This is a genomic window from Micromonospora sp. LZ34 (assembly GCF_052981855.1).
Map to the genome: position 1 here is coordinate 449,692 of NZ_JBRIQN010000001.1, position 46,135 is coordinate 495,826.

General features: G+C 74.5%; 43 protein-coding genes and 1 pseudogene. 25 read left to right on the top strand and 19 right to left on the bottom strand.

Annotation, left to right across the window (positions count from 1 at the left end; genetic code table 11):
- Positions 1 to 57 precede the first annotated feature (57 nt).
- Positions 58 to 1,176: a glycerophosphodiester phosphodiesterase gene (locus ACVCAH_RS02115; RefSeq protein WP_447134307.1), complete on the top strand. Its 1,119-nt coding sequence runs from the start codon at positions 58 to 60 to the stop codon at positions 1,174 to 1,176.
- A gap of 78 nt (positions 1,177 to 1,254) precedes the next feature.
- Here the strand turns inward: ACVCAH_RS02115 and ACVCAH_RS02120 are convergent, their stop codons facing one another.
- Both ACVCAH_RS02120 and ACVCAH_RS02125 read right to left on the bottom strand, forming a co-directional pair.
- Positions 1,255 to 2,010, bottom strand: coding sequence for an SDR family oxidoreductase (locus ACVCAH_RS02120; RefSeq protein WP_447134308.1), 756 nt, complete (start codon positions 2,008 to 2,010; stop codon positions 1,255 to 1,257).
- 596 nt (positions 2,011 to 2,606) lie between these two features.
- Positions 2,607 to 2,837: a GntR family transcriptional regulator gene (locus ACVCAH_RS02125; protein ID WP_447134309.1), complete on the bottom strand. Its 231-nt coding sequence runs from the start codon at positions 2,835 to 2,837 to the stop codon at positions 2,607 to 2,609.
- A 286-nt stretch (positions 2,838 to 3,123) separates the two neighbouring features.
- On the opposite strand from ACVCAH_RS02125, the gene ACVCAH_RS02130 reads away from it, so the two are divergent.
- The 7 genes from ACVCAH_RS02130 (at position 3,124) to ACVCAH_RS02160 (ending at position 9,300) form a co-directional block, all read left to right on the top strand.
- The gene (locus tag ACVCAH_RS02130) at positions 3,124 to 3,384 is read left to right on the top strand and encodes a hypothetical protein (protein WP_447134310.1); all 261 of its coding nucleotides are present in this window, start codon (positions 3,124 to 3,126) and stop codon (positions 3,382 to 3,384) included.
- A gap of 305 nt (positions 3,385 to 3,689) precedes the next feature.
- Complete coding sequence (locus ACVCAH_RS02135; RefSeq protein WP_447134311.1) at positions 3,690 to 4,895, top strand: substrate-binding domain-containing protein; 1,206 nt, start codon at positions 3,690 to 3,692, stop codon at positions 4,893 to 4,895.
- Positions 4,896 to 4,898: 3 nt separating this feature from the next.
- The gene (locus ACVCAH_RS02140; RefSeq protein ID WP_447134312.1) at positions 4,899 to 5,642 is read left to right on the top strand and encodes an ABC transporter ATP-binding protein; all 744 of its coding nucleotides are present in this window, start codon (positions 4,899 to 4,901) and stop codon (positions 5,640 to 5,642) included.
- On the top strand, positions 5,642 to 6,415 hold the full coding sequence (locus ACVCAH_RS02145; protein ID WP_447134313.1) for an ABC transporter ATP-binding protein: 774 nt from the start codon (positions 5,642 to 5,644) through the stop codon (positions 6,413 to 6,415). The genes ACVCAH_RS02140 and ACVCAH_RS02145 overlap by 1 nt, the downstream gene beginning before the upstream one ends.
- A complete protein-coding gene (locus ACVCAH_RS02150) occupies positions 6,415 to 7,305 on the top strand; it encodes a branched-chain amino acid ABC transporter permease (RefSeq protein ID WP_447134314.1) in 891 nt (296 codons plus the stop codon). Before ACVCAH_RS02145 ends, ACVCAH_RS02150 begins: the two co-directional genes overlap by 1 nt.
- The gene (locus tag ACVCAH_RS02155) at positions 7,302 to 8,420 is read left to right on the top strand and encodes a branched-chain amino acid ABC transporter permease (RefSeq protein ID WP_447134315.1); all 1,119 of its coding nucleotides are present in this window, start codon (positions 7,302 to 7,304) and stop codon (positions 8,418 to 8,420) included. Before ACVCAH_RS02150 ends, ACVCAH_RS02155 begins: the two co-directional genes overlap by 4 nt.
- Positions 8,421 to 8,550: 130 nt before the next feature.
- On the top strand, positions 8,551 to 9,300 hold the full coding sequence (locus ACVCAH_RS02160) for an SDR family NAD(P)-dependent oxidoreductase (RefSeq protein WP_447134316.1): 750 nt from the start codon (positions 8,551 to 8,553) through the stop codon (positions 9,298 to 9,300).
- A 66-nt stretch (positions 9,301 to 9,366) separates the two neighbouring features.
- Here ACVCAH_RS02160 and ACVCAH_RS02165 read toward each other — a convergent pair whose 3' ends face one another.
- Positions 9,367 to 10,185 (bottom strand): hypothetical protein, encoded by an 819-nt coding sequence (locus tag ACVCAH_RS02165; protein ID WP_447134317.1) that lies wholly within the window; start codon positions 10,183 to 10,185, stop codon positions 9,367 to 9,369.
- Between the two features lie 141 nt (positions 10,186 to 10,326).
- On the opposite strand from ACVCAH_RS02165, the gene ACVCAH_RS02170 reads away from it, so the two are divergent.
- The 3 genes from ACVCAH_RS02170 to ACVCAH_RS02180 all read left to right on the top strand — a co-directional run bounded on the left by ACVCAH_RS02170 (position 10,327) and on the right by ACVCAH_RS02180 (position 15,524).
- Positions 10,327 to 12,219: a BTAD domain-containing putative transcriptional regulator gene (locus ACVCAH_RS02170; RefSeq protein WP_447134318.1), complete on the top strand. Its 1,893-nt coding sequence runs from the start codon at positions 10,327 to 10,329 to the stop codon at positions 12,217 to 12,219.
- Positions 12,220 to 12,275: 56 nt separating this feature from the next.
- Positions 12,276 to 14,408: a DEAD/DEAH box helicase gene (locus ACVCAH_RS02175; protein ID WP_447134319.1), complete on the top strand. Its 2,133-nt coding sequence runs from the start codon at positions 12,276 to 12,278 to the stop codon at positions 14,406 to 14,408.
- A 162-nt stretch (positions 14,409 to 14,570) separates the two neighbouring features.
- The gene (locus ACVCAH_RS02180; protein ID WP_447134320.1) at positions 14,571 to 15,524 is read left to right on the top strand and encodes a hypothetical protein; all 954 of its coding nucleotides are present in this window, start codon (positions 14,571 to 14,573) and stop codon (positions 15,522 to 15,524) included.
- A 39-nt stretch (positions 15,525 to 15,563) separates the two neighbouring features.
- On the opposite strand, the gene ACVCAH_RS02185 is transcribed toward ACVCAH_RS02180, so the two are convergent.
- From ACVCAH_RS02185 to ACVCAH_RS02195, 3 genes are all read right to left on the bottom strand, one after another.
- The gene (locus ACVCAH_RS02185) at positions 15,564 to 15,980 is read right to left on the bottom strand and encodes a helix-turn-helix domain-containing protein (RefSeq protein WP_447134321.1); all 417 of its coding nucleotides are present in this window, start codon (positions 15,978 to 15,980) and stop codon (positions 15,564 to 15,566) included.
- A gap of 157 nt (positions 15,981 to 16,137) precedes the next feature.
- On the bottom strand, positions 16,138 to 17,295 hold the full coding sequence (locus ACVCAH_RS02190; protein WP_447134322.1) for a class I SAM-dependent methyltransferase: 1,158 nt from the start codon (positions 17,293 to 17,295) through the stop codon (positions 16,138 to 16,140).
- Between the two features lie 240 nt (positions 17,296 to 17,535).
- On the bottom strand, positions 17,536 to 19,194 hold the full coding sequence (locus tag ACVCAH_RS02195) for a DEAD/DEAH box helicase (protein WP_447134323.1): 1,659 nt from the start codon (positions 19,192 to 19,194) through the stop codon (positions 17,536 to 17,538).
- Positions 19,195 to 19,532: 338 nt separating this feature from the next.
- Between ACVCAH_RS02195 and ACVCAH_RS02200 the strand changes: the two genes are divergently transcribed.
- The gene (locus ACVCAH_RS02200; protein WP_447134324.1) at positions 19,533 to 20,186 is read left to right on the top strand and encodes a ferritin-like fold-containing protein; all 654 of its coding nucleotides are present in this window, start codon (positions 19,533 to 19,535) and stop codon (positions 20,184 to 20,186) included.
- Between the two features lie 81 nt (positions 20,187 to 20,267).
- On the opposite strand, the gene ACVCAH_RS02205 is transcribed toward ACVCAH_RS02200, so the two are convergent.
- A complete protein-coding gene (locus ACVCAH_RS02205; RefSeq protein ID WP_447134325.1) occupies positions 20,268 to 20,495 on the bottom strand; it encodes a DUF3107 domain-containing protein in 228 nt (75 codons plus the stop codon).
- A gap of 64 nt (positions 20,496 to 20,559) precedes the next feature.
- Positions 20,560 to 21,198 (bottom strand): TetR/AcrR family transcriptional regulator, encoded by a 639-nt coding sequence (locus tag ACVCAH_RS02210; RefSeq protein WP_043965396.1) that lies wholly within the window; start codon positions 21,196 to 21,198, stop codon positions 20,560 to 20,562.
- A gap of 947 nt (positions 21,199 to 22,145) precedes the next feature.
- Here ACVCAH_RS02210 and ACVCAH_RS02215 point away from each other — a divergent pair.
- The 6 genes from ACVCAH_RS02215 to ACVCAH_RS02240 all read left to right on the top strand — a co-directional run bounded on the left by ACVCAH_RS02215 (position 22,146) and on the right by ACVCAH_RS02240 (position 29,258).
- A complete protein-coding gene (locus ACVCAH_RS02215) occupies positions 22,146 to 24,140 on the top strand; it encodes a hypothetical protein (RefSeq protein ID WP_447134365.1) in 1,995 nt (664 codons plus the stop codon).
- Positions 24,141 to 24,163: 23 nt separating this feature from the next.
- A complete protein-coding gene (locus ACVCAH_RS02220) occupies positions 24,164 to 25,138 on the top strand; it encodes an alpha/beta fold hydrolase (protein WP_447134326.1) in 975 nt (324 codons plus the stop codon).
- Between the two features lie 128 nt (positions 25,139 to 25,266).
- Entirely contained in the window at positions 25,267 to 26,058 is a 792-nt protein-coding gene (locus ACVCAH_RS02225) for a DUF3152 domain-containing protein (RefSeq protein WP_447134366.1), read from the top strand.
- 218 nt (positions 26,059 to 26,276) lie between these two features.
- Complete coding sequence (locus ACVCAH_RS02230; RefSeq protein ID WP_447134327.1) at positions 26,277 to 27,011, top strand: DUF3152 domain-containing protein; 735 nt, start codon at positions 26,277 to 26,279, stop codon at positions 27,009 to 27,011.
- Between the two features lie 89 nt (positions 27,012 to 27,100).
- Positions 27,101 to 28,321, top strand: coding sequence for an adenylyltransferase/sulfurtransferase MoeZ (moeZ, locus tag ACVCAH_RS02235; RefSeq protein WP_447134328.1), 1,221 nt, complete (start codon positions 27,101 to 27,103; stop codon positions 28,319 to 28,321).
- Between the two features lie 103 nt (positions 28,322 to 28,424).
- A complete protein-coding gene (locus ACVCAH_RS02240; RefSeq protein WP_447134367.1) occupies positions 28,425 to 29,258 on the top strand; it encodes a squalene--hopene cyclase in 834 nt (277 codons plus the stop codon).
- Here ACVCAH_RS02240 and ACVCAH_RS02245 read toward each other — a convergent pair.
- From ACVCAH_RS02245 to proB, 8 genes are all read right to left on the bottom strand, one after another.
- Positions 29,242 to 29,757, bottom strand: coding sequence for an SUKH-4 family immunity protein (locus tag ACVCAH_RS02245; protein ID WP_447134329.1), 516 nt, complete (start codon positions 29,755 to 29,757; stop codon positions 29,242 to 29,244). The two genes, ACVCAH_RS02240 and ACVCAH_RS02245, sit on opposite strands and share 17 nt — an antisense overlap.
- A gap of 30 nt (positions 29,758 to 29,787) precedes the next feature.
- Positions 29,788 to 30,405: a hypothetical protein gene (locus ACVCAH_RS02250; protein WP_447134330.1), complete on the bottom strand. Its 618-nt coding sequence runs from the start codon at positions 30,403 to 30,405 to the stop codon at positions 29,788 to 29,790.
- The gene (locus ACVCAH_RS02255) at positions 30,402 to 31,031 is read right to left on the bottom strand and encodes a hypothetical protein (protein WP_447134331.1); all 630 of its coding nucleotides are present in this window, start codon (positions 31,029 to 31,031) and stop codon (positions 30,402 to 30,404) included. The genes ACVCAH_RS02250 and ACVCAH_RS02255 overlap by 4 nt, the downstream gene beginning before the upstream one ends.
- A complete protein-coding gene (locus ACVCAH_RS02260) occupies positions 31,024 to 31,518 on the bottom strand; it encodes a WXG100-like domain-containing protein (RefSeq protein ID WP_109903650.1) in 495 nt (164 codons plus the stop codon). Before ACVCAH_RS02260 ends, ACVCAH_RS02255 begins: the two co-directional genes overlap by 8 nt.
- 61 nt (positions 31,519 to 31,579) lie before the next feature.
- Positions 31,580 to 31,906, bottom strand: a complete 327-nt coding sequence (locus tag ACVCAH_RS02265; protein WP_447134332.1) for a hypothetical protein — start codon at positions 31,904 to 31,906, stop codon at positions 31,580 to 31,582.
- A gap of 1 nt (position 31,907) precedes the next feature.
- Positions 31,908 to 32,309, bottom strand: coding sequence for a YbaB/EbfC family nucleoid-associated protein (locus ACVCAH_RS02270; RefSeq protein ID WP_447134333.1), 402 nt, complete (start codon positions 32,307 to 32,309; stop codon positions 31,908 to 31,910).
- Between the two features lie 98 nt (positions 32,310 to 32,407).
- Entirely contained in the window at positions 32,408 to 33,652 is a 1,245-nt protein-coding gene (locus tag ACVCAH_RS02275; protein ID WP_447134368.1) for a glutamate-5-semialdehyde dehydrogenase, read from the bottom strand.
- A 40-nt stretch (positions 33,653 to 33,692) separates the two neighbouring features.
- Complete coding sequence (gene proB / locus ACVCAH_RS02280; RefSeq protein ID WP_447134334.1) at positions 33,693 to 34,802, bottom strand: glutamate 5-kinase; 1,110 nt, start codon at positions 34,800 to 34,802, stop codon at positions 33,693 to 33,695.
- Between the two features lie 61 nt (positions 34,803 to 34,863).
- Between proB and ACVCAH_RS02285 the strand changes: the two genes are divergently transcribed.
- The 3 genes and pseudogenes from ACVCAH_RS02285 to ACVCAH_RS02295 all read left to right on the top strand — a co-directional run bounded on the left by ACVCAH_RS02285 (position 34,864) and on the right by ACVCAH_RS02295 (position 38,151).
- Complete coding sequence (locus tag ACVCAH_RS02285; protein WP_447134335.1) at positions 34,864 to 35,178, top strand: MGMT family protein; 315 nt, start codon at positions 34,864 to 34,866, stop codon at positions 35,176 to 35,178.
- Positions 35,179 to 35,210: 32 nt separating this feature from the next.
- A pseudogene (locus ACVCAH_RS02290) lies at positions 35,211 to 36,639 on the top strand (MFS transporter); the annotation flags it as partial.
- 6 nt (positions 36,640 to 36,645) lie between these two features.
- Positions 36,646 to 38,151: a pyridoxal phosphate-dependent decarboxylase family protein gene (locus ACVCAH_RS02295; RefSeq protein WP_447134369.1), complete on the top strand. Its 1,506-nt coding sequence runs from the start codon at positions 36,646 to 36,648 to the stop codon at positions 38,149 to 38,151.
- A gap of 45 nt (positions 38,152 to 38,196) precedes the next feature.
- Here ACVCAH_RS02295 and ACVCAH_RS02300 read toward each other — a convergent pair whose 3' ends face one another.
- Positions 38,197 to 39,402 carry a hypothetical protein gene (locus tag ACVCAH_RS02300; RefSeq protein ID WP_447134336.1) on the bottom strand — a complete coding sequence of 402 codons (1,206 nt, stop codon included), beginning with the start codon at positions 39,400 to 39,402 and terminating at the stop codon, positions 38,197 to 38,199.
- On the bottom strand, positions 39,395 to 39,952 hold the full coding sequence (locus ACVCAH_RS02305) for a sigma-70 family RNA polymerase sigma factor (RefSeq protein ID WP_447134337.1): 558 nt from the start codon (positions 39,950 to 39,952) through the stop codon (positions 39,395 to 39,397). Before ACVCAH_RS02305 ends, ACVCAH_RS02300 begins: the two co-directional genes overlap by 8 nt.
- Before the next feature lie 247 nt (positions 39,953 to 40,199).
- Between ACVCAH_RS02305 and ACVCAH_RS02310 the strand changes: the two genes are divergently transcribed.
- The 3 genes from ACVCAH_RS02310 (at position 40,200) to ACVCAH_RS02320 (ending at position 44,235) form a co-directional block, all read left to right on the top strand.
- Positions 40,200 to 40,778 (top strand): NADH-quinone oxidoreductase subunit B, encoded by a 579-nt coding sequence (locus tag ACVCAH_RS02310; protein WP_447134370.1) that lies wholly within the window; start codon positions 40,200 to 40,202, stop codon positions 40,776 to 40,778.
- Between the two features lie 98 nt (positions 40,779 to 40,876).
- Entirely contained in the window at positions 40,877 to 42,799 is a 1,923-nt protein-coding gene (locus tag ACVCAH_RS02315; RefSeq protein ID WP_447134338.1) for a carboxypeptidase-like regulatory domain-containing protein, read from the top strand.
- Between the two features lie 119 nt (positions 42,800 to 42,918).
- The gene (locus ACVCAH_RS02320; protein ID WP_447134339.1) at positions 42,919 to 44,235 is read left to right on the top strand and encodes a DUF2252 domain-containing protein; all 1,317 of its coding nucleotides are present in this window, start codon (positions 42,919 to 42,921) and stop codon (positions 44,233 to 44,235) included.
- Positions 44,236 to 44,284: 49 nt separating this feature from the next.
- Here the strand turns inward: ACVCAH_RS02320 and ACVCAH_RS02325 are convergent, their stop codons facing one another.
- Complete coding sequence (locus tag ACVCAH_RS02325) at positions 44,285 to 45,331, bottom strand: glucose 1-dehydrogenase (RefSeq protein ID WP_447134340.1); 1,047 nt, start codon at positions 45,329 to 45,331, stop codon at positions 44,285 to 44,287.
- A 147-nt stretch (positions 45,332 to 45,478) separates the two neighbouring features.
- Here ACVCAH_RS02325 and ACVCAH_RS02330 point away from each other — a divergent pair.
- Positions 45,479 to 46,135: NADH-quinone oxidoreductase subunit C (locus ACVCAH_RS02330; protein ID WP_447134341.1), on the top strand; the 657-nt coding region annotated here is incomplete at its 3' end.

Genomic DNA, 46,135 nt, shown 5'->3' on the forward strand with positions numbered 1-46,135 from the left:
ACGGTCAACCCGGCCCGGTCTGCTGAGCGCGTTCCTCGACGACGACAGGAGAGCGCGTTGCGACGTACCCTTTCCGCCCTCGGGCTGGCCGGAGCCCTGCTCGCGGCCGTGGTGGCCGTGCCGACCGTGGGCGCGTCGGCCGGGCCGGCGTCCGGCCCCGAGAAGGCCGGCGGACGCCCGCTCGTGATCGCCCACCGCGGTGCCAGCGGCTACCGGCCGGAGCACACCCTGGAGGCGTACCGGCTGGCCATCCGCCAGGGCGCCGACTTCATCGAGCCGGACCTGGTCTCCACCGCGGACGGCGTCCTGGTCGCCCGGCACGAGAACGAGATCTCCGGGACGACCGACGTGGCCACCCGCCCGGAGTTCGCCGCCCGCAGGACCAGCAGGACGATCGACGGCACGCGGGTGACCGGCTGGTTCACCGAGGACTTCACGCTGGCCGAGCTGAAGACGCTGCGGGCCAAGGAGCGGCTGCCGCAGGTGCGGGTGGCCAACACCGCCTTCGACGGCCGGTTCGAGGTGCCCACCCTCCAGGAGGTCATCGACCTCGCGCGGGCCGAGGGGCGGGCACGGGGCCGCACCATCGGCGTCTACCCGGAGACCAAGCACCCGACCTACTTCGCCTCGATCGGGCTGCCGCTGGAGGAGCCGCTGGTTGCGGTGCTCCGGGCGAACCAGCTGACCCGGAAGAACTCCCCGGTCATCGTCCAGTCCTTCGAGACCGCCAACCTGCGCAAGCTGGACCGCATGATCGACGTCCGGCTCGCCCAGCTGCTCGACGCCACCGGCCGCCCGTACGACTTCACCGCCGCCGGTGACACCCGCACCTACCAGGACCTGGCCCAGCCGGCCGGGCTGAAGTGGATCGCCCGGTACGCCGACGGCGTCGGGGCGAACAAGAACCTGATCGTCCCGCGCGACGCCGCCGGGAAGCTGCTCGCCCCGACCACCTTGGTCCGGGACGCGCACCGGGAGCGGCTGGTCGTGCACGCCTGGACGTTCCGCGCCGAGAACCAGTTCCTGCCGGCCGACTTCCGGATCGGCACCGACCCGAACGCCCGCGGCGACATCCAGGCCGAGTACGAGCTCTTCTTCGGCCTGGGCCTGGACGGCGTCTTCGCCGACCACCCGGACACCGCCGTGGCCGCCCGCGCCGGCCTCGCCCAGCGCTGACGCCGCCGCACCCGCCGCACCCGCCGGCCCGTCGTCCCGCTCCGCGGGGTGACGGGCCGGCGCGGGCACCACCGGAGGTTACGACCCGGAGCCCGCCCGCTGCCGCCACTGCGCCACCGTGGTCCGGCCGGTCCGCGCGCCGTCGGCCGGCACGAGGGAACGCTCGTCCAGCCGGGCGCCGAAGTAGCGCGCCTCAGGATCGGTCACCACGTCCCGGGACTCCCCGCGTTCGGCGAGCATGGACCGGCCGAGTTCGTCGAGCCGGAACTGCTCCGGGCCGCCGACCTCGACCATGCCCTTGGTTGGCGCGCCGACGCTGACCTCGGCGACCGCCGCCGCGATGTCGTCGGCCGCGATCGGCTGGATGAGGGCCGGCGAGAGGTGGACGGTGTCCCCGTCGGTCGCGGACTCGACGATGAGCGGGACGAATTCGATGAACTGCGTGGACCGCACGATCGAATACGGGATGCCGGACTCGGCGAGAAGCTGCTCCTGCGCGACCTTCGCCCGCAGGTAGCCGCTGTCCGGCAGGCGGTCGGCCCCGACGATCGACAGCACCACGTGGTGGCCCACGCCGGCCTCGGCCTCGGCGGCGAGCAGGTTGCGGGTGGAGGTCTGGAAGAACTCCATCACCGCCTCGGGCTCGAAGGACGGGGAGTTGGACACGTCGACGACGACGTCCGCGCCGGCGAGAGCCTCCCGCACGCCCGCACAGGTCATCGTGTTGACGCCGGTCTTGGGCGACGCGCCGACCGCGTCGTGCCCCTGCTGTTCCAGGATGCTCACCACCCTGCTGCCGATGAGCCCGCTGCCGCCGATGACGACGATCCTCATGATCGATCTGGTCCTTTCCGTCCGCGCCCCTCAGGCCGCAGTCAACCACCTACGACCGGGCCGGGCGGCGATTCCTGACATCCGGCCGTCCCGGCCCGCCGAGCTGGTGTTTGCGGTGCCGGCCGGGAACGTGCCGGTGGGCGGTCCTACCTCGGTGATCGGCTACGGTCCTGCCCGGCACCCGCCGTCCCGGGTCGGCCCTGGGGGTTCCTCTGGGGGCGCTGTGGAGCTGATGTCGGAAACGAATCAGGGGTCGGGCCCGCCCGTCGACGTGCTGTCGGACACGAGCGACAGCGCCGGCCCTGTCGAGCTGCCCCATCTCTGGGACCGGCGGGATCGTCGAGAGGCCGTGACGGGCGGTGGCGGCCATCAAAGGTCGCACTGTTTCCTTGTTGTAGTGGCCTCGGGCACGGTGGGAGACCCCTACATCCAGGATCGAGCGCGATCATGCTCGGCATCCGCCTGCGTCACGGGTGGTCACCGTCGACCGGTGTCCGCCGTGGCCCCGTTCATGGGGCAGCTCGGAAGGGCGTGGGTGGGTGCCGGCTCTCGACCGGGACCGGGGCGGCGAGCGCACCCGGTGGGGCCCGATGGGACTACTGCTTGGCGCGCTCGGCGACGTAGGTGCCACGGCCCGAGTGGCCGATAATCAGCTCTCGGTCGTGCAGCAGCGAAAGCGCGCGGTAGACGGTCCCGGTGCTGACGTTGTACATGTCCGCGAGCTGGCTGGTCGACGGCAGCTTGTCGCCGGGCTTCAACTCGCCGCTTTTGATCTTCCCGGCGATCTCGTCGACGATGCGACGGAATGACGGCTGTGCAGTGGGCATGGTGAGGACTCCGGTTGGTTCGGCAGCTCCGATCATGCCCGACCTGCTCTAGCAACTGCAATAAGTTGCCACCCGACGACGTTGCGGGGTCGACCTGCTGTACCTGCTGTAGTAGGTTGACCGTGTCCGGCTCCGGTTGGTTCGGCAAACCCTCGGAGTCCGGACCTCAGGTGGGCTCCGGGGTCGTACCGCCGACGAGGGCTGCGGTCGCGGGGCCGGCGGCCCGGTCCGCGTCCCCTACCCGCGGACCGGGCCGCCTCCAGGCGTGGAAGCGAGGTGCTTGCCAGTGGGCGACGGGCGGGAACGGTTCGTGGTGCACCTGCCGGTGCTCGCCACCGACCTCGGCGCCGCGAAGCGGTTCGCCCGGGCGATCACCCGGGCGCTGGGCTTCCTGCCCGACGTCGACCCGGGCGAGACGACGGTGTCCGAGGAGGACACCCAGTTCGTACGCCATCGGGTCTTCTGCGACGCCCGGCTCGACGGCGGCCGGCGCTGCCGGCACCTGGCCGACCACGACGGCCCCTGCGTTCCGGCGCCGCCGCGCTGACCCGGGTGTCGACCGGTCGGCGGCGCGGGGCGGCCCGACGGCGGCTCCACGGTGGCGGGACGGTCGGCGGCGTACCGCGTTCGGCGGGTGTCGGTGGCGGGGTGCGACACATGCCCGGTTTCGGCCATGGCTGCGGAGCCCATCGTGGTGGTGCGCCGTCACTGCCGCAGGTCGGAGGCTGTTACGGTCGGCCACCCAACCCCTGTTACTTGTGTGTTTCGGCCACATAGCCCGTGCGTGACGTCACTTCTAGCGTGAGCCGACAAACGAGTTCCCTTCCCTCCGAGTCCTCACGTGGAGTCGCAATGACGGTCCGGACGACGCGGCGGGTGTTCCTGTGTACCGCCACGATGATGGCCGCGGCGCTCGCCGCCACGGCCTGTGGCAGCCCGCAGGACACCGCCTCCGGTGGCGGCGACAGCGCCGCCCCGGTCAAGGTTGGCCTGGTCTACTCCCAGTCGGGAGCGCTGGCCAGCTACGGCAAGCAGTACATCGAGGGGTTCAAGGCCGGCCTGGACTACGCCACCAAGGGCACCAACAAGGTCGGCGACCGGGCCATCGAGATCGAAGAAGTCGACGACGCCGGTGACCCGGCGAAGGCGGTCTCCGCGGCCAAGGACCTGATCGGCAAGGGACACAAGATCATCGCCGGCTCGACGGCGTCCGGGGTGGCCCTCCAGGTCGCGCCGATCGCCGCGCAGAACAAGGTCCTCTTCATCTCCGGGCCGGCCGCGACCGACGCGGTGACCGGCGCCAACAAGTACACCTTCCGGTCCGGGCGGCAGTCGTACCAGGACGTGGTGACCGCCAAGTCGTTCATCGGCGATCCGGCCGGCAAGAAGGTCGTGGTCTTCGCCCAGGACGGCGCCTTCGGCGACGCCAACGAGGCGGCCGTGAAGACCGTCATCGGCGGCGCCGGCGCGACCGTCAGCAGCGTCCGCGCCCCGGCCAGCGCCACCGAGTTCACCCCGTTCGCCAGCCAGATCAAGGCCGCCAAGCCGGACCTGCTCTTCGTCGCCTGGGCGGGCACCACCGCCCCGGCCATGTGGCAGACCCTCGACCAGCAGGGCGTGCTCTCCTCGACCACGGTCGTCACCGGCCTGGACATCCGCGCCTCCTGGCCCACCTTCGGCGTTGCCGGCAGCAAGATCTCGTTCCTGTCGCACTACTTCGACGGGGCCACCGACAACGAGGCCACCAAGGCCGCCAAGGCCAAGATCCCGGGCGACACGCTCGACCTGTTCCACCCGGACGGCTTCGCCGCCGCGCAGATGGTCGTCCGCGCCGCGCAGGAGGGTGGCGACGACGTCGAGAAGATGGTCACCGCCCTGGAGGGCTGGAGCTTCGACGGCGTGAAGGGCAAGATGACCATCCGCAAGGAGGACCACGCCCTGCTCCAGCCGATGTTCCAGGCCAAGCTGACCGGCAGCGGCACGACGTACACGGCCGCCGCGCAGAAGAGCCTCACCGGTGACGAGTGCGCGCCGCCGGCCGTGGCGATGAAGGGCTGACACATGCTCGCCACCCGCGGTCTGACCTGGCGGATCGGTGAGGTCGCCATCGTCGACAGCGTCTACCTCGACCTGGCGCCCGGGGAGTTCCTCGGTGTCATCGGGCCGAACGGCGCCGGCAAGACCTCACTGTTCAACCTGATCACCGGCCTGCGCCGGGCCACGGAAGGTCGGATCACCCTCGACGGGCAGGACATCGGTTCCCTGCCGCCGCACCGGCGGGCCCGTCTCGGACTCGGCCGTACCTTCCAGGCGTCCTCGGTCTTCGGCTCGCTCAGCGTGCGGGAGAACGTGCGGCTCGCCGTACAGGCGCACCGCGGGGGCTCGATGAAGCTGTGGCGGCGGGCGGCGGCCGACCGGGAGGTGGCCGCCGCCGCCGACGCGGCGCTGGAGCGCGTCGGCCTCGCCCACCGGGGCGCGGCGCTCGCCGGCACGCTGGCCCACGGCGAGAAGCGCAAGCTCGAGATCGCCCTGCTGCTGGCCGGCGAGCCCCGGGTGATGCTGCTCGACGAGCCGATGGCCGGGGTCAGCGCCGAGGACGTGCCGGAACTGGTCGCGGTGATCCGCTCGCTGACCGGCGACAGCGGCCGGTCGGTGCTGATGGTCGAGCACCACATGGACGTGATCCTGGAACTGGCCGACCGGATCGCCGTGATGCACCACGGTGCGCTGCTCGCCTGCGACACCCCGGAGACGGTGATGGCCAACCCCACCGTGCAAGAGGCCTACCTGGGGGAGTCACTCTGATGGAACCCATCCTCGACGTGGAGAACCTGTCGGTCCGGATCGCCGGGCTGCACATCCTCCAGGGGGTGTCGTTCACCGTCGCCCCGACCGGCGTCACCGTGCTGCTCGGCCGCAACGGCGTCGGCAAGACCACCACCCTGCGCGCCATCGTCGGCCTCACCCCGCGCGGCGGGGAGGTGCGCGGCACCGTCCGGATGGGCGCGCAGAGCCTGCTGGCCCGGCCGACCCACCGGCTGGTCCGCGGTGGGCTCGGCTACGTGCCCGAGGACCGCTGCGTCTTCGCCGGGCTCACCGTGGCGGAGAACCTGCGGCTCGCCGAACGGCGCGGCACCACCCCGGCGTACGACCGGGTGTACGCGCTCTTCCCGGAGCTGGACCGGCGTGGCCGGCAGCGCGCCGGCTCGCTCTCCGGCGGGCAGCAGCAGATGCTCGCGATCGGCCGGGTGCTGCTCAACGACAACCGGCTGCTGCTGGTCGACGAGCCGACCAAGGGGTTGGCGCCGAAGGTGGTGACCGAGGTGGCCGAGGTGCTGGAGCGGGTCGCCGAATCCGTGCCGGTGCTGCTGGTCGAGCAGAACCTGGCGGTGGTCCGGCGGCTCGCCCGGGACGCGGTGGTGCTGGCCGCCGGCCAGGTGGCCTGGGCCGGGGACGCGCAGCAGTTGCTGCTGGAGACCGCGCTGACCAAGTCGTTGCTGGGCGTGGGCTCGGCGGAGGGGCACGCGCCGGCCGCGTCCGGCGAGCTGACCCGCGCCACGGGGAAGGACGGGCACTGATGGACACCATCGTCCTGCTGACGCTGACCGGGCTCGGCCTGGCGGCGCTCTACTTCCTGGTCGCCTCCGGGCTGTCGCTGGTCTTCGGCCTGGCCGACGTGCTCAACTTCGCGCACGGGGTGTTCCTCGGCGTCGGCGCGTACGCCACCTGGTGGGCGGCGGGCAACCTGCCCGGCGCCGGCGCGGACGGTTTCGGCTTCCTGGTCGCGGTCGCCTTCGGGGTGGCCGCCGGCACGCTGGTGGCGGTGCTGGTCGAGCTGGTGCTGATCCGCCCGCTCTACTCCCGCACCATCGAGCAGGTGCTGGTCACCGTCGGCCTGTCGCTGGCCGGGGTGGCGCTGCTCCAGGCCACCTGGGGCGCCGACGCCCGGCCGTTCCCGCGCCCGGACTGGACCCGGGAGGTGACCGGCATCCTCGGCGCGCAGGTGCCCAACGGCGGCCTGCTGCTGATCATCGCTGCGGTGGTGGTGCTCGGGGCGATCCTCGCCTTCCTCCGCTGGACCCGCTACGGCCTGGTGATCCGGGCCGGGGTGGAGAACCGGGAGATGGTCACCGCGCTCGGCATCGACGTGCGCAAGGCGTTCACCCTGGTCTTCGCGATCGGCGGGGCGGCCGCGGCACTGGCCGGCGCGCTCGGCGGCGTCTACTTCGGCACCGTCTCGCCGGGCCAGGGCGGCTCGCTGCTGATCTTCGCGTTCATCGTGGTGGTGATCGGCGGGATGGGCTCGGTGATCGGGTCCGCGTACGCGGCGGTCGCGGTCGGCCTGCTGCAACAGTTCGTCAACTACTACGGCACCTCCGGGCTGGGCGACATCTGCGTGGTCGCGCTGCTGGCCGTGGTGCTGCTGCTGCGCCCGCAGGGCATCGCCGGAAAGGTGGCAACGGCATGACCGAGGTCAAGAGTCCCGAGGTGCCGGCGCCGCCCGCCGCGGTGCCCCACGAGCTGACGCCGGACACCGGCCGCTGGCACCGGGTGCGCCCGTTCCTGCCGCTGGTCGCGCTGGTGGTCGCGCTGATCCTGCCGTACTCGACGGTGCACCTGCCGGGCATCTTCGAGGGCCCGCTGAACTCGCCGGGCACCCTGCAACTGCTCGCCGTGTGCCTGGTCTTCGGCGGCCTGGCGGCCGGCTACGACCTGCTCTTCGGCCGCACCGGCATGCTCTCCTTCGGGCACGCGCTCTACTTCGCCGCCGGCGTGTACGGCACGGACATCCTGGTCACCAAGGCCGGGCTGCCGCTGTGGCAGGCCGCGGTGCTGACCATCACCGGCGGCACGATCCTCGCCGCGCTGCTCGGCGCCGTCGCGCTGCGCACGGTCGGGATCGCGTTCGCCATGGTGACGCTGGCCTTCGCCCAGGTCGGCGCGATCCTGGTGGCCCGGGACTTCGGCGGGCTCACCGGCGGCGAGGAAGGGCTGCCGCTGGACGTCTCCGGCCTGCCGCCGGCGCTGGTCGGGGTGGCCAACACGGTCAACCTCTACTGGCTGGCCCTGGCGTACCTGGTCGTGGTGATCTTCGTGGTGCACCGGGTGAGCGGCTCGCCGACCGGGCGGGTGCTCGCCGGCCTGCGCGACGACGAGCGGCGGATCGGCGTGCTCGGGCTCGACCCGTACCGGTTCAAGCTGGTGGCCTTCACCCTCGCCGGCGGGCTGGCGTCGGCCGGGGGCGTGGTCTACTGCCTGATCGTCGGCGGCGCCTCGCCGCACATCACCTCCTCCGAGCTGACCCTGTCGCTGCTGGTCATGGTGGTGCTCGGCGGGCCGGGCACCCGGTGGGGCCCGGTGCTCGGCGGCATCCTCTACATGTACCTGGACCACCGGCTGGTCGCCTTCGGCATCAGCGACGCGGTGGACGCCCTACCCGCGATCCTCAGCCGGCCGCTCTCCCAGCCGCTGTTCGTCCTGGGCACCGTCTTCATCCTGGCGGTCTACTTCTTCCCCGGCGGCCTGGCCAGCCTCGCCCCCCGCCTCACCCACCTCCGCCACACCCTCCGCCCCCGCCCCTAACCCCCCGGCCCGCCCGGGGCTGAACCCCGTTGCCCCCGTTGATCATGAAGTTTGCGTCGCGAAACGCCGTTGACGGTGACGCTATCTTCATGATCGACGGGGTTTTTCGGGTGGGAGGGAGGCGGTTTCCGTGGGGGAACGGCGGCTGGCGGTGGTCAGTGGTGGGGGGACCGGGATCGGGGCGGCCGTCGCGCGGGGGCTCGCCGGGGACGGGTGTGACGTGCTGATCGTGGGGCGGCGGGCGGACGTGCTGCTGGCCACGGCCGAGCGGGTGAAGGCCGACTGCGGGCGGCCCGGGGCGGTCCGCGCGGTCAGTGCCGACCTGACCGATCCGGAGCAGCTCGGGCGGGTGGTCGAGGCGGTCGCCGGGCGGCCGGTCGACGTGGTGGTCAACAACGCCGGCGGTTACCTGGGCGGGGACACCGGCACGCTCGCCGGCACCGCCGCGCACTGGCGGGCCAACCTGGACGCCAACGTGCTCACCGCCGTGCTGCTCACCGAGGCGCCGCGGCCGGCCCTGCGCCGCCCCGGCGGCCGGGTGATCCTGGTCAGCTCGATCGCCGCCCAGCGGGGCGGCGGCGGGGCGTACTCGGCGGCGAAGGCGGCGCTGCACGGCTGGGCGTACGACCTGGCCGGGCAGCTCGGCCCGGAGCAGATCACGGTCAACGTGGTCAGCCCCGGCTACGTGGCCGAGACCGAGTTCTTCGGCGACCGGATGACCCCGGAGGGGCACGCGACGCGGGTGGCCGCGACCCTGGTCGGGCGGGCCGGCGTACCGGACGACATCGCCGAGGCCGTGCGCTACCTGGCCAGCCCGGCCGCCGGCTACGTCACCGGCCAGGTGCTCGGCGTCAACGGCGGGTCCGTCCTCGGCCGTTGACAGTGGACGACGACCGGGTGCCGCGGCCCCCCGTGCGGCCGCGACACCCGGTCGCTGCGTCGTCGATCAGCCGTTGAGCATCTCGTACGCCAGCTTCGGCGCCGGCTGCGCGGCGTTGCCGCTCGGCGCGGCGAGCTTCGGCGCCGAGCCGTAGTCGGCGTACTTCACCACGTACTTCCAGGCCTTCGCCGTGCCTGCGGCCGGCACGTCCAGGGTGAGTGAGGTGAGGTTGCCGTCGGCGCCGACCACGGCCGTGAAGGGCACCTGCCGGGCCGCTTCGCCGAGCGCCGCGACCTCCTGCTCACCCACCGCCTCGGCGGCCTCGCCGCCGCTCAGGTCGACCACTCCGGTGTACGTCCGGTCGCTCTTCTCCTCGACCGAGGTGGCCGCCTCGATGATCGGGCCGGCGTTGCCGACGTCCACCCCCTCGTACGTCGGGGTGCTCTCCGGATCGGTCAGCTTGGCCCGGTCCAGCTCCATCCAGCGGTTCGGCAGCTTCGGCAGGCCGGTCAGGCCCTCGGTGCCGGTGAACTTGACCTTCATCCAGACCCGCTCCTGCACCACCAGGAACGACATCCGGGTGGTGAAGCCGTGCTCCGGGTCCTTCACCGCGGCGGTGAGGTCGATGCCCTTCGCGTCCGGGTCCACCACGCCGGACAGGTCCGAGGTGGCGTCCTTGCCGCTGAACCGGAACGCGCCCTCGGTGCCGTCCGGCACCGCCGCCAGCAGCGCCTGCTTGGGCGTGGTGGCCGGGCTCGCCGGGCTCCCGGAGTCCGTCCCGTCCGGGCCGCAACCGGCGAGCAGGGCGGCCGCGGCGAGGACGGCGGTCAGGGTGCCGGCGCTCCGTCGGATGGTGCCGGCGCGGCCGGTTCCGTTCGTCATCATGATTTCTTCCTTCACGAGGTTGGCGTCTGCCGGGACAGATCCTGTCGGCCGCTACGGCGGAACCACTGCCGATATGCTGCGGTCCGACTGCCGTGCACTGACGGGGCGCACGCAGCGGGGGTGTCAGGAGCGGAAACTCGCATGTCAGGGACGCTGCGCTTCGAGGTTCTCGGGCCCCAGCGGGCCTGGTACGGCGAGCGGGAGATCGACCTCGGGCCGGGCAAGCAGCGCGCCGTGCTGGCCGTGCTGCTGCTCGTCGCCGGCCGCCCGGTCACCACCGCGCAGATCGTGGACGCGGTCTGGCCGGACGAGCCGCCGGCGAACGGCACCAACGTGGTGCAGAAGTACGTCGCCGGGCTGCGCCGGGTGATCGAGCCGGAGCGGTCGCCGCGCAGCCCCGGCCAGGTGCTGACGCTGACCGACGCCGGTTACCAGCTCCGCGTCGGGCCGGAGGCGGTCGACGCCGTGCGGTTCGAGCGGGGGATCCGCCGGGCCGAGCGGCTCCGCGCGGAGGGCCGGGCCGCCGAGGCGGTCAGCGAGCTCAAGTCCACCCTGGAGCTGTGGCGCGGTGAGCCGTTCACCGGCTTCGCCGGGCCGTACTTCGAGTCGGCCCGGCAACGCTGGGTCGAGCGGCGGGCCAGCGCCCTGGAGAGCTGGGCCGACCTGGAGCTGCGGCTGGGCCGGCACCGTGAGCTGATCGGCGAACTGGTGGACCTGACCGCGGAGTTCCCGGTGCGGGAGCGGCTGCGGCACCAGTTGATGCTGGCGTTGTACCGCAGCGGGCGGCAGGCCGAGGCGTTGGCCGCCTACCGGGAGTTCGACGAGATGCTGCGCGACGAGTACGGCATCGAGCCGGGCGACGCGCTCCAGGACCTGCACCGGCGGATGCTCCGCTCCGACCCGGCGCTCATCCCGCCCACTGCGGTGTCACTGCCGCCGGCTGCCGTCGAGGTGGCCACGCCGTCGGAGCCGGCACCGGCCCCCGCGTCCCCGCCGGTCGGACCACCCACGGCGTCACCACCGCCGACACCACCCGGTACGGCATCGTCACCGCCGGGACCGTCCGCCGCGGCATCGTCGCCGCTGGGACCGCCCGCCGCGGCGTTCCTCCCGTCCGGCCCGCCGGCCCCACCGCCGCCGGCCCCACCGCCGCCGGCGGCGCCGCCGGCCACGACGTCGCGGTCCGCCGTGACGCCGCCCGCCGTGCCGGCGCCCGCCGGGCCGCCGCCGGTCAGCTCGCCGCCCCTGCCGGGGTACGGCCCACCGCCGGTCTTCCCGCCCCCGCCCGCTACGGGCCGACCCGCGGCCGCCGGCAAGCGGCAGCGGACGCCGTCGCCGGGCTGGGCGAGCGCGACCGCCACCATCGCCGGTACGGCGCTCGTCCTGCTCTCCTTCGGCTGCTTCACCTGGTTGGTGATGCTGACCTACGCCGCCTGGCGGCGCAGTTGGCGCCTCGCGCTCGTCGGCGTCGGCTACCTGGTCGCCCTCGTCGTCGAGGTGGCCATGCTCGACCTGGAGAACCCGGACGCCGAGGTGCCCGGGACGGGGGCGGTGATCTTCCTCGGCCTGGCCGTGGTCACCTGGCTGGTCGGGGCGGCGCACGTGGTGCTGCTCAGCCGCGGGGTCTGGGCGGCGCTCACCGGTGGCCAGGGCAGTGCGAAGTTCCGCGCCGAGGAGGAGCGGCGGATCCGCCGGGAGCACGCTCGTTACCTGCTCTACCACTACCCGGCGGCCCGGAACGACCTGCGGATCGGGCGGCCCGACCTGCCCCGTACGTTCGACGACGGCGGCCTGATCGACGTCAACGCCGTTCCGGACCAGGTGCTCGCCGGCCTGCCCGGGCTGACCTCGGACGAGTGCCGCCAGATCGCGGTGGACCGCTGGCTCCGCGGCCCGTACGCCTCCCTGGAGGAACTCGCCGGGCGCTGCCTGCTGCCGCCGACCGCGACCGACCGGCTCCGTGAGCTGCTGTTCTTCCTGCCCCCGACGCCGGCGGCCCCGGCGGCCGAACGGACGCCACCGGCCGGATCGTGACCGGAACCTCCCGCGCGAACCGGGGCGCGGTCACCCGGCACTGGTAGAAATGCCGGATGAGCCAGGATCGGGCGGCGGTACGGGAACGGGCCGAGGCGGTGCTGCGGCGGCTGGCCGGCGAGCACGCCCGGCTCCGCGAGGACCAGTGGCGGGCCATCGAGGCGCTGGTGGTCGACCGCCGGCGGGTGCTCTGCGTGCAGCGCACCGGGTGGGGCAAGTCGGCCGTCTACTTCGTGGCCACCGCCCTGCTGCGGCAGATCGACGGCCCCGCCACCGGCACCCCGACCGGGCCGACCGTGATCGTCTCGCCGCTGCTGGCGCTGATGCGCAACCAGGTCGAGTCGGCGGCCCGGGCCGGCATCCGGGCCCGGACCATCAACTCGGCCAACCTGGACGAGTGGGACGAGATCACCACCGAGATCCACGCCGGCGGGGTCGACGTGCTGCTGATCAGCCCGGAGCGGCTGAACAACCCCGACTTCCGGGACACCGTGCTGCCGAAGCTGGCCGCCACCACCGGCCTGCTGGTGGTGGACGAGGCGCACTGCGTCTCGGACTGGGGGCACGACTTCCGGCCCGACTACCGCCGGCTGCGTACCTTCCTCGGCAACCTGCCCGACGGCACGCCGGTGCTCGCCACCACCGCCACCGCCAACGCCCGGGTCACCGCCGACGTCGCCGAGCAACTGGGCGACGCCCTGGTGCTGCGCGGCACCCTGGACCGGGAGTCGCTGCGGCTCGGCGTGGTCGAGCTGCCCGGCCCGGCGCACCGGCTGGCCTGGCTCGCCGACCACCTGGACCGGCTGCCCGGCTCCGGCATCGTCTACACCCTCACCGTGGCGGCGGCGGGGGAGACCGCCGAGTTCCTCCGCTCGCGCGGCTACCCGGTCGCCGCGTACACCGGGCAGGCCGACGACGCGGACCGGCGGGCCGCCGAGCAGGACCTGCTGGACAACAAGATCAAGGCCCTGGTCGCCACGAGCGCGCTGGGCATGGGCTTCGACAAGCCCGACCTCGGCTTCGTGGTGCACCTCGGCGCGCCGCCCTCGCCCATCGCGTACTACCAGCAGGTCGGCCGGGCCGGCCGGGCCGTCGAGCACGCCGAGGTGCTGCTGCTGCCGGGCACCGAGGACGCCGCCATCTGGCGCTACTTCGCCTCGCTCGCCTTCCCGCCCGAGGAGCAGGTCCGGGCGGTGCTGGCCGCGCTGCACACCGACCGGCCGCTCTCCACCCAGGCCCTGGAACCGATCGTCGACCTGCGCCGGGCCCGGCTGGAACTGATGCTCAAGGTGCTCGACGTGGACGGCGCGGTCCGCCGGGTCCGCGGTGGCTGGCTCGCCACCGGCGAGCCGTGGATCTACGACGAGGAGCGGTTGCGCCGCGTCGCCGCCGCCCGCACCGCCGAGCAGCAGGCCATGCGGGAGTACGCGACCACGCCCGGCTGCCGGCTGCGCTACCTGCGGGAGTGCCTGGACGACACCGGGGCGGCCGACTGCGGCCGGTGCGACCGCTGCGCCGGGCCGCTGTTCCCGCCGGAGGTGTCGGCGGCCGCGTTGACCGCCGCGCAGACTTTCCTCGGCCGGCCCGGGGTGGAGATCGCGCCGAAGAAGCTCTGGCCGACCGGGCTGGACGCGGTCGGCGTACCGCTGAAGGGCCGGATCGCCCCCGGCGAGCAGGCGCTGCCCGGCCGCGCGGTCGGCCGCCTCTCCGACCTGGGCTGGGGCGGGCGGCTGCGCGGCCTGGTCGGGCCGGAGGCGGCCGACGGGCCGGTTCCGGACGACGTGGCCGCCGCCGTTGTCGAGGTGCTCAAGGCGTGGGCGCACGGCGACGTCCCCTGGCCACGCCGCCCGGTTGGCGTGGTCGCGGTCGGCTCGCGGTGCCGGCCCCAACTGGTCGGCTCGCTGGCCGAGCGGATCGCCACCGTCGGGCGGCTGCCGCTGCTCGGGCAGGTGACGGCGGCGGGCCCGGTCGGCGGCCCGCGCGGCAACAGCGCCCAGCGGGTACGCGCGCTGCACGGCGCGATCACCGTGCCGGACGGGCTGGCCGAGGCGCTCGCCGGGCTGGACGGCCCGGTGCTGCTCGTCGACGACCTGATCGACTCGGGCTGGACGATGACCATGGCCGCCCGGGAGCTGCGCCGGGCCGGTGCCCCCGACGTGCTGTCGCTCGCCCTGGCCGTCGCCGGCTGACGGCCGCTCGCCGGGCCCGTCGCCTGCGGCCCGCCTCGGTTGGCTGACCCGCTCCGGCCGGGCTGGGCGGAAAAAGTTCCCGGGCCCGGCGGATTGCGACCGTCGCCACCCGTGGCCACCACCTGCCCGATCGTGGCTGGTCGCGGCGGTAGCGTGGGCGCCATGACCGATCAGCGGCGCTGCCCGCCGGCGGTGCCTGAGCGGGTGTCCGCCGTACCCGACCGGAGCACCGTGCGGCTGGCGCTGGTGGTCGGCGGGCTGGTGCTCGCCGTCCTGCTCGGCTTCGGCCTGGGCCGGATCAACGGCGACGGGCCGGCGGTCGGCACCGGGCCGGACAGCGCCCTCGCCGACCACACCCACGCTCCCGGCACCGGGGCGCACGAGCACGGCGCGGACCAGAGCGCGGCGGCGGAGGCGGCCGGGTTGGCGGTCACCGAGGCCGGTTACACGCTCACCCCGCTGACCGGGGACTTCACCGTCGGCCGGGCCGGCGAACTGCGCTTCCAGGTGCGCGACGCGCAGCGCCGGGCGGTCACCCGGTTCGCGGTCGTGCACGACAAGCCGATGCACCTGATCGTGGTCCGCCGCGACCTGGCCGGATACCAGCATCTGCACCCAACCATGGCGGCCGACGGCACCTGGTCGGTGCCGCTGACCCTGCCCCGGGCGGGGGTCTGGCGGGCGTACGCCGACTTCACCGCCGTCGCCGACGACGGCCGGCAGGTCCCGGTGACCCTTGGGACGGACCTGGTCGCGCCGGGCGGGTACGCCCCGCGGGCGCTGCCCGCACCGGCCACCTCCGCCACCGTCGACGGGTTCACCGTCGCCGTCGACGGCACCCCGCAGGCCGGGCTCACCGTGCCGCTGGCCTTCCGGATCACCGCTGCCGGTGGCAGCACCCCCGTGCTGGAGCGCTACCTCGGCGCGTACGGGCACCTGGTGGCGCTGCGCGAGGGGGACCTCGGCTACCTGCACGTCCACCCCGAGCCGGAGTTGGTCGACGGGGCGGTGAGGTTCTGGCTGACCACCCCCGGCCCCGGCCGGTACCGGCTCTACCTCGACTTCCAGGTGGCCGGCGAGGTGCGCACCGCCGAGTTCACCGTCACCGTCCCCTGACCGAGGCGATCCAGCCGGCGGGCTCGGCCGGCAGCCGGGTCAGCCGGCGCGGCGGATCGGGCGGCGGGCGAGGTAGCGCAGCAGGTCGCGGATGTGGTGCTTCTCCTCGACCGGCACGGTCGGGTCGGCCAACCGTTGCAGGATCACCCGGACGTCGGCCTCCACCGGGCCGTCGTCGGTGCGGCGGCGCGGGGTGGGACCGGCGTCGGGCAGGCCGAGAGCGCGGAACGCGGCGGCGACCGGTAGGTCGAGCGCGGCGCAGAAGCCCCGCACCTTGGCCAGTTCCGGGTAGTCCTGCCAGTCCCCGGCCAGCCAGCGGAAGACGGTGGAGCGGCCGACGCCGGTGTGCGCGGCCAGGTCGGTGACGGTCCACCCGCGTTCCTCGCGGGCGTCGTCGATGGCGCGCCGCACGAAGCGTGCGAACGCCATTTGTGGCGATACGTCTGCCGAACCCATTCCTGCGGGCTCTCTCCTCCCGGCCGGCACCGGCGGTGCGCCTTCCGAGGGTAGTACGGCGCGGCCCGGAAACAATTGACTGATCGACCAGACCGTCCCGTCGGCGGGACTTTTCCTGATGGCGCCAGCGGTCCCGGGGCGGCGGCGACCGGCGTCGCTAACCGGTCGCGGTGTCGCCCGCGAGGAGGGTCTCCAGCCGAGGGTGGACCTTCCACTGGTCGACCAGGGCCCGGTAGTCGGCGCGCTGGGCGCCGGTCGGTTCGGCGCCGGTGCGCCGGGCGCGGATCAGCAGGTTGCGCGGGGTGTGTCGGGAGTCGACGAACTCCACCACCTCCGCCCGGTAGCCGTGCAGCCGCAGCAGCCCGGCCCGCAGCGCGTCGGTGAGGACGTCCGCGAAGCGCTCCCGCAGGATGCCCTGCCGGGTCAGCAGCTCGTACGGCGCCGGGGCCGGTCGGGCGCGCAACTGGGCTGCGATGTCGTGGTGGCAGCAGGGCGCGGCGAGCACCCAGCGCGCCCGCCAGCGCACCGCCCGGGCCAGCGCCTCGTCGGTGGCCGTGTCGCAGGCGTGCAGCGCCAGCACCAGGTCGGGGGCGGGCTCGACGACCGCGTCGGCGATCGTGCCGGCCACGAAGCTGACCCGGTCGGCCCAGCCGAGCTTTTCGGCCAGTTCGGTGTTGCGCCGGCGCTGGTCCTCCCGGACGTCCACCCCGACCAGCTCGACGTCGAGCCCCCGCTGGGCGAGGTAGCGGTAGGCCGCGAAGGTCAGGTACGCGTTGCCGCAGCCGAGGTCGACTACCCGCAGCGGGCCGGTCAGCTCGTCCGGCAGGGTGGCCGCCAGGGCCCGCAGGAACGCGTCCACCTGGCGCCGCTTCGCCGCCGAGCCACCGATCTCGGCGAAGATCGGGTCACCGGGGTCGAGCAGGTACTCCTTGGCCCGGTCGTGCTCGGCCGGCTCGGCGGCCGGCCGGCTCGCGGCCGATCGGTGCACCTGCGCCTCGCCCGACTTGGTCACCCGCAGTTGCAGGGTCGCCCCGGCCGTCTCCACGTGCCAGTTGCCGAACGGCTCGGCCAGCAGCGCGTCCACCGCCGCGGTCGCCTCCGGCCCGGGGGCGATGTTGCGGGTGTACGGCCGCGCCCCGTCGGAGGTGGAGATCTGCAGCCGGGGGCCGGCCTTGAGGGCCACCGGGCGCAGCTCGGCCCGGACCACCGAGGGGCGCTGGCCGCGCCGGCGTCCGGCGGCGACCGCACGGGTCAGCCCGGGGTCGAGCAGCAGCGCCCGCACCTCAGTCAGGGCGGCGTCCAGTGGTTCCGGCATCGTTCCATCTTCCTGCTCGGTCGGACCCGCCCTTTCGACGGGTGCGGGTCTGCTGCGCCCGCGCGGGGGTGGCCGGCCCGGGGCGGGGGAGGTCCGCGGTCGCCGGGCGCGGGGTCTGCTCGCCCGCCCCCGCAGGCCCGGGCCCTTCAGCCGGCCCGGACGCGCCGGTCAGGCGCAGGACCTACCAGACGGACGTCCCCGCACCGGAGACCGGTGCGGGGACGTCGGGACGTGCGCGGGTCAGTCGGCGGTCGTCGCCTCGGCCGGCGTACCGGCGGCGGAGCCACCGCCACCACGGCGGCGCCGGCGGCGGCGCGGCTTCGGGGCGTCGCCGCCCTCGGCGGCGGCCGGGGCGTCCCCGGCCTCGGCGGTGATCACCGCGGTCGGCTCGCCCGCCACCACCTCGCCGGCCCGGCGGCGCCGGCGGCGACGCGGGGTGCGGCTGCCCTCCTCGGCAGTGCCCTCGGCCGCGGGCTCGGCGTCCGGCCCGGCGGCCGACTCGCCGCGGTCCCGGCGGCGCTCCCGGCCCCGGCCCGCCTCGCCGCGCCGGGAACCCCGGGCCTCGCCCCGACGGGACCGGCTACCGCCGAGGTCCTCCTCGACCTCGGCCGCCAGCCCGGCCCGGGTGCGCTCCGCGGTGGGCAGCGTGCCGGTCACCTCCGTGGAGATGTGCAGGTCGGTGTAGAGGTGCGGGGACGTGTGGTACGTCTCCGGCGGCTCCGGCATCTCCAGGCCCAGCGTCTTGTCGATGATCCGCCAGCGGGGCATGTCGTCCCAGTCGACGAAGGTCACCGCGACACCGGTCGCCCCGGCCCGGCCGGTGCGGCCGATCCGGTGGGTGTAGGTGTCCTGGTCCTCGGGGCAGTCGTAGTTGATCACGTGCGTGACGCCGCTGACGTCCAGCCCGCGCGCCGCCACGTCGGTGGCGACCAGGATGTCGATCTTGCCGGCCCGGAACGCCCGGAGTGCCCGCTCCCGCGCGCCCTGGCCGAGGTCGCCGTGCACGGCGGCCACCGCGAAGCCGCGGAAGTCGAGGTCCTCGGCGACCCGGTCGGCGGCCCGCTTGGTACGGGTGAAGATCATGGTCAGCCCACGGCCCTCGGCCTGCAGGATGCGCGCCACGATCTCGACCTTGTTCATCGAGTGGGTCCGGTAGACCAGCTGCTCGGTCTGCGGCGACGGCCCGGTCTCGGCGGTGTGGCCGGCGTGGATCGTCACCGGGTGGCGCAGGAAGCGCCGAGAGAGGGCGACGATCGGGTCCGGCATGGTGGCCGAGAAGAGCATGGTCTGCCGGTCTTCCGGCAGCATCGCGAGGATCTTCTCGACGTCGTCGAGGAAGCCCAGGTCGAGCATCCGGTCGGCCTCGTCGAGGACCAGCGCGTGCACCCGGTCCAGCCGCAGGTGCTTCTGCTTGGCCAGGTCGAGCAGCCGGCCGGGCGTACCGACCAGGATCTCCACGCCCTTGCGCAGGGCGTCGATCTGCGGCTCGTAGGCGACGCCGCCGTAGATCGGCAGCACTCGCACGCCCCGGGTGCGGCCCGCGGCCTGCAGGTCCTTGGCGACCTGGATGCCCAGCTCGCGGGTGGGTACGACGACCAGCGCCTGAGGGACGCCGTCGCTGCCCTCGCCCGGCGCGAACACCCGCTCCAGCAGCGGTACGCCGAAGCCGAGGGTCTTGCCGGTGCCGGTGGGCGCCTGGCCGATCAGGTCGCTGCCGCGCAGCGCGATCGGAAGCGCGTACTCCTGGATCGCGAAGGCGCGGGTGATGCCGGAGGCGGCCAGCGCGTCGACGGTCTCCTGACGCGCGCCGAGCTCGGCGAAGGTGGGGGCCTCCGGACGCACCGGGGCCGTGGGGGCCAGTTCCTGGCCGTCCATGAGTTCTTGGGTCAGCTCGCTCATATGGATTTGGGGGTGCCCTCTCGTGGGTGCGCCCCGTCATGTCCTCAGGGCGCGATCGGTATGGCGCGGGCCACACGGTCGGCGGCAGACTGCCGAGCCGGACCGGGCCGCACGCGCGCCGCGGGTCGGACTGCGACCGGATCGAATCTCAATGAGTTCGACCGTTGGTCGGATCAGCGGCCACGGCAACTGCTCCATACTACCTGAACCGGCTGGAGGCCGTCCTGATTCCGGCTGGCCATGCCGCCACCGGGGGCAGCCGGTGTGATCCAGGTCACTCGCCAGCCCCGGAATTCGGACTCCCCCCGCGATGGGCCGCAGGGCGGTAGCCTGCGCTCGTGTCCGCCCCCGCCCCGCCCGGCCCCGCCGTCGTCGACCTGCTCGGCCTGGTGGCCCTCGGAGAGCTGCTCGCCTTCGAACGGATGGCCGCCGACGCCCGCCTCGCCCCCGATCTGCGTCGCCGGGCCGCGCTCGGCGAGATGGCCGCCGCCGAGATCGGCAACTACCGGCGGCTGGCCGACCGGCTGGCCGCGCTCGGCGTGCTGCCCGACGACGCCATGGCCCCGTACGTCGCACCGCTGCAGGCGTACCACGACTCGACCGAGCCGAGGGACTGGGCGGAAGCGGTCACCAAGGCGTACGTCGGGGACGCGATCACCGACGACTTCCTGCGCGAGATCGCCGGCGCGCTGGCCGAGCCGGACCGGCAACTCGTCCTCGACGTGCTGCACGAGTCGCGCTACGCCGAGTTCGCCGCGGCCGAGATCCGGGCCGCCATCGAGGTGGACCCCCGGGTGGCCGGCCGGCTCTCCATGTGGGCCCGGCGCCTGGTCGGCGAGGCGCTGTCGCAGGCGGGCCGGGTGGCCGCGGCCGACCGGGGGGCGCTCACCGCGCTGATCGCCCAGAGTGAGCAGGTGGACGCGCAGGCGCTGTTCCGCCGGCTGACCGCCGCGCACACCGAGCGGATGGCCGCCGCGGGCCTGAACAACTGAGCCGTTCGCGCGGGCGGTCAGGTGCTGCCGCGCTGCCCGCGGCAGGTGCGCGGGGTCACCTGCCGCGGACGGAGGACCCGCTCAGCGGACGGTGAACCCGACCGCGCGCGGGGCCGCCTCGGCGATCTCCACGTAGGCGACCTTGTCGACCGGAACGACGACCCGCCGGCCCTTCTCGTCGGTAAGGGACAGCGCGCCGCTGTTCTTCGCGATGGCGTCGGTCACGATCTGCTCGATCTCGGCCGGCGACTGCGCGCTCTCCAGAACCAGCTCGCGCGGTGCGTACTGCACGCCGATCTTGACCTCCACTGTGCCTCCTCAACTGGGGCGAAAAAGCCGCCGTGCGAAGGCTATCCGATCTCGGGGGTGACGGTCAGGCTGACTCACCTTGCAGCGGGAAGCTGGCGATGCCGCGCCAGGACAGCGCCGCCACCAGCGCCTCGGCCTCGGCCTTGGGCACCTGCCGGCCGCCGGCCAGCCAGAACTGCGCGGCGGTCTCGGCCGCGCCGACCAGGCCCGAGGCCAGCAGCTCGGCGTGCGCCCGGCTCACCCCGGTGTCCGAGATGATCGTGTCGGTGATCGCCGCGATGCAGCCCTGCTCGACCCGCTCCACGCGCTGCCGCACGGCCGGGTCGTTGCGCAGGTCCGACTCGAAGACCAGCCGGAACGCCTCGCTCTCGTGGTCGACGAAGTCGAAGTACGCGCGGACCGAGGCGCTGACCCGCTCCTTGTTGTCGTTGGTCCCCCGCATGGCGTCGTGCACCTTGGCCACGATCGCGTCGCAGTGCGTGTCGAGCAGCGCCAGGTAGAGCTCCATCTTGCCGGGGAAGTGCTGGTAGAGCACCGGCTTGGAGACCCCCGCCCGCTCGGCGATGTCGTCCATCGCGGCGGCGTGGTAACCCTGGGCGACGAACACCTCCTGAGCAGCGGCGAGCAGTTGCTTGCGCCGCGCGGAACGGGGCAGGCGCGTGGGCCGGCCGGCGGTCTGGGCGCCGTTCCCCACAGCGGTCATGGGAACCTCCGAGTTTCCTGTGTACGAGCCGGCACTTTTCCCCCGAACCGGTCCGGGCTCGTGACCCGTCGCGGAATTGGCCCGCCGCTGTAACTTATCGCCACTGTCACCACACGGTAGCCTCAGCGGGGGCGACCAAGGAGCGCGCGGTGAGTGAATCAGGGCAACCCGGTGCCGCCACCCCGGGAGAGCACGGCGACGGGACGGGTCAGCAGGACGACCTGGCCCGTACCGGCAACGGGTGGGCGCCCTCGTCGGCCGGCTGGGCCCGGAGCGGGGAGACCGGTGGTTCCCGGGAGCCGGCGCCGTCCTGGCGCCAGCCCGACCCGACCCTCGGCTGGGGCGCCTCCTCGCCCCGGCACGGTGACCTGCCGCCACCGCTGCCCGGCCCGCCCGCCGACACCCCGCCGACCCGGACCAACGGCCGGCGGGCCAACGGGTTCGGCCAGCCCGCGGCCGAGCCGCCGGCCGACCGACCGGCACCGGTGAGCGCCCCGCCCGGTCGGGTGACGCCGGTCAGCGCCCCGCCCAGCCTGCTCGGCGAGCCCCGCCGGGACTCCGACGGTGATCGCCTCGTGGTGCCGGCGCAGCGCCCCGCCCCGGCGGTCGAGCAGCCCGCCCCGCCGCACGGCCTCGCCGAGCCGGAGCCCGGCCCGGCCCGGCACGCGTCCGACGACCCCCCCGGCCGGCCGACCCGCTGGGCGGAGCCGGGCCCGCCCACCTCCGCGCCGCCCGCCGTGCAGGTCCCGCCCGTCGGCACGACCGCCTCGGGCTTCGAGGTGCCGCCCGGCTTCCACGCGCCGACCGCCGACCGGCCCGAGACCGGGGAGCCGCCGTCGGCCGTCGACCCCCGCGGCTGGGGCGATCCGTTCCCGCCGGAGCCGTCGGCCCCGGAGCCCCGGCAGGGCCCGTCCGGCCCCGACCGCACCGCCGGCCTCGACCGGGCGTTGACCGCCGGTGACCCGGCCGGCCCCGCCGCCGCGCCACCCACGGACCGGGCGCCGGCCACCGAACCCGACTGGTCCGGCCCGAACTGGAACCGGCCGAGCTGGGGCAGCGGCTGGGCGCCGTCCTGGGCTCGGGAAGAGGCCGAGCCGGCCGGCCGGCGGGCCCGCGAGGAGCCGACACCCGGCTGGGCCAGCGAGCCGAACCGGCCGTACGAGCCGGTGCGCGCCGAGCCGACCCGCCCCTACGAGCCGCCGCGACCCGAGCTGAGCCGGCCGTACGAGCCGACCCGCGCCGAGCCCGAGCCCCGCCCGGCGTACGAGCCGCGGACGACGCACGAGCCCTCGGCCGAACGACCGGCGTACGAGCCTCCGGCCGAACGGCCAACGTACGAGCCCCCGGCGTACCAGCCTCCGGTCGAGCGGCCGGCGCCGGAGCGACCGTCCTGGGCGGGTGGCCCGTCGGCAGCCACCCCGTCGAGCGCGCCCCCGTCCTACGACCGCGGCGCCGCCGAGTCGTCCGGCGCGACGCCGTCCCCGACCGAGGGCGAGCCGCAGCCCGAGCCCCGGAGCAACCGGCCGTTCCGGTTCCGGTCGGCCGAAGCGGCCACCGCGACGCCGGAACCACCCGGCGACCCGTCGACCCCGAGCGGTCCCGCCACCGCGCCCGCCACGAGCGGGGACGCGCGCCGCGACCGCACCCCGACCGCGCCCACCCCGACGAGCGCCCCTCCCTACGCGGCCCGCCGATCCGCCCCCGAACCGGTGCCGACGGCCCAGCCGGCCGACGACCGGCTGCCGGACCGTGCGTCGGCGGTGCTGCCGCAGCGCGTCCCCGCCGAGCCGGACGTGCCCGTCGTGCCGGAGCCGCCAGCTGTGGAGCCACCCGCCGAAACCCCGGAACTCGCCCGCACCGCCACCCACCTGCGCCGCGACGACGAGCCCGCCCCGATGCGCGAGCGGCCGGAGGGCTTCGACGTCAACGCGATCCTGGACGCCGTCCGCGAGGTGGCCGGTGTCCGCGACGCGGCGCTGCGCCGTACCCCGGCCGGTGCGCACAGCCTGCGACTGGATCTCGCCGACGGCGCCGACCCGGCCGAGGTGAGTCGGCAGGTCGCCCGCCTGCTCCAGGAGCGGATGGGGCTGGCCGCCGCGCCGCAGAACGTGCCCGGCCTGCCCGCCGCGCCACCGCCCCCGGTGCGCCGCCGCTCCGCCGAACCGCGGTCGGCCGAGCCCCGCGCCGCGGAGCGGACCGCCGAGCCGCGCACCGCCGAGCCGCGCGGCTCGACCCCCGAGCCACGCGCCACCGAGGCCCGGGCGTCGACCCCGGAACCCCGGGTTCCGGCGGCCCGGACGGAGACCGGCCCGACCCGGGCCGAGCAGCCGACCGACCCGGAGCCCCCGCCCCGCCGGCGCCGGCAGTCCGCCGGTCCGCACCGGGGCCGGGCCACCGTGGAGGAGCCGGGTTCGGTCTCCGCCGCCCCGGCGGGGACTGCGACCGGCAGCCCGGCCACCGGCGCCTCCTACTCCGGCGGGCAGGTGACCACCACGGAGAGCGCGCCCTCCCGGCCGCTGGCCACCGGCGGTGCCCCCGGTCCCCGGGTGGTGATCGACCACGTGCAGGTGAGCACGTTCGGGCTGGACGCCACCGTGGAGGTACGCCTGATCGCCGGCGGGCAGAGCGCCGCCGGCTACTCCACCGGCCCGGCGGTGGACGGCTACGTGCTGCGGCTCTGCGCGGTGGCCGCCGCGGCAGCGGTGGACGAACTGCTCCGCGGTGCGGTGTCCGCGCCGGAGCGGGGGCGGTGCTTCGTCGAGCACGCCGCGGTGGTGCCGTTCGGCAACTGCGAGGTGGCCACGGTGGTGGTGCTGCTGGTCTGCGACGGCTGGGTCGAGCAGCTCGCCGGGTCTGCGCTGGTCGCCGGTGACCCCCGGCAGGCGGTGGTCCGGGCCACCCTGGCCGCGGTGAACCGCCGGCTCGAGGCGCTGCTGGTCTGAGCGTTCCGGGGCAGACTGGAGCGATGAAGCCCGCCACCCTCTGGCCGGATCATCTCCTCCCGGAGCACTCGGTCCCGCCGCCCTGGCCGGGCCGGGAGGTACGCCTCGACGGGACGGTCACCTACGTCCGGGAGACCCCGGCGACCGCCCCCGACGCCGAGCCGGCGCTCTACGTGCACGGGCTGGGCGGCTCGTCGCAGAACTGGACCGACCTGGCCTGGCTGCTCGCCGACCGGCTCGACGGGCAGGCGATCGACCTGCCGGGGTTCGGCCGCAGTGAGCCGGGCCGGCGCTACACGGTGCCGGCCTTCGCCGAGCGGGTGGTCCGCTGGATCGAGCACTCGGGCCGCGGCCCGGTGCACCTGTTCGGCAACTCCCTCGGCGGGGCGGTCTCGGTGCACGTGGCGGCGACCCGGCCGGACCTGGTCCGCACCCTGACGCTGGTCTCGCCGGCCCTGCCGTTCCTGAGCTTCCACCGCTCCCTACAGGGCCGGATGCTGCCGCTGCTGGCGATCCCCCAGGGCGAGCGGCTGGCCGCCTGGCGGCTGGCCCAGCTGGCGCCCGAGGTGATGGCCCAGCAGGTGATGGAGGCGTGCGTGGCCGACCTGAGCCGGATCTGCGAGCAGCGTCGACGGGAGGCGCTGGAGGAGATCCGGATCCGCTACCAGGCCGAGCACTACGCGGCGGCGTACGTGCGTACCTTCCGCGGCTTGGTCTCCAGCTTCCTGCGCGCGTACCTGCCGGGGTCCGGCTCGTTGTGGCGGCTCGCCGGTTTGGTCCGCGCGCCCACGCTGGTCGTCGGCGGCCGGAGCGACCGGCTGGTCGACGTACGGGTGGCCCCGCAGACCGCCCGGGTCATCCCGGACAGCCGGCTGATGCTGCTGGGCGGGGTCGGGCACGTGGCGCAGCTGGAGGTGCCGCGCCTGGTGGCCCGCGCCGTGGTCGGACTGCTCACCGAAACGGAGGAGACCGCCCGTCGGCGCGACATGGCAGGCTGATCGGGATGTCCCCGTCCCGCCGGCCGGCCACCGGCCACCACCAGCCAGTTGTGCCAGCTCACGGTGGTCGAGCCGGTGGCGCGCGGCGTCGTTCCCCGGGGCGCGGGTACCGCCGGTTCCGGCGGGTGATGCAGGCACTGGCCCTCGTCCTGGTGGTGGTCGCCACGGTGGCGGTGGTGACCGACCGGCGGGGCGCCGACGCGGGTGCCGGGGCCGGCACCGTGCTGGAAGCGGTCTCCGTGCCCACCCCGGCACCGAGCGCGTCGCCGACGCCGAGCGCCACCCCCACCGCCACCACGCCCCCGCCGCCGGTGCTCCGGCTGCCGGGGCCGGTGCCCTCGGCCGGGCGGGGCAGCTTCGGCTACGACGACCGGGTCGGCCCGGTGCTCGGCGAGGCCGGGGTGCTGCGGCGCTACCGGGTGGCCGTGGAGGCCGGCTCCGGCGAGGACGCCGGGGAGTTCGGGGCGGCCGTCGAGACGGCCCTGGCCGGGCCGGGGAGCTGGGTCGACAGCGGCCGCCTCCGGTTGCAGCAGGTCCGGGCCCGCGCCGGGCACGACTTCACGGTCTACCTGGTCACCGCGGCGACGGCACGGCGGATGTGCGCGGCGGGCGGGGTGGACATCCGGATCGGCGGGAAGCCCTACACGTCCTGCCGCGCCCCCGGCAAGGTGATCATCAACCTGGACCGGTGGCGGCTGTCCGTGCCGCACTTCGTGCGGGCCGGCGTGCCGCTGTCGGTCTACCGCACCTACGTGGTGAACCACGAGGTCGGCCACCAGCTCGGGCACCGGCACGAGCGCTGCCCGGGCAGGGGGCGGCCGGCGCCGGTGATGATGCAGCAGACGCTCTTCCTCGACGGCTGCCGGGCCAACCCCTGGCCGTACCGGGACGGCCGCCGGTACGCGGGCCCGCCGCTGTAGCAGCGGATTCCGGCCTGCCAGTCCGAACCTGGGAAGGCGCTGCCCGGATGGCATAGCGCAAGGTGCACGAGAAACGCGCTCCCTATTTGCCCCATTCGTGTTTAACGCGTGGAAACACCCGGTTAATGTGGGACGCTGGCCCCATGACGTCGTCGTCCCCTTGCGACCCGCCTGATCCCGGCGCCGCCCGGCCGCGCCCGCGGCCCAGCCTGGTCCGGATGCACCGGCGCCGCCGTCGCACCGTCCTGCTCGGTCTGGTCCTGCTCGTCGCGACGGTCTCCGGGGTGGCACTGGCCCGGGCGGGCGGCTCGGCGCGTCGGCCGCCGAGTGCCGGCCCGGGCCCGATGGCGTACGGGGCCGCCGAGCGTGCCGAGCCGAGCACCTATCCGAGGGTCGGCGCCGGCAGCTTCACCACCGCCCCCGGCGACTCGCCGGTCTACGGCGCGGACGGGCCGCTGCGCCGCTACCGGGTGGCGGTGGAGCGGGGCACCGGGCAGGACGCCCCCGCCTTCGCCGCCACCGTCGAGGAGGTGCTGGCCGACCCGCGGAGCTGGACGGCCGGGGGCGAGCGGCGGGTGCAGCGGGTGGCCGACGCCGAGGTCGCCGACTTCACCGTCTACCTGGCCACCCCGCGCACCTCCGAACTGATGTGCGCCGAGGGTGGGCTCAGCACCGAGGGGTACACCTCCTGCCGGCTGCCCGGACAAGTGATCATCAACCTGGCCCGCTGGCTGGAGGCGGTCCCGGACTACGGGGCACCGCTGGAGGTGTACCGGGCGTACGTGATCAACCACGAGGTCGGGCACGAGTTCGGCGAGGGCCACGAGGCCTGCCCGGGGCCGGGTCGCCCCGCGCCGGTGATGCAGCAGCAGACGTACGGCCTCCAGGGCTGCGTCGCGTACGCCTGGCCCTGGCTGGACGGCCGCCGCTACGCCGGCGAGATCGTTCCCTGACGATCCCCGGCCCGGCTGTCTTATTCCCGCTCCCGAATGTCGGGCGACGTGTCCCTCCTCATGGCCGACCGGGCGGCCGGCGAGCGACAATGGCGCGGTTCGCCACCGCCGATCCCGGGGAGTCCACCGTGTCGTTGCCCCCGCTCGTCGAGCCCGCCGCCGAGCTGACCGTTGACGAGATCCGCCGCTACTCGCGCCACCTGATCATCCCCGACGTCGGCGTCGAGGGGCAGAAGCGGCTGAAGAACGCCCGGGTGCTCTGTGTCGGCGCCGGTGGCCTCGGCTCGCCCGCCCTGATGTACCTGGCCGCGGCCGGCGTCGGCACGCTCGGCATCATCGACTTCGACACCGTCGACGAGTCCAACCTCCAGCGGCAGATCATCCACGGCGTCTCCGACGTCGGCCGCTCGAAGGCGGAGTCCGCCGCGGCCTCGATCCGCGAGATCAACCCGCTGGTCAACGTGGAGATCCACAACACCGCGCTGGACCGGGAGAACGTCCGCGAGATCTTCGCCCAGTACGACCTGATCGTCGACGGCACCGACAACTTCGCCACCCGCTACATGGTCAACGACGCGGCGGTGCTGCTCGGCAAGCCGTACGTCTGGGGGTCGATCTACCGCTTCGACGGCCAGGCGTCGGTCTTCTGGGCCGAGCACGGCCCCTGCTACCGCTGCCTCTACCCGGAGCCCCCGCCGCCCGGCATGGTGCCGTCCTGCGCCGAGGGCGGCGTGCTCGGCGTGCTCTGCGCCTCGATCGGCTCGATCCAGGTCAACGAGGCGATCAAGCTGCTCGCCGGGATCGGCGAGCCGCTGGTCGGCCGGCTGATGGTCTACGACGCCCTGGAGATGTCGTACCGCAAGATCAAGGTTCGCAAGGACCCGAACTGCGTGCTCTGCGGCGAGAACCCGACCGTCACCGACCTGCTGGAGGACTACGAGGACTTCTGCGGCGCGGTGTCGGTGGAGGCCCAGGAGGCGGTGGTCGACGCGACCATCACCGCGCTGGAGCTCAAGGAGTGGCAGGACGCCGGCAAGGACATCTTCCTGGTCGACGTCCGGGAGCCGGCCGAGTACGAGATCGTCCGGATCCCCGGCGCCACGCTGATCCCCAAGGGCGAGATCATCTCCGGTGAGGCGCTGGCCCGGCTCCCGCAGGACCGGCAGATCGTGCTGCACTGCAAGTCCGGCGTCCGCTCCGCCGAGGCGCTCGCCGCGCTGAAGGCGGCCGGGTTCCGCGACGCGGTGCACGTCCAGGGTGGCGTGCTCTCCTGGATCAAGCAGATCGATCCCTCGCTGCCCGCGTACTGACCGGTCGGCCGGGGTCGGAGGCGGCGCCGCGCCCGCCCCGGCCTCGGCCGATTCCCCGAGGCGGAATCGCCTTTGCGCAGGTAGCGTGTCCGCCGTGGTGGACATGGACGCCGCTATCGGCTTCGTCGTGGCGCACGGGGACGCGGTGGACCGTGCCCGTCTCTCCCGGCTGCGCACCGGCGCGCCGGCGCCGGCCGAACTGCTCGACGCGGCCGAGGCCGGGCAGACGCCCGACGGCGGCTGGCCGGCCATCCTCGACGGGGACGTCGGCTCCGTGGACGCCACCTGCTACCGGCTGGCCGAGCTGGACGACCTCGGCGCCCTCGGCCGCCCGGCGGCGCGGCACGCGCTGGACTGGCTCGCCGCCCGGCAACTGCGCGACGGCGGCTGGGACGAGGACCCGTCGCTGGCCGAGGCCGCGCCGGAGTGGGCCCGGCCGGGCGACCCGGAGGCGCGCTTCTACCTGACCGCCAACGCCGGGTTCTGGCTGACCGTGGCCGGGTTGGACGCCCGGGCCGGCGGCCCGCTCGACCACCGCGTCGGCGGGGCGTACGCCGGGGTGGTGCAGGCGGCGGCGCAGGCCGTCGCGGGGCAGCTCGGGCCGGACGGCAGCTGGCCGTCCTTCCTGCCGGCCGGCTGGCTGAGCGCGGCCGTGCTGCACCGGCAGGGGATGTACGACGAGTCGGCGCGGATCCAGGCGGTGCTGGCCGAGCGGATCCCGCAGCTCTCCCCGGCGGACGCGGCGTGGCTGGCCGCGACGCTGCGCCGGGTCGAGGTGGGCGAGGAGCAGTGGCTGCTGGTCTCGGCCCGCCGTCGACTGGCCGAGACCCAGCGCAGCGACGGTGGCTGGGACAGCGACGACGGTCACCAGTTCGACGTGCACACCACGCTGCGGGCCATCCGGGCCTGCCGCCCGGCGGTCACTTCAGCTGGCTGATCACCAGCGGCCACCAGGCGTCCGGGCCGAAAGCGGCCGGGTCGATGCTCTCCAGGGTGGTGCGCAGCGCCTCGGCCCGCTCGGCCCGGCCGGCCTTGCCCTCGTCCGCCTCGACGAAGAGCGCGAACTGGTAGAGGAACTCGACGAAGGTGCGGAAGTTGCTGTTGACCGCCTGCACGTCCTGGGCCGCCAGGTCGAACTGGAGGATCTCGCCGGTCTTCGGGTCGAGCACGTAGAGCAGGTCGGTGTTGTCGGCGACCGCGCCGACCACGATGAGGCGGACGTCGAGCGAGCCGTCCTCGGTGGTCAGCTGGATGGTGTCGTACAGCTCGATGTCGCCTTCGAGGAAGGCGGTGAAGACCACCGCCACGTCGAGCGGGATCTCGTCGCCATCGGGGAGCATGTCGGGGGTGAACCCCCCCTCCAGCCACGCCTCGCGCGGGTACGGGATGAGCTCGTCCTCGTTCCACAAGGCGGTGAACCGCGGATCAGCTGCCATGACGGTCCTTAAGCAGGGTCGACGGGTGGGTCAGGAGGACAGGCCGGCGGCGATCAGCAGCCGCCGCCAGTTGTCGGCGTACTCGCCGGCGTGCCGGCCCTTGCGCAGCCGTTGCTCGGGAGCGGCGGGACCGAGGACGACGGCCGTCAGCTCCGGGTAGCGGGGGCCGAGCACGTGCTCGTCGAAGAAGGTGGCGACATCGGGGGCGATGACGGTGAACTCGACGTCCTCGTCGGGGTGTTCGTACTGGTAGACGTAGGCGCTGGACTCCATGTAGTACACGTCCAGATCTTCCAGGTCGAGGTAGATCGGATCGCCGCCGCGGATCTCGGCGCGTAGGCCGGGTGGGACGCTGTCCATCTCGTAGCCGACGATCAGCGGGCTGCCCATCGGGTCGTTCGGGTTGACCTCGTACTCCTCCCACGCCTGCGGGGTGAGGATCTCCTTCGGCGCGTGGAACCGGAATCTGTCGCCCTCCAAGCGCTGGAACAGGCTGTAGACCTCGGCGACGCCGGGCAGGTCGGCGATCGGCTCCAGCGGCGCCGGTCCCTCGATGCGGACACCGAACCCGTGCTCGGACTCGACCCGGGTGAGTAGCTCCAACTTCTCGGCGATCCGGGCGAGGACGGCGGGGTCCGGCCGGGTCATGGCAGGACCTTCACGATGACCGGGGTGCCCTCGGGGACGTCGCGCAACGCCACGGAGATCTCGCGGCCGATCTCGCGGTTGGTCCAGGCGTCCATCAGCCTGAGGTTAGCGTATTCGTCCTTTCCGTCGAGTTGTAGCTCGTGGACGTGGTCCGGGTCGAGTCCCTGGCCCCGGGCATTGATCGGCCCCCGGCCGCCGTAGAGGCGATCGACGAGGTCCTTGTTGGCCAGGTACTGGTTGGTCTCCCGGGTGCCGTGCTGCTGGGTCAGTCGCTTGTTCCTGGTCAGCCGGCGGGTCACCCGGTCCCGGAAGACGTTGGTGCGGCTCCGGTTGCCCGGCGTGGTCCCTCGGCCTCCCCGGTGGTAGACGTTGTTGGCCGTCCGGTCCGACTTCGCCTTGCTCAGCCGGCCCTCCTGGCCGAGCCGGACCAGGTCCCTGGCCTTGCGGTCGAAGTCCCGCTTGTGGAAGTCGGGCCGGTTGCGCAGCACCAGCACCGCCGGGCCCTTCGGCTTGGTGCCGGCCGACTTGGCGGTGCGGAAGACGTCGGCGTTCTCCAGGTACGCCGAGACGATCTTGGCGCCCTTGGCCTGCGTCTGCCGGGGGGCGGCGGTCCGCTTCCTAGCCATTGAGCACCGTGTCCACCGCCATGCCGATCAGCTGGTCGATGATCATGCCGGTGATCATCTTGAAGATCGGGATCTCCAGCAGGGACGCGCCGAAGGTGACCGCCGCGGTGGCGATGGCCTGCGCGATCTGGATGGCCAGCAGCGCCAGCTGGACGATCACCTGGATCTTCAGGGCCAGCACCACCCCGGCCGCGACCATCAGTCCGATGCCGATGACGTTCGCCGGGTTGGCGACATCGGCGATGTTGCGCGCGGCGGACTCGGCGTCGTTCCACTCGCTGGCGAAGGCGGTGAAGCTCTCGCCCCGGTTGTTGTCGAGCACCGTCCGCGCCGCCGACTCCAGCTGCGCGACCGAGCCGGAGATCTGCCCGGCCATCCCGGTCCACTCGCCGGCCAGCTGGAACAGCGCCGTCTCGTCGGACTGCGGCCACTCGTAGCCGAGCATCGACAGCAGGGAGGCGAGTTCGCCCGGCAGGGTCAGGCCCACCGTGACTCCTTTCGCGCGTCGCTCATCCGCCCGTCGTCCATCCGCCCGTCGTGCCGAGCGCTCATCCGACCAGCCCGCCGAGCATCGAGCGGAAGGACGCGGTGACGTCCTCCTCGACGGCCCGGTAGCCGTCGGCCATCTGGTGCAGCCCGTCGGCGTAGCTGGTCAGCTCCTCGATGTTGGTGCTGAGGCACTCGGTCAGCGCGTCCACGCAGGCCTGGTGGGCCACGCCGAGCAGGGTGCCGATGTCGTCGCCGCCGAACGCGGCGGCGTACCCGGCGACGGCGGCCTGGAAGCCCTCGAAGGTCTGGCGCACGGACTCCCGGGCCTGCTCCAGCTCCGTCGCGCCCCGGCGTAGCGCGTCGATGTCGACGTCGAGGTTTTCCATGTCAACCCCGCTGCTGCAGTTTCCGCATGGTCTCGCTGATCGCCTGGCTCATCTCGCGCATCTGCCGGATGCTCTGGTCCTGCAGGCGTTCGACGCTGGCGCTGATCGCGGCGAGGTCGGGCATCGGCTCTGCGGGGGCGGTGCTGTCGTCCTGCCCGTCGAGCGCGGCGTTCACCGCCTGGCGCAGCTCGTCGGCGAGATAGTCCGAGCCCTCGCGGAGCACCCGGGGGTCGATCTCGATGGCGCTGACCCGCCCGTCGGTGCCGAGGGTGACCCGGATCCGCCCGTCGGCCGCCTCGGCCACCGACTCGGTGCGCTCCGGCGGGGCGACGCCGCGGCTCACCTCGCGCAGCGCGGCCCGTGCCTGTGCCAGTTGCTCTTCCAGGGCACTCTCGCCCAGCATGCCGCCTCCCCAGACCAGCCCGTGCCGAACCGGCCCCAGACTAACCGGCCGGCGCAATCCGGCGGAGCCCCCACCATCCGGCCGTCCATCCGGGACGGTCAGCCGCGCAGGTGGCCGTTCCCGGTCACCACGTACTTGGTGGAGGTCAGCTCGGGCAGCCCCATCGGGCCGCGGGCGTGCAGCTTCTGGGTGGAGATGCCGATCTCCGCGCCGAAGCCGAACTCGCCGCCGTCGGTGAACCGGGTGGAGGCGTTCACCATCACCGCCGCCGCGTCCACCCGGGCCACGAACTCCCGGGCGGCCGTGGTCGAGTCGGTGACGATCGCCTCGGTGTGGCCGGTGCCGTAGCGCCGGATGTGCGCGACCGCGGCGTCCAGCGAGTCGACCACGGCGACCGAGATGTCCGCCGAGAGGTACTCGGTGGCGAAGTCCTCCTCGGTGGCCGGCCGCACGGCGGGCGAGTGCGCGGCTACCCGCTCGTCGCCGTGCACGGTCACCCCCGCGTCGGCGAACGCGGCCAGCATCGGCGGCAGGAAGGCGTCGGCGACCGCCGCGTGCACCAGCAGCGACTCGGCCGTGTTGCAGGTGGACAGCCGCTGGGTCTTCGCGTTCAGGGCGATCGCCACCGCCCTGGTCAGGTCGGCGGCGGCGTCGACGTAGACGTGGCAGTTGCCCACCCCGGTCTCGATCACCGGCACTGTGGACTCCTCGACCACGGTGCGGATCAGCGACGCCCCGCCGCGCGGGATCAGCACGTCGACCAGGCCGCGGGCGCGCATCAGCTCCTTGACCGAGTCACGCGAGCCGGCGTCGAGCAGCTGCACCGCGTCGGCCGGCAGGCCGGCCCCGGCGACCGCGTCGCGCAGCACCGCGACCAGCGCCGCGTTGGAGTGCGCCGCCGACGAGGAGCCGCGCAGCAGCGCCGCGTTGCCCGACTTCAGGCAGATGCCGGCCGCGTCCACGGTCACGTTCGGCCGGGCCTCGTAGATGATGCCGACCACCCCGAACGGCACCCGGATCTGGCGCAGCTCCAGGCCGTTGGGCAGGGTCGAGCCGCGGACCACCTCGCCGACCGGGTCGGGCAGGGCGGCCATCTGCCGCAGCGCGTCGGCGATGCCGGCCACCCGGCCCGGGTCCAGGGCGAGCCGGTCCAGCACGGCCGTGCTCAGCCCGGCCGCCCGGCCGGCCGCCAGGTCCGCCTCGTTCGCGGCCAGGATCTCCGGCGTCCGCGCCACCAGCGCGTCGGCCATCGCGTGCAGCGCCGCGTCCTTGGCCGTACGGGTGGCGACGGAGAGCTCCTCCGCCGCCGTCCGGGCCCGCCGGGCCTGCTCGGTCACGCTCATGCCGGCACCCCACTGCTGACGCTCGCTCATTCGCCACTCCTCACAGCAGCACCAGATCGTCGCGGTGGACGACCTCCCGTTCGTACGCCGGGCCGAGCGCCGCGGCGAGTTCCCCGGTCGACCGGCCGAGCAGGCCGGGCAGCTCGACCGCGTCGTAGTTGACCAGCCCTCGCGCCACCGGCGCGCCCTCGGTGTCCACCAGGTCCACCGGGTCGCCGGCGGTGAACGCCCCGTCGACCGCGGTGATCCCGGCCGGCAGCAGCGACTTGCGCCGGTCGACCACGGCCGCCACCGCGCCCGGGTCCAGGTGCAGCCGACCGCGCGGCGAGGTGGCGTGGGCGAGCCAGAATAGCCGGGCCGCCGGCCGTCGCCGGCTGGGGTGGAACAGCGTGCCGACCGGCTCGCCGGCCAGCGCCCCGGCGGCCAGGTCGGCGGCGGTGAGCACCACCGGGATGCCGAACCCGGTCGCGATCCGGGCCGCCTCGACCTTGGTCACCATGCCGCCGGTGCCGACTCCGGCCCGGCCCGCCCCGCCGACGTCCACACCGGCGAGGTCCCGCTCGTCGTGCACCTCGGTGATCCGGGCGGCGCCCGGTCGGGTGGGGTCGCCGGTCCAGAGCGCGTCCACGTCGGACAGCAGCACCAGCAGGTCGGCCTGGACCAGCGCGGCGACCAGGGCGGCCAGCCGGTCGTTGTCGCCGAACCGGATCTCCTCGGTGGCCACCGTGTCGTTCTCGTTGACGATCGGCACCGCCCGCAGGTCGAGCAGCTTGCGCAGGGTCCGGTACGCGTTGCGGTAGTGCGCCCGCCGGGTGACGTCGTCGACGGTGAGCAGCACCTGCCCGACGGTGAGCCGGTGCCGGGCGAAGCTGGCCGCGTACCGGCCGATCAGCAGGCCCTGCCCGACGCTGGCGGCGGCCTGCTGGGTGGCGAGGTCGCGCGGGCGGCGGGCGAGCCCGAGCGGGGCCAGGCCGGCGGCGATCGCGCCGGAGGAGACCAGCACCACCTCGCGGCCGTCGGCGGCCCGGGCGCCGAGGGCGTCGACCAGCGCGTCGACCCGCCCGTCGTCCAACCCGCCGGCGGCGGTGGTCAACGAGGAGGATCCGATCTTGACGACCACCCGCCGGGCGGCCGTGACTACGTCGCGCACCCGCCCATTCTGCGTGGTCGTGCCGGCCGGGCCCCGCGACGTTCCCATATCCTGGCCGGTCGTGACCCCTGATGAGTACGTCGAGGCGGTGCTCGACCTGGTCGAGCGGATCCCACCCGGCCGGGTGATGTCGTACGGGGCGGTCGCCGACGCGCTGGCCGAGCGCTCCGGTCGGGCGTCGGCGCGGCTGGTCGGCTCGATCATGGCGCGGCACGGCGGCGGCGTGCCCTGGCACCGGGTGGTGAACTCCGCCGGCCGGCTGCCGCCCGGTCACGAGCGGGAGGCGCGGGCCCGGCTGCGGGCGGAGGGGACGCCGTTGCGTGGCGCCGGGGTGGACATGGCGGCGGCCGGCTGGTCGCCGGAAGAGGGGATGTGACCCCGGCCATAACGTGAGTAACATTCGGCCCCATGGACGCGCCGCCGGCTGGAACCGGTCCGGTCCCGGCCGGGTTACCGCGTCGGGTGCACGCCGGGTACGCGCTGGGCTCCCTGGCCACCGGGGCGTTCGGCACCGTGCCGGGGCTGTTGCTGCTGCCGTACCTCACCGACACCCTCGGCGTCGCCGCCGGGGTGGCCGCCCTGCTGGTGCTCGGGCCGAAGGCATGGGACGTGCTGGTCAACCCGGTGGCCGGGCGGATCTCCGACCGCACCCGGTCGCGCTGGGGCGCCCGCCGGCCGTACCTGCTGGTCGCCGGGGTGGCCATGGCGGTGCTCTTCGCGGCCATCTTCGCCGGGCCGGTGGGCGCCGGCCCGGCCGCCGGGGCGTACGTGGCGGTCGCCTTCCTGGCCACCGCCACCGCCTTCGCCTTCTTCCAGGTGCCGTACGTGGCGATGCCGGCCGAGCTGACCGGCGATTACGCGGAACGGACCCGGCTGATGAGCTGGCGGATCGCGCTGCTGGCGGTGGCCATCCTGGTCTCCGGGGCGGTCGCCCCACTGATCGTGTCGGCCACCGGCGGCGGCGTCGCCGGGCACCGCTGGATGGGGCTCTTCGTCGCGGCGCTGATCGTGCTCGGCGCGGTCGGCGCGTTCGTCGGCACCCGGGGCGCCCCGACCGGCACGGTGGCCGAGAGCGAGCCGACACTGCGCGCGCAGCTCGCGGTGGCCGCCCGGAACCGGCCGTTCCGGGCGCTGCTGGTCTGCTTCGTGGTGCAGTCCGCCGGGGTGGCCACCATCCTGGCCGGGGTCAACTACTTCGCCGGGCAGATCCTGCGCGACCCCGACGGCGGGCCGACCCTCCTCTTCGTCTGCTTCGTCGGGCCGGCGTTGCTGGTGATGCCGCTCTGGATCCGGGTCGGCGCCCGGGTGGGCAAGCTGGCCGCCCTGGTCGCCGCGTCGCTGATCCTCGCGACCGGCGCGCTCGCCCTGGTCGCCGCCCCGGTGCTGCCCGCGGTGGCGGTCTACCTGGTGGTCGCGCTGGTCGGCTGCGGGTACGCCGGGCAGCAGGTCTTCGCGCTGGCCATGCTCCCGGACTGCATCGCCTGGGACGAGGCCCGCACCGGCCGGCGGCAGGCGGGGGTGTTCACCGGGCTCTGGACGGCCGGGGAGACCTTCGGGCTGGCGCTCGGCCCGGGCATCTACGGCCTGGTCCTCCAGGTCGCCGGCTACGTCCCGTCCGACACCGGGGCGGCCGCCGCCCAGTCCGACACCGCCCGCCTCGGCGTGCTGCTCGGCTTCACCGTCCTCCCCGCCCTGCTGGTGGCCGTGGCCCTCGTGGCGCTCCGCCCCTACGACCTCACCCCCGCCCGCCTCGCCGACGCCGAAGCCGGTCGCCCCGGCGAGCCCGCGGTCGTGGTGGGCGACGACAGCCACTGATCAGCACGGAAGGGGCAGCACGAACTCCATGAGCGACGAGGACAGGGACGCACGGGCACCGCTGGGGCGGGGCGTGCCGGCGGAGACGGTGCTGGCCGAGATCCGGGAACTGCGGGGGTTGGACCGGCCGACGCACGGGGGCCGGCTGTTCGCCTACGTCTACGACCCGGCGGTGCCGGGGCTGGACGAGCTGACGGTGGCCGCCTACGCGGAGAGCGCGCACGTCAACGGCCTCGACCCGACCGCCTTCCCGTCCCTGCTGGCGATGGAGAACGCGCTGGTCGGCGCGGCGGCCCGGCTGCTCGGCGGCGGGCCCGGCAGCGCCGCCCCGGACGTCGTCGGCAGCGTCACCAGCGGCGGCACCGAATCGCTGATCCTGGCCGTGAAGGCGGCCCGGGACGCCCACCCCGGGATCACCGCACCGCGGATCGTGGTGCCGGCCAGCGCGCACGCCGCGTTCGCCAAGGCGGCGCACTACCTGCGGGTGGCCCTGGACACCGTGCCCGTCTCGGCGGCGACGCTGCGCCCCGACCCGGCCGACGTGGCCGCCGCGATCCGCCCGGAGACCGTGCTGGTGGTCTGCTCCGCCCCCTCGTACGCGCACGGCGTCGTCGACCCGGTCGCGCAGATCGCGGAGGTGGCCGCGGCGGCCGGGGTGCGCTGCCACGTGGACGCCTGCTTCGGCGGCTGGACCCTGCCCTGGCTGCGCCGGCTCGGCGTGCCGGTGCCGCCGTTCGACTTCGCCGTGCCCGGGGTCACCTCGATCTCGGTGGACCTGCACAAGTACGCCTACGCCCCGAAGGGCGTGTCGGTGCTGCTGCACCGGGACCCGTCGCTGCGCGCCCCGCAGTACTTCGCGTACGCCGACTGGCCCGGCTACACGATGATCAACCCGGTGATCGCCTCCACCCGCTCCGGCGGCCCGATCGCCGCCGCGTACGCCACCCTGCGGCACCTCGGTGACGACGGCTACCTGCGGCTGGCCGGGTTGACCCGGGACGCGGTGGCCGGCCTGGCGGAGGCGGTGCGCGGCGCGGCCGGGCTGCGGCTGATGGCCGAGCCGGAGTCCACCGTCGTCTGCTTCACCAGCACCGACCCCGAGCTGGACCTGTTCGTGCTGGTCGACGAACTGGGAGCGCGCGGCTGGCACACCCAGCCGCAGCTGTCGTACGCCGACCTGCCGGCCAGCGTGCACCTCACCGTCACCGCGTCGGTCGCGCCCCGGGTGGCCGAGTTCGGCCCGGACCTGGTCGCCGCGGTGGCCGCCGCCCGGGCCGCCGGGCCGGTGCGGCTCCCCGACGAACTGCGCGCCCTGGCCACCGCATTGACCCCGGACGCGCTCACCCCGGACCTGGTCGCCGGCCTGGCCGCCGGCCTCGGCCTGGGCGGCGGGTCCGAACCGGTCCCGGCCGGCAGCGGCCCGCTACCCGAGCGGATGGCCCTGGTCAACGCGCTGCTCGACGCCGCGCCGCCGGCACTGCGGGAGCGGCTGCTGGTCGAGTTCGTCGGCCTGCTGCAACGCCCGAGCTGGTGAGGGCCCGGGTGCGGCGGGGATACCGCCGCACCCGGGCCCCCGGGCTCACCGGTAGTCGATCCGGACCAGGTTGTCGATGTCGTAGACCTCCTCCACGAAGTCGAACCGGCTGTCCATCGGCCGGGCGTCGACGTCGGCCGTTCCCTGCCCGACGGTGGCTCCCGCGGCCGCCCGGAAGCCCAGCGTGAGCTGGACCTCCGCACCCGCCTTGAGACTGTTCAGGTCGCAGCTCACCGGCTGCCGGGTGGTCTCCGGGTCGTTGCGGCAGACCGCCCACCCGTCGCCGTCGGGGCGCAGCGCCGGCGGCAGGTCGAGCCGGAGCGCCACGTAGGCGGCCGGACCGCTGCCCGCGTTGCGGATCCGCACGGTCAACGTGCCGGTGCGGGAGCCGTCCGGCGCGGCGGCGAGCGCCAGGTCGGTGGCGGTGACGACCAGGTTCACCGCGTGCGGGTTCGGCCCGAACGTGGTGGGACCGGCGACCTGGGCGAACGACTCACCGTTCCACCGGTAGCCGCGCCACTGCCGCTGCGACCACTCGCCGGGCCAGCCGCCGCCCGGCGCGATGTCCGCCACCTGCACCCGGACCAGGCCGTCGGGCCGGACCTCCAGGTCGGTGAGCCACTGCGGCATCTCGCGCGCGGTGGCCACCACCCGGCCCAGGGTCACCACCTTGCCGGCCGGGTCCCGGTCGAACGCGACGACCTGCGCCGGCCCGCCGGTGCCGAGCAGGCAGTGCACCAGCGCGACCGTCTCGGTGGCGCCGTCGCCGTCGACGTCCCCGTGCGCGAGCCCCTCCAGCACGTTGGTCTCGTCCCGCACCGGGTCGCCGGCCAGCCGGACGTCGGTGACCGGGCAGCTCGGGCCGGGCCGCCAGGCCGGCAGCGAGACCGGTGTGGCGAGCAGTTGCTCCCGGCTGATCCGGCCGTCCGGCGCCTGGGTCGGGCCGGCGCTGGTCGGCGTCGGCGACGCCGACGGGCTGGCCGAGCCGGTCGGCGAGGAGGAGGGGGACGGGCTGACGGTCGGGTCCACCGGCCCGGGCCGCGGACCCGGGTCGGTCAGCGCCGCGTACCCGAGGATCGGGCCGGTGCCCAGGGCGAGGACCGCCGCGACGGCCGTGCCGAGCGTCCGGCGCCGGCGCTGCCGCACGGCCCGGCGGACCGCCGCCGGCCCCGGCGGCTCGACCTCGGCCAGCACCTCGATCCGGTACCGGGCGAAGCGCTCGGCGAGGGCGACTGCATCGTGCTCAGACATCGCGTGCCTCCTCGGTGTCCCGCAGCGACGCGGCCAGGGCGCTCCGCCCACGGTGCAGCCAGGACTTGACGGTTCCCTCGGCGACGCGTTCCTGCGCCGCGATCTCGGCGACGCTCAGGTCAGCGAGGTAGTGCAGCACCACCGCCCGGCGCTGCCGGGGCGGCAGCAACGCCAGCGCGGCGTCCAGCGCCACCCGGTCCGGTGTCGGCCCGGCCACGTGCACCTCGCGCTGCCGGTGCAGGAACGCCTGCGCGGTACGCAGCCGCCGCCAGCGGCTGTGCGCGAGGTTCCAGGCGACCCGCCGGATCCAGGCCAGCGGGTCGTCGTAGCCGGCCACGCGGTCCCAGCGGGCGAAGGCCCGGCAGAACGCCTCCTGCACCAGGTCCTGGGCCTGCCCCAGGTCGCCGGTGTACGCCCGCAGCTGCACCACCAGACCACGGAAGTGCGCGTGGTAGAAGTCGTCGAAGAGCACCGGCGGCCCGTCGGGTCCCGCGCCGGGTATGGGGCCGGGCGGTGCTCCGCCGGCCCGCGCGTCTTCCGTCACAGTCACTCGCCCTCCCCCGTGGATGCTCGGGGCGGTGAGCCCCGACACCGGTCACACCGGTCGATGGCGGCAAAGGTTGCAGTGGGTCCGGGGACCGTACTGTCGGGTCGCCGTCCGCCCGACCCGGCGTGCCGCGCTCATCGTCGGTCCGCTCGGGGCGCGCCGTCACCCCGCCGGACGCGGCCCTCGGCGCTCGGGTTGCCGCCAGGGCGCTGTGGTTGACTGTCGGGTGGAGGACGGGAAGGGGGCGGTCGTGCAGTTGCCGGGGGTGCTCGGCGAGCCGATCCGGTTCGTGCTGAACTGGGGCCGCCGCTACTCGCTCTGGGTCTTCAACTTCGGCCTGGCGTGCTGCGCCATCGAGTTCATCGCGAGCAGCATGGGCCGGCACGACTTCATGCGGCTGGGCGTCATCCCGTTCGCCCACGGCCCGCGGCAGGCCGACCTCATGGTGGTCTCCGGCACGGTGACCGACAAGATGGCCCCGGCGATCAAGCGGCTCTACGACCAGATGCCCGAGCCGAAGTACGTCATCTCGTTCGGCGCCTGCTCCAACTGCGGCGGTCCCTACTGGGACTCCTACTCTGTGACCAAGGGTGTCGACCAGCTCATCCCGGTGGACGTCTACGTGCCCGGCTGCCCGCCTCGGCCGGAGGCGCTGCTGCACGGCATCCTGCGGCTGCAGGAGAAGATCGCCGCCGAGCAGTCCGGCATCGGCGGGGTGCCCCGGCCGGATCTGCTCGCGTCGCCGGTGGACGCCCGGCCCCGGGACGGGGCTGCGCCCCGCTCGGCGGAGTCGCTCACCGCGCCGCCGGTGCGGCCACCGGCGGACTGACAGCGCCCTCGGCCGCGTCCTCCACCGGCCTGCCGGTCGGTCCTTCCCGGCTGATCGCATGATCTTCGATGTTGGTGGTCGTCGCTAGGGTGCCGGGCATGAAGACCCTGCGGGCTACGGGGGCCGCTCTCCTGGCGGCGCTCGCCACCGTCACCCTCTCCGCTGCTCCGGCAGCCGCCGACACGTTCGGCTACACCGGCGTGGTCAGCGATCCCGACGGCAATCCCGTCGCGGGCGCCTGCCTCGCCCTGCACACCTCGCCGACCGACGTCGTTGCCGAATACTGCTCCGACGCGGCCGGCCGCTACACCATCCCAGGGGCGTGGGAGGCGCCCGACTACAAGATCCGAATGCACGCCCCGGGCTTCCGCACCGAGTGGTGGTACGGCGCGCCCGACTACCTCAACGCCGACCCGGTCAGCATCCCGGCCGGCACGGTGGTGGAGCGGAACGTCACCCTCGGCCGGGGCGCCGGCAGCATCAGCGGCCGGATCACCGACCAGTACGGCACTCCGGTCGCGGCCACCGTCACCGTGCACGGTGAGGACTCCGCCTACGAGGCGATCGCCTACACCTGGGAGCTGGGCGCCGGCCGCTACGCGCTGGACAACCTGCCGCCCGGCCGCTACCGCATCTCGGTCTACGACAACGTGCGGGGCACGCAGTGGGTGCCGCGGAAGGAGACCCGGGAGGAGGCGAGCGTCTTCACCCTCACCGACGGCGGTGCGCTCACCGTGGACGAGTGGCTGCTGCCGCTGGGCACGGTGGAGGCCCGGGTGACCGACGCGGTGACCGGCCTGCCCGTACGCCGGCCGTGCCTCTACATCCACGGCGGCCGGGACGAGACCGTCTGTGGCACCAACGGCCTGGTCCGGGTGGCGGACGTCCGGCCGGGCAGCTGGGAGCTGGACGTCACGGCCGGGGCCTCCTACTTCGCGCTGGACCCGAAACCCACCGTCGACGTGGTCCGCGGCCAGGTCACCACCGTCGGCTACCAGCTCCGACGCGGTGCGGCGGTGGCCACCACCGTGCAAGAGGCGGCGACCGGGGACCCGGTCGGCGGCATTTGCGTGCACCTGGTCGCGCCGAAGTGGGGCGGCCAGTCGGCCCGGATGCGCCAGTACTGCTCCGCCGACGACGGCCACCTGGAGGTCGGCCCGTTCGAGGAGAACGAGCTGGCCACCTGGCAGCTCTACGCCTTCCAGGCGACCAACCCGTTCGACCCGCCGGCGAAGCGCTACGGCGATCAGTGGGTGACCGCGAACGGGGGCAGCGGCGACCAGCGGGAGGCGCTGTCGATCCGGCTACAGGCGGCGGAGACGATCACCATCCCGCCGATCCGGGTGGACCCGCCCGGCATCATCACCGGCACCGTCCGCAACGCCTCCGGAGCGGTGGTGGCCGGCGTCTGCGCGTACCCGTACGCGTTCCACCCCAACCAGGGTGCGATCTTCGGGCCGAACTGCTCCAACGCCCAGGGCCGATACACCATCAGCGACCTCGGTCCGTACCGCTGGCCGGTCGAGTTCACGCCGAACGCCAACAGCGGGTACGCATGGCAGTGGTCCGGCGACGTCGCCGACCGGTTCTCTGCGACCATGACGCAGGTGACCGCGGGCGGGACGGCGACCGTCGACGCGCGCCTGGTGGCCGGGGGCGTGGTCGCCGGGAAGGTCACCGACGGCGCGAACCCGGTCGACGCCGGCTACGTCTGGACGTACAACGCCCGCACCGGGGACATCGCCAGCGCCTCGTACGCCAACATCGCCCGGGACGGCACGTTCGCGGTGCGCGGGCACCGCACCCAGGAGGTGTACGTCGAGTACTGGAGCCTGACCGAGGGCTGCTGGTACGCCGCCGCCGGTCGGGCCGGCACCAAGGTCGCCGTTTCGGCGGGCGGGACCACCACGATCGCGGCCACCATGAGCCGCACCTGCGGGACGCGGCCGCCCACCGGTTCCAGTTCGCCGATCGGCACCGGTGCGCCGGCCGCCTCGGGAACGGCAACCCTCGGCCGCTGACCTCGGCCGTACGGCAGGCCGGTCGGCCGGTCCGGTGGGCAGCTCCCGCCGGACCGGCCGCCCGTCCCCGCTCGGTCGGCCGAGCGTCCGGCTGGCGTGCGGCGGCTAGCCTGCGCACCATGAGCAACTCCGCGGAACGGCGTTCCGCCCACATCGTCGAGGTGCTGACCGAGGAGTTCGGCGCCTCGATGGCGCTCGACCCGGCCGCCTTCCGGCGCAAGTTCCGCAAGATGGCGGCCTCGCCGTTCGCCTTCTACCGGGGCAGCGCCTCGCTCTTCTACGCCGACCAGCTCGGCGACTTCGCCGACGACCGGTTCCTCGACGGGCGGACCAGCCGGGTGTGGATCCACGGCGACCTGCACGCGGAGAACTTCGGCACCTACATGAACGCCTCGGGCCAGCTGGTGTTCAACGTCAACGACTTCGACGAGGCGTACGTCGGGCCGTTCACCTGGGACCTGCGGCGGCTGGCGGCCAGCGTGGCCCTGCTCGGCTACGGCAAGGCGCTTTCCGACCGCTCCATCGGCGACCTGGTCGCCGGCTTCGCCCGGTCGTACCTGACCGAGCTGCGGGCCATCGCGGCCGGCGGGGACGACGCGATCGGCTCGATCACCCTGGACAACGCCGACGGGGTGCTGCGCCGGGTGCTCCAGCAGGCCCGGCTGAACACCCGGGTCGACCTGCTCGCCACGCAGACCACCATCGACAACTACGAGCGCCGGTTCTCCCTCGGCGACGGGGTCTTCGAGGTCGACGCGCAGACCCGGGACCGGGTCCGCGCCGCCTTCGAGCAGTACCTCGGCACCCTGCCCCTGTCCTCGGCGCGGCTGCGCCCGGTGGCGGCGCGGATCAAGGACGTGGTGCTGCGCAAGGGCGTCGGCATCGGCTCGGCCGGGCTGCCGTCGTACAACCTGCTGCTGGAGGGGCACACCCAGGCGCTGGAGAACGACGTCGTCATCTACATGAAGCAGGCGCAGGTGCCGGCGGTCGCCCGGCACATCCGGGACGAGTCGGTCGCCGGCTACTTCCAGCACCAGGGGCACCGCACCGCCGAGTCGCAGCGCGCGCTCCAGGCGCACGCGGACCCGTGGCTGGGCTTCACCGAGCTGGACGGGGTCGGCCAGCTCGTCGCCGAGGTCTCCCCGTACGCGGCCGACCTGGACTGGGCCGACGTCAACGAGCCGGAGGAGCTGGCCGGGGTGCTGTCCGACCTGGGCCGCGCGGTGGCCCGGATGCACTCGGTGGCCGACGACGAGTCCAGCCACGACCTGGTCGACTACTCCACGGAGGAGGCGATCGTCGCGGCGGTGGACGCCGACGAGACCGGGTTCGTCACCCACCTGGTGGACTTCGCGCACGCGTACGGCGACCGGGCCCGGCAGGACCACCAGCTCTTCGTCGACCTGTTCCGCAACGGCCGGCTGCCCGGCATCTGACCGCCGGGCCGGCCCGCCCCGCCCGGCGGGGCGCGCCGAGCCGGGCCGGTCAGGCGGCGAAGTCCAGCACCACCTTGATGTCGTCCGGCCCCGGCGTGTACGCCTCGGTGTAGCTGTTCACCGGCACCCGCCGGGTGATCAGCGACTCCAGCCAGGACTGGTCGGCCCGGGTCAGCGCCTCGGCGGCCATGTCCCAGTGCCGGCGGTTGGCGTTCACCGAGCCGAAGACGACGTTGTTCTCCAGCACCAGGGTGCGGTTCAGCGCCCCGGCGTCGAGGTCGATCGTGCGGCCGCCGCTGGAGACGCCGGCCAGGCAGATCACGCCGGTCGGGGCGGCCTGGCACATCACGTCGATCACGACGGTCGGCGCCCCGGTGCACTCGATGACCACGTCCGGCTCGAAGTCCAACTGGTCGACCTTCGTCGAGTGGTACGTCGCGCCGAGCGCGCCGACCAGCGCCGGCTTCGGGCCCTCGGTGGCCAGGTCGAGCACGTGCACGGCGAGCCCGCGCTGGGTGCCGATCAGCGCGGCGAGCAGGCCGATCGGCCCGGCGCCGGTGACCAGCACGCTCTGCGGCTGCCACTCGGCGCGGTGCCCGATCCGGTCGATGTGGTCCCAGGCCTTGGCCACCACACTGGTCGGTTCCACCAGCATGCCGACCCGGGCCAGTGCCGGGTCCAGCCCGACGGCGAACCGGGGCGGGATCCGCCACCGGTCCCGGGCGAAGCCCGGCAGGGCCTTGATGCCGTGTTCGGTGTACTGCCCGTTGCGGCACATGTCCCACTCGCCGACCGCACAGTTCGGGCAGGGCACCGGGTCCGGGTATCGGACGATCCCGCTCACCAGGTCACCCGGCTGGAGGGTGCCGGTCGAGTCCTCCAGCACCCGGCCGAGCGCCTCGTGGCCGAGCACCAGGCGGTCCATGCCGGGCGGTGCCTCGCCGTAGTGCCCGGCGATGATCTCGTGGTCGGTCCCGCAGACCCCGACCGCCAGTGCCTCGACCAGGATCGCCCCCTCGTCGGTCGCCGGTTCCGGGTAGTCCTCGGTGAGCGACAGCGAGTTGGCGACACCGGGGGTCACAGTCACAGCGCGCACGAGACTCATCTTTCCCCGCCGGCCGGTCCGCCGCCGGGTAAAGCCCGCAGATCGCCCTGCCGGGGCGGGCCGAGGATGCCGTCCGGGCCGCCCGGGCGCCCGGCTCGGACCGGCGCGCCCGGCGGAGCAGGCCCTAGGATCAGCCGCATGACTCCGGAAGAGGTCGGCCAGCGGATGGTCGCGCTGCTCGCGCCGGCCGAGGCCACCGCGTCGGTCTCCGGCGGTCAGGCGCACGCCCGCGCCACCGTCGACGTACCGCCGGCGAGCTGGGCGGAGGCGTTGCGCGCCGCGCGCGACGACGCCGAGCTGGCCTGCGACTTCTTCGACTGGCTCTCCGCGGTCGACGAGCTGGCCGACGGCTTCGCGGTGGTGGCCCACCTCTGGTCCACGGCCCGCCGGCACGGGGTGCTGCTGCGCACCCGGGTGCCCCGCGAGGCCCCCGCGGTCGCCTCGGTGGTCGACGTCTACCCCGGCGCCGGTTGGCACGAGCGGGAGACGCACGAGATGTTCGGCATCGACTTCACCGGCCACCCCGGCCTGCGGCCGCTGCTGTTGCCGCCCGAGTTCGAGGGGCATCCGCTGCGCAAGGAGTTCGTGCTGGCCTCCCGGGTGGCCAAGCCGTGGCCGGGCGCCAAGGAGCCGGGCGAGTCCGAAGCCGGCGGCGGCCGCCGGCCGATCCGGCCGCCGGGGGTACCCGCGCCGGGTGAGTGGGGGACGACGCCGACGCCGGCCGGCGCGGGCGGGGCCGGCGAGGGCCCGCGCGGCGGCGTCCCGGCCCGCCCGGCCCGGGAGCGGCCCGCCCGG

Bases quoted from the DNA above. Each gene is read 5' to 3' on its own strand.
- ACVCAH_RS02120 (WP_447134308.1), bottom strand. From the start codon at position 2,010: ATGAGGATCGTCGTCATCGGCGGCAGCGGGCTCATCGGCAGCAGGGTG.
- ACVCAH_RS02125 (WP_447134309.1), bottom strand. From the start codon at position 2,837: ATGCCCACTGCACAGCCGTCATTCCGTCGCATCGTCGACGAGATCGCC.
- ACVCAH_RS02135 (WP_447134311.1), top strand. From the start codon at position 3,690: ATGACGGTCCGGACGACGCGGCGGGTGTTCCTGTGTACCGCCACGATG.
- ACVCAH_RS02140 (WP_447134312.1), top strand. From the start codon at position 4,899: ATGCTCGCCACCCGCGGTCTGACCTGGCGGATCGGTGAGGTCGCCATC.
- ACVCAH_RS02145 (WP_447134313.1), top strand. From the start codon at position 5,642: ATGGAACCCATCCTCGACGTGGAGAACCTGTCGGTCCGGATCGCCGGG.
- ACVCAH_RS02150 (WP_447134314.1), top strand. From the start codon at position 6,415: ATGGACACCATCGTCCTGCTGACGCTGACCGGGCTCGGCCTGGCGGCG.
- ACVCAH_RS02155 (WP_447134315.1), top strand. From the start codon at position 7,302: ATGACCGAGGTCAAGAGTCCCGAGGTGCCGGCGCCGCCCGCCGCGGTG.
- ACVCAH_RS02165 (WP_447134317.1), bottom strand. From the start codon at position 10,185: ATGATGACGAACGGAACCGGCCGCGCCGGCACCATCCGACGGAGCGCC.
- ACVCAH_RS02170 (WP_447134318.1), top strand. From the start codon at position 10,327: ATGTCAGGGACGCTGCGCTTCGAGGTTCTCGGGCCCCAGCGGGCCTGG.
- ACVCAH_RS02175 (WP_447134319.1), top strand. From the start codon at position 12,276: ATGAGCCAGGATCGGGCGGCGGTACGGGAACGGGCCGAGGCGGTGCTG.
- ACVCAH_RS02180 (WP_447134320.1), top strand. From the start codon at position 14,571: ATGACCGATCAGCGGCGCTGCCCGCCGGCGGTGCCTGAGCGGGTGTCC.
- ACVCAH_RS02185 (WP_447134321.1), bottom strand. From the start codon at position 15,980: ATGGGTTCGGCAGACGTATCGCCACAAATGGCGTTCGCACGCTTCGTG.
- ACVCAH_RS02190 (WP_447134322.1), bottom strand. From the start codon at position 17,295: ATGCCGGAACCACTGGACGCCGCCCTGACTGAGGTGCGGGCGCTGCTG.
- ACVCAH_RS02195 (WP_447134323.1), bottom strand. From the start codon at position 19,194: ATGAGCGAGCTGACCCAAGAACTCATGGACGGCCAGGAACTGGCCCCC.
- ACVCAH_RS02210 (WP_043965396.1), bottom strand. From the start codon at position 21,198: ATGACCGCTGTGGGGAACGGCGCCCAGACCGCCGGCCGGCCCACGCGC.
- ACVCAH_RS02220 (WP_447134326.1), top strand. From the start codon at position 24,164: ATGAAGCCCGCCACCCTCTGGCCGGATCATCTCCTCCCGGAGCACTCG.
- ACVCAH_RS02225 (WP_447134366.1), top strand. From the start codon at position 25,267: ATGCAGGCACTGGCCCTCGTCCTGGTGGTGGTCGCCACGGTGGCGGTG.
- ACVCAH_RS02230 (WP_447134327.1), top strand. From the start codon at position 26,277: ATGCACCGGCGCCGCCGTCGCACCGTCCTGCTCGGTCTGGTCCTGCTC.
- moeZ (WP_447134328.1), top strand. From the start codon at position 27,101: ATGGCGCGGTTCGCCACCGCCGATCCCGGGGAGTCCACCGTGTCGTTG.
- ACVCAH_RS02240 (WP_447134367.1), top strand. From the start codon at position 28,425: ATGGACGCCGCTATCGGCTTCGTCGTGGCGCACGGGGACGCGGTGGAC.
- ACVCAH_RS02245 (WP_447134329.1), bottom strand. From the start codon at position 29,757: ATGGCAGCTGATCCGCGGTTCACCGCCTTGTGGAACGAGGACGAGCTC.
- ACVCAH_RS02250 (WP_447134330.1), bottom strand. From the start codon at position 30,405: ATGACCCGGCCGGACCCCGCCGTCCTCGCCCGGATCGCCGAGAAGTTG.
- ACVCAH_RS02255 (WP_447134331.1), bottom strand. From the start codon at position 31,031: ATGGCTAGGAAGCGGACCGCCGCCCCCCGGCAGACGCAGGCCAAGGGC.
- ACVCAH_RS02265 (WP_447134332.1), bottom strand. From the start codon at position 31,906: ATGGAAAACCTCGACGTCGACATCGACGCGCTACGCCGGGGCGCGACG.
- ACVCAH_RS02270 (WP_447134333.1), bottom strand. From the start codon at position 32,309: ATGCTGGGCGAGAGTGCCCTGGAAGAGCAACTGGCACAGGCACGGGCC.
- ACVCAH_RS02275 (WP_447134368.1), bottom strand. From the start codon at position 33,652: ATGAGCGTGACCGAGCAGGCCCGGCGGGCCCGGACGGCGGCGGAGGAG.
- ACVCAH_RS02295 (WP_447134369.1), top strand. From the start codon at position 36,646: ATGAGCGACGAGGACAGGGACGCACGGGCACCGCTGGGGCGGGGCGTG.
- ACVCAH_RS02300 (WP_447134336.1), bottom strand. From the start codon at position 39,402: ATGTCTGAGCACGATGCAGTCGCCCTCGCCGAGCGCTTCGCCCGGTAC.
- ACVCAH_RS02315 (WP_447134338.1), top strand. From the start codon at position 40,877: ATGAAGACCCTGCGGGCTACGGGGGCCGCTCTCCTGGCGGCGCTCGCC.
- ACVCAH_RS02320 (WP_447134339.1), top strand. From the start codon at position 42,919: ATGAGCAACTCCGCGGAACGGCGTTCCGCCCACATCGTCGAGGTGCTG.